Origin of the sequence: Psychrobacter pygoscelis (assembly GCF_004335015.1) — a bacterium.
Classification (GTDB): Bacteria; Pseudomonadota; Gammaproteobacteria; order Pseudomonadales; family Moraxellaceae; genus Psychrobacter; species Psychrobacter pygoscelis.
In genome coordinates this window covers 57,672-113,476 of sequence record NZ_RQRU01000008.1, presented here as the reverse complement: position 1 = coordinate 113,476, position 55,805 = coordinate 57,672, and the positions used below count along the sequence as shown (strand labels likewise).

Genomic DNA, 55,805 nt, shown 5'->3' with positions numbered 1-55,805 from the left:
ATCAATTAATTCATCAGGGATTCCCTTTAATACAGCAAAGATTTGCTTTGATGAAGCCCGCACCAACTCTAACGCTTTGGTGTGTGCTAGAATATCTTTATATATAATTGTCTTATGGCTATGGTCATACGCACCGCTAGGCAAATGATGCATCATTACATTAGCCATGTTTGATCTAGTTGTACTTAATTGGCTGAGTTGACTCATAGCGCCACCGTAATATCACCAGAGCGAATCCAGCCGACTTGCTCCATGCTCACAGTCGGATTGACGTTTTGGTTGGGCGTGAGCTGCACATCAATCATACCCGGTATTGCCATTATCAGACTTGATAATACTGACTCTTTAAAGCTTTCTGCGGGAGCCAATGCTGTTAGGTAGTCTCTAATAATGGCATTAATTTCACCCGAATTTATATTGACGCCATTCACATTGGCGGTAACATCTAACAGCATTACCGTTGGCTTAAAGGTTCGCACATCTTCCCAGAATGCGGCAGCGTTTTTGAGTGCCTGCTCAGCTTGCGACAGTAAACTATCACTCGGTAATGTTGCACCATCAGCACCTTGGGCGGTGATTGCGACATCCACGCTACCAGCACCGCGACGCAGAGGATAGACATACGCATCAGCGACACCAGGCACGCCTAATACGGCCTGTCTTAAATCTTCTTTGCGAGATAAGTTTTTACCTAGCTTTTTCTTATTCCAAAGCCGACCTCGCCACCGCTCTAAGCTCTCACCATCTGAGCCTCCACTGATAACTTCAACTTGTGCCACGCTTTGCAAACCTGCTACTGGTGATACCCACCGCAGTGTACCTGATACGTTATAAGCCGCGCCCACCTTGTCAGCTTGTACAGGGACTAATACCGCCTTAGTAGCTGATAATGTCGCGGCGGCTGTGGTTTGCCAGTAGTGTCCGTAGCCGTCAGTCAGCTTACTGCCACTTGGTAAGTTGACGCCATCTGTAGTGCCAGCCGCCCACACTTGGCCTGTAGCAGTGGAGCCGCCAAGGCGTGGTAAAGTTAATTCGTCAGCATGAATAGAGAGATAAGCCTCGTCGGCGGTCTGCACGAATAGCTGCTTGAGTATGTACTGCTGATGACTATATAGACCTTCTGCGACTGCTGCTGTACCGGCTGCACGAATAGCGGCATCAGAGTCGCGCTTGGGCAAGAGGCCCGTATGATTGACATACTCCTGCATGATCGTGGCTTTAATGTCGCTATATTTAGGGGTTTTATACATTAGCCTGCTACCTGAACATTAATATGGGTGGTGACGGTACTACCATCAGTTGTCTTTAACGCAGCTTTTAGTTTCACGTATCCTTGTTCAGCTTGCTCGATTGCGACCGTAATATCGTTTAGATAATAGGCATCGCGTAACGGCTCTAAGGCCTGTTTGGCGTATTTAATAGCTTGACTACGCACTCGTGGCAAGTCTTTGCTACGTCTAAGCTTATACAGTTCGCTACCAAAGTCAGCATCATCAAAATATGATCCTTTGGGGGTGATCAAACGCAAATATGCCGCTTCAGCGAGAGCATATTGACCTTGCGTGGGCGGCGAATCAATACTAAGCAGCTTATAATCGCTAGTTTGTTGATCAAACTTAAACTTAAACATCATCAACCCCCAGATCTATCGGTATCATTAATACAGAAGGCGGTGATGTACCCTCCGCACTGTGGTTATGTTGGTTGTAAGTTTGACGCATCAGCTGCATGCTACTGGTACGGTCATAGATATCGCCCGCCGCATGAATATCACCATCCGTATATATATCTACATTGGTCTTCACCTTATCTTTACATAACCGTAGCTCAACACCATGCTGGTTATAGACCAAGGTTTCGCCATCTAGTACCTCTATAGCTACCGCGTCACGGCTACCGACAATTACAAAGTTACGGGCTTTACCAGACATCGGAAACATGATTACTTCAGCGTCTTTAGGTAGCCAGCTAGCAAAGCCAGCTTGCTGATACAGCGGCACATCATCAATAAGCTCACCACTTAACCCAAGTACCTGCAGGGCTTGATTGCCTGTGCGCTTGATTACGCCAACGATAGCTTGACGGACAACTGCAGCTTGCTTAAATGGGTTCATTTGACGTTTATTTCCTTATTAGGTCTGTGTGCTTGACAGGCTGCATCCAATCTTCACGTCGCTTTAGGTTCAGCTCAGTAATATGGCCGTCCACTCTTGAGAACTGTAGCGTACGGGCGTATATTACCCAGTCACCTTTAGCACGCGGTATCACATCACTATCAAAGCTTACCGCCCAGCCTGTCTGCCAAGGCTGCCCTTTATACATCCAACCTGATACTGATAGCGTTAGGTCTGTGGCGTTTAACCACGCATCAGCCATTGCCTTTTTGGCAAAGCGCTCAGCCTCCGCTTGAGTGTCAGAGCGGCTGTCACTAATAATATTATGACGCTTTACGGCAATGCGGCTATCTGTGACTTCCGCTTTGAAGTTCTTACCCTTGTTGTTTTGACCGATAATCTCAATGCTACTAAAAGCATTTGATACGTCATTTTGATAATCCGCTGCGAGCACATTATTTTGCTCGCGGCGCTCATCGCTATAGAGATAAAACTTCGGTTTAACTTTAGGCTGAAGAACATCAAATGGATTGCCAATCATCAACTCACCAGCAGCTGACATCCATACGTATTGACCACTAGCCTGAGCTGCTGCTGATAGTACATCCCAGATAGACTCGCCAATATCGACTCCCGTCTTACCCTTGAGCCAGTCTTGAGCCACATTGCCAATCTTAATAGGTAGACTAGCCAGATCGCCGCCAGTTACATAACGTTTAATCAGCTCAGACAAGCTTAGGTTAGTAGCGGCATCAATAGGGGCTGAGCAGTCCAATAACTGTCCAGCTAGATCCCGGCCAGATAAGTTTGTGATGAGTCCATTACGGCCCATACGCTGACTAATACGGTCTAGAATACCTGTCAGTACTGTCTCGCCATCACACGTCACCCGGCAAATATGACCAGCCGAAATATTGCTAGGCAGGGCATCATGCTCAGCGCCAAACCAACTAAAGCTAAAGGCATCTGCGGGTATGCCGATATCGCTATCAATAGTTATATCGTCCCAGGTATCACATTCAACGCCATCAATATGTAGGGCAATATTAGAGTTGTCTGATTTAAATAGCATAGGCGACAACTTGGGTCCCTGGCATAATATTAGAGGCATCAACTAAGCCACGATTCAAGCGAGATAGTTCAGTAGCGCGGTTATGATCACCATACAATTGATGGGCAATGAGCCGCCATGTACTTGGCACAGATATGGTTTGAGTAATCAGTGGTGGTCGGCTATTTATTACCGCATCTACCAGAGTTTGCAGCTGGGCAGCTGCTTTTTTTAGGTCTGCGATAACGGGGGTTATATCGATGTTAATAATAGGTAGGTTATGATCATTCTGGATTACTTCGTCATTACGTATCGTATCGATAGCAGCTTGAATGCTAGCGCGGGCCTCATCAGTAATAGCAACAAGGTCAATCGGAGTGAGAGTAGGACTGCGTTGCTCCGCCTCTAAGACAGTCAATAAACCACGACTGATCATAGCGGCTGGCAGTACTTGTCCAACGCGGCGCAGTGGTGCGACATCATTACTGTCAAACACATTACCGATACGTTTTATTTGGTTAAATAGCCTGCGCCAATTAGCCATAGGATCATAGCCGAGGGGCAGCATTTTAACGATGCTATCTACGTCACTGACAATACTACCCAGCCAATCAGGCGGACTTAATAGGTTGTCAATACGTACTAGATTGGTGCCGAGTGTCATGCGTATATCACGCAAATTAAACCTAATCTGTTCAGGGATGCTTCGCGCTTGGGCCACAGCGACCTCATTCGACATCGTATCGAGCTGCTCTTGATACTCGGCCATCTCTTGAGTGGGCTTTGACAAGATGAGGTTATCAGCCTGCTGCGTAGCAGTTGGCATCGGTTCAGGTTTAAAGTATTGAGTATGACGCTTAGGTTTGGCAATAATGAACTGCATCTCTACTGTGCAGCCATCCACAATGTCAGAATCATGCTTGACAGAATGACTGGCGCAGACAGCATTCACAGTACCAAACACAGGATGAACAAGCTCACCACTGCCTTGGGCTTCTAATGCGTCAATCAAAGCATCGAGTGTAGGCTCGTAGTCGTCACCGCTAAGCAGCGCTGTCATACTGATTTGTTTAGGATTATTACCCATATCAATAATAACGGCATCATCAGCGTAGGGCGCTTGATGTGTGGCTAGCGACTTGGCACGGCTATCATCGATACCGAAGTAGTCGAATGCGATACCTCGGAAGCTAGCGTCATATAAGGTGTGCTGCCATGCCATAGGGCGACTCAAGTAATTGGTTAATTATTGAGTTGATTATGGCTTAGATTAGGATTACCTAGTACAGGATAGAGTTCCGAAAAAAACCCTGCTCATATGGCAGGGTTTATTACTAGATAATAATCAAATATTATTTGTTAGCTGGCAAGTCAAACATTCCAAATAGATAAGGAGCATTTGTAGTTCCACCTATAGAGTTATCAAAGCTCAATCTACCTACGACAATTCCGCAAAATATCGCATTGGAGTTCGCCACCAAGTCACCAGTAGATCCAAAAGCAGTAAACCTATAAAAGTTCATATCGTAATCTGCTAGACCACCATTATAGAGAGGTTGTGACATACTTCTGTCAGTATCAATTTCTACAATATTACCGTTTACGCAAAGCCGTTTACCATACTCTGCAATTGGGTCTTTCATTACTTTACCGTAGGTTGTTTCTTCAATAGCATTCAACTCCTCCCAAGAAGCTCCTACTTTTTCGTTCCAGTTGATAAAAGGCCCTAATACCGCTGGAAATTCATTATAGTAATCCATTTGACTAGGCTTAAAAGCAGTAATTGCTGACTCTAGATTAGCGGGTTCATTTGAATGGTTTTCTTCAGCTTCAGCTTCAACTTCAGTAGAGTGATCTATAGTTGGCCCACTACTACTAGGAGTATCATTACTAGAACAAGCAAACAGGCCAAGACTCAATATTGTTATAATTGTAGAGTTTCTCATTTAATATCCTATAGTTGATATTTAGCAACATACCATAACATAATTAAATATCACCTTTGTGCCGTTTTTATCCTGTTATTTATAAGGCCCAAACTGACCACGCTTGGTTTTCTTTGATATCTCGTCCATGATATTCATCGCCACTGCCCGACCACCAATGGTGATTCGCGGTGGATGCACAGTGACCGTAGGCGGCGGCTTAGCGGCGATGGTTTGTAGCTGACCTATCATCTGTGCCTGCTGCGCTACTACCTGACTTTGTATCTGATTGGTTTGAGCCTGTTCATTAATCATTTGCTCTTGTTTAGCTTTGGCTTCTTGCTGCTCAGCAATCATTTGATCGTATTTTTCATTGGCTGCTTGCAGTTCTTGAGCGCCGTCATGACCAAATGCGGCCATGGTATTGGTAATAGCACGTTGTATTTTATCGCCGATAGGTGTCTCGTCTAGTTTATCACTTACCCAATTTCCGGCTTTATAGCCAACGTAAGCAGTAGCAGCTACTGCAGCTACCTTACCGCCTGCGCGAGCTGCACCAGCCCCCAGACGACCACCCCCCAGACCACCGCCACCCATTAAAGAGCCGACAGTACCCATAGCAGCAATACTAGCAAGCGCCACCCCAGCACCATAAGCCGCTTTAGACAGCTCTTCATGGTTCTGCATAAAGCCAGCCATCTCAGAGTTGAAAGTACTCAGTGCTCCATTCACATCTTTATAGAGGTTGTAGTTGATATTGAGCTGTTCTTGTTGCCGTTGCCGAGCGGTTGCCCATTCATCGTCTTTGAACAGCTCATAAAAATCGTTAACTGTGCCACTGGCGTTATCTAGACCTGACTTAATGCGCTTGTTTTCATCGCCACTACTGCTGACGGCTAGTGCTGCCATTAAAGCTTGACGGTCTGCAATGATGTTACCTAAGTTAGTACCTTGCATCATCTGAGTCATCTGCTCATACAATGCTTGTGCTTCTTTACCACTGGCATTGTCTGCTTGACTCTTAAGACTTTGATACTGGCTATTACCTTCAAGCTCACGTTCAAGTAATTTTACAAAGGCGTCAACTTGGTCAACTCCTTTTGCTTTTTGTATTTGTGCATAGGCTGCCCAGTCTAGGCCGCCACCTTTAACAGTTTTAGGATCACCAGGGCGCGGCGTTATATTCTTTTTTATTGACCTGCTAAACTCATTACTATTGAGCTTTTGTAGTAGATTGACGACATTGTTCCCCGCTTCATCTTCAGTACCAGCGGTCCGCATTGCTACCTGATTCATGGCTACAATCTTTTTAAAGCCTTCTAGGCCTCCATACCCTGCAGCTTTAGCAAGTGGTAATTGCTGACTCAGATAACGTGCCATCGTGTTGTATTCAAAGCCTCCAAGTTGCCCACCTGCTACCGCGATATCCTGACCTTGGGCGATATCTTCTTCAGATATACCGAAGTTTTTGAGTTGTAAAGTCACAGAAGCGGCGTCAATAGGGGAGGCCTCGGATACGAAAGAGGCGCGTTGAGTGGCTCCTAGTACCGCTTTGACAGAGGCCATATCGTACTCACCACTACCGATCAGCCGCTGCGCCGCTTCAATTGCTCCATCGCGGGTACCGCCACCTTGACGCACGGCTTCTTTTACTGAGTTACCAAGCTCAATTTTAACCAGTTTACGTTCAGCCACAGTCATATCCTGACCATACGTTGCTGTGCCAGCGGTACGAGCTAACTTCTCATCATACGTCCGTGCAGGATGGATCTGACTTTGCAGCACCATAGCCCCTGCAGCCACGCCACCAGCGACAGCGCCGACGTTGCCCATTCGACTAGTAAGTCTGTCAGACGTTCTCAGCTCATCATTAAGCCTACGTACCTCTTGACGCATGGCTCGATGCGCGCGGCGGATGTCGTTAGAGGTCGCATTAGCAGAGGCGCGCAGCCGTCGATAAGCCCGCTCCTGATTGCGAATCTCATCTCGGACTTGGCGCTGCGTCCTTAGTCCCAAGCGCTGCATATCATTGATCGTGCGCGTGTCACGGCGCTGCTGGTTAGCAATGCGGGTCAGCTCACGGCCAGCATTACCGCGCAGCAGTAGCCTGAGGACGACAGTATTGGTTGACATAGATTAACCTTTATTAAGTTGAGACTTTCGATGTCGGGCGACGAGTTTGCAGCTGGGGTTGGGGCTGGCCGTATTGACCAGTGATTTTGGCAGAGGGACGCCAGCAGGTTGAGAGTCGTGTTTAGATTTAGTGCTATTAGGCGGACTACCAAGCATATCTAACGCCATACCGACGGGCATATCCCACGCCTCGCGGTAGGGTACGCCAGCCTTGATGAGCAGGCCGACTAGGCGGACGTGGTTGCTTGTCTTTGCTCTTTTTTTTCCAGTCGCATCCGTGCCTGTTCAATCTCGCGGCCATCTTGGCGGCTGCATCCGGCCAGCTCGTCATAGCTTAAGCAGCGGCCAAGAGCGGGTACATGAGTCATACAAGCCAGATCGACAAGAGCCTGCAAGTCGGTCTCGCGGGCCTTGAATGACGCCTCGTAGCTCTCACCCAGCGTGATAGGCCGTAGCTCAACCTCCTTGTGCCGAGTATCGTCGATTAGGATTCCGACAGGCAGTTTGATAGCCTCTACCAATGGAGTTTGCGCGCTGTTATCAGGTTTAGCTTTTGGCATATTAATGTCCTTACGTACCATTATTTAGGGTTGATTTTTAAAGGGGTTCAGCCAATGGCCTATTGAGCATATTTAGCCAGTTAAGACGTGGCCTCGCCGTCCTCAATGATGCGATCAAGCGCAAACATCTCGATAGTCCGCGTGGCCTCGCCGTCCAGCTTATAGCTCTCTGAGACATCGGTGGCCTCGCAGCCTGTATAAGTAGTTCGGTGACCACCGTCCAGCGACTCGACGGTGACGCGGCCATCTTCGATGTTCGCCCAGTCAATATCTCCGGATTCGGGTATGATCACCTCAAGCGATAAAGTGATCGAGCTTGTCGTTTTGGTCTTTTTACGAGTCTTACCTTGTCGGTTCATGGTGGCCACGGGCTTTTTACCCGTTACAAACTTAGGGCTAACACTAGCGCAGTCATACTCCACGCCATCCACGGTCAGTACAATGGTACCGACGACATCTGCATCACTCATAATCCAATCCTTACTATTGATAGTTGTTTATAATTAGGGCTTTAGCCTAAGACTTATTACATATCTACTTAGTACACATCTAATATCGTGTTAATGACGTGCATACCTCGTACCCTGAGTCGCGTTTAAAAAAAGCACTGCTTTTTTAGCGCCACAAGGGAAATCCTTTAAATAGGATTTCCAAAAGGTCTAATAAACATCCAACGTTGTGTTAATGACGTGCATACCTCGTACCCTGAGTCGCGTTTAAAAAAAGCACTGCTTTTTTAGCGCCGCAAGGGAAATCCTTTAAATAGGATTTCCAAAAGGTCTAATAAACATCCAACGTTGTGTTAATGACGTGCATACCTCGTACCCAATGAGACGGTATCCGCGCATCAACCGCCGTCTTATCCAGCTTGCTCTGCACCACCGTCAGCTCATCTTTAGTTGCTTTGACGTGTTCAAGAATCTCAGCATCGTTCATCTTTAAGCAGCGGTCGAGAAACAGACTACGCAGATTGCGCCGTGCAGCCGCCGTATTTTTGCGGCGCGGGTTCGCGGCAGCGGCAGCTCGAAGGTCACGGCGCACATAACGCAGTATCAAAGCTGCATTGATATCTAGCAGTAAATCATCAGCTTGGCCGGTGACGGGGTTGATTTGATAAGTACTGATTAACCGTACGATTTCAGGCTTATTATCATGACCAACATCGACCATCGCTATGCCAGCATGCAAGGCCTGTTCAATACGGGTTTTAGTCAGTCGGCTACTGCCATCAACTACAGGTAGATTGGGTAGCTTACAACCGTTAAAGGGTAGAGCTGGATCGGCTTCACTGGCAATTGTTGCTGCGACGCCAGCTGCTAGCTCAGGTTCAAAGCCTACCGCACCGTGATAGCACACTGCTACGATGCGATAGCAGCTTTTGACAGCAGGGTAGGCGGCAAAGGCAGTTGCCTCGTCTACGTCGGTAAAAGGTACGATTAAGATCGCATCTTTTTGTTCAGTTTTTGATGATACAAAGTCTAGGTGTTCAACCCAGTCATTGGCATCAGCCTCTGAGCTAATGGGTGCGTCGAGTACGATGATGCTGTGGCCAGAAGCGACCAGATTAGTTTTTATAGGCATTTTATGCTCCGGTTGTTATGTTACTCATTAAATTTTTATCAGCTTTCCATTCAAGCTTGCATATCGCCTTGTTTAAAGATTGCATTATTACTATTAGTTGAAAGCTCACAAGCTCTATCAAACTTTTGCAAGCTACCTGTTGACAGATCATCTAGTACAATTACTTTATAGCCTGCATTTAGTAGAGCCAGCAAAGTATGAGAACCGATATAACCACAGCCACCTGTTAATAAAATCATCTCACACCTGCTGTATTATCAATTGGCTTATACTGACAGCGTAGCTGCTTGGCCTTAGCGCCTGCTTGTATACAGCGTCTAATAAAATCTCCATCATCCGACCTGCCTTTATCTCTATATCGTACTTTAATATAAAGAGTATGATGCACGCCGATTCTGCCGCTGCGACCGTCCGGCTGCCATTCTGATTGCTTTGTGATCAATATCTCATCTTTTTTAAGCGAGAATAGGGTTGCCTGCAAATCATTATCAATAAAGTTGTCAGCATCGAGATTAAACAGCACTCTGCCAGTTGCCATTTTATGAGCTAAGTCTTTGACATAACCGCAGGACCATCGCGAGCCATCGGCAAATACCTTATTCTCAATATGAGTCTTAACTCTTAGTCGACCATCTTCTATGTAGTCAGCATAGTTATCACGTAGATAATGCTCAGTCTCATCATCGTTATAAGCAAGTATACAAAGTTCAACTTGACCAGTTTTAGTATAAGCAAGGTTGTGGGCTATAGTTTGCTTAAGCTGCCAAAGCCGCTTATGACAAGTTGTGCAGTAAGAGATTCGCATTATGCGCTACGTTGTATCTTGAAGATGATGGTGCCGTCGTCAGTGATAAAACCATCATAAATTTCGTCTGAATATAGTTTTTGCTCATCGCTTGGATACATTTTGATCAGCATAAGCTCGTTATTGCCGGCTGCTGGATCGATATACAATCCGCCGTCGCTGTCAGTATAGAGAGTAACTAAATGACTGATCTCATCGTGCATCTGTGTCAAATCATGTGACTTATCAGCGTTAAACATAACGCCGTTTATCTCTAATGCAAAATAAGCGGAAGTATTATTGCTTGTGTAATCATTTTCTTGTTTAAAGTTTTTAATCCAAACTGAAGTGTTTATCACGAGCGCGTCATAATCAGTGTCTGTTGATTGACGATCATTAACACTACTTACTTTCCCACCACGTTTACGCGCACCTCCTGCGATACATTGACCGCCGCTGTTATCATACGTCCTGCGTTAGAGTTGTCACCGCATAGTGCATCAGCGCTGGCAGTATCATAGATAGCCGTTGGCGCAGCTGGCGCGGCGGGGTCGCTCACCACCATCACCATCGTATGATTTTGGCTCGGCAGCCCTGTGCGTTGGGTTTGCGTGTTGATCTCAGTATAAGTACCCGGTGTACGTTGCATAAAATTATCCTTATAGGTTTAAAGCGATCTGATCAGCGGCAAGATGATGCTCATCATCGCTGCCCGCATCATAGATATAATCCACATTAATGGTGTTAAGCCAAGGTGTATCCGCCTCTCGGTCAGGGTTATTTAAAGTGGCGCTGGTGATAAAGTCATAGGCCATAACAGATACGACCTGGCCCTTAGTTTTAGAGTTAAACAGGACACTGATTTCACCAGCTTCCATCGGGTCGATGGAGAGTCCAAGATTGCTTCCGAGTAGCGCGTGCTCGACCAGTGCTATCAACTGATAGCTACCGATGCTCAGCATAGTGCCATCAGCTTTAAACGCCCCTTGACGGCTGCTCTCTTCATTGCGCCCAGAGTTGGCCGCGACCAGTACGGTAAAGACATATTCACGCACACGCTTTTTAGCTCCTACCTTTTTAGGCTTACCAGAGCTTTTGAAGGTGACCCAAATGGCAGGGAAGCTTGCGACCACTTGCGCAAACGCATCAGGCGACTCGGCATCAAAGTCCCCGGCATAGCTTTTGATACAGCGGACGAAGCCGCCCCCATGAGAGCTGTTATAGTCATGCAGCGTGTCTTTAGTGCCCTGTTCTATCTCTGCTAGCATAGGTGCGCCCTTTTACTGCCTAATAGTCTAATATTGCGAATTGCCAAATACACTAGGGCGGCCACTGGTCATCTGAGCTAGATTAATACTGGGCGCAGCCTCGGTCTGCGCCGATCCTGCACCAATACCAATCTCACCTTTATTGACCGCTTTCAGGTTTTTCACCGCCATCTCGTAGCGCTTCTCATCGCGATCACTAACCCGAGCATTACCGAGAGCCACATGATAGCGAGCCACATCGCAGGCCATCATCTGCACAAATGGCGACTTAAGCACCGTCGGTACATGTAGCTGCTTGGCCAGATAAGCGTCGACCTCAGAGTTTGCCGATTTGATAGCCGCCTGTAGCTTGACCACATTAATCTCACCCGTGTACGGTGCTTCAGTATCGGTAATCTCTACCAAATCCTCAGTGCCGCATCGGGTGATCATCGCCTCGACTGTAGCGTAGGTATTGCTGGTGTTAACATTAAGGCTACTGCTATCATTCATCGGTCGAGTATCCTTTTCGGGTTATCGGGCATCGAGTTATCGAGTCAAGTCTTTAAGCGGTTAGGTAGGGCGTAGGTCAGCCTTGACCTTTGAGCATCAACTGCCAGAAGCCATAACCTGCACCGTATCGAGCTTCCGCGCCGAACTTATAAGCACCGCGCATGAATACATCTGGCGCATTGAGGTCCGTTTGAGCGACAAACACGGGCTTCTTACGCTCTTGTAAGATAAGCGCTTTGACTGGCATTGACGTATCTTCTAAGTACCACTCGCCTGCAGGGATTTCACTGATGACCAATAGCTCAGCCGAGCCTTTATAGATATTTTGATCGCCATTTTCCAGTCTGTCAGCAGTCACTAGCGTGCGAGCAGTGTCCTCTAGGTCTGGACCGACGATCAGCAAGTTAGGTTTTACTTTTAGCTTACGGTCAAACTCATCAGCATAATTTTGCATGATGGTGCGGCCAATACCAAAGCCTGCTTTAGCAGCTTCGAGGGACGCGGCTGACAATGGCTTATTAAGTAGGTTACTAACAAATGCTGGTTTACCCTTTACCGTGACAGGATGTTTAGCACCAAAGAATGGCGTACCGTCATAGCATTTATTCTTATCGCCATCGACGATCAATTTTGCGGTCATCTCATCAGGCAATTGCTTAGCTGACCAACCTGCTTGCTGAGCCAGATTGTTGTACTGACCAATATTGTCGTCTTCGATATCGTTTCGCTGAACTTCGACCGTTACCTCGAAGTCATCATTGACGATGGTGTAGCCCTGCTTAGACAGTTTGTGCACCACTTTATCGCCGATCCATTCGCGCATACGCGGGAACTTCGACAGCCAAGCATACGTCTCTTGACTGTTTGAGCTAGGTACCGTCATTGCTACTTTACTGTGAAATGACTCGGTTTTATTAAACGTATCGTTATAGACTTTCTTTAAGCCCGCCGCGATGGTGTTTAGCACAGGTCCAGTTACGATCATGGGATGTCCTTATAAATAATTTAATCTGATTAGTGTTTAGATGCTGCGTTTATTAGCCTAGTAGCTTAAGAGAGTAGCTCAGGTTAGCTTAAGGCGCTGCGATATCAATCATGCCAAGGGGCGTGCCGCCGATCTCTACCCACACTTTGCTACTGTTATAGTCCATGCCCATCATTACCCCGGCAGCCAGTTTAGGCCCAGAGCCTTGGGTGACTTTACCAACCGTATTTTTACCCGTTAGTACCACTACCGAGCCAAAGTCTGCTTGAGTCACAGGCTGCTCTGGGTCATTTTCCAGTAGATACTGACGGTTACGCGTGACAGTGATATACATACCATCATCAGCCAGCTCATTCGTGTCTAGCGTATGTTCGGCTCGGCCGATTAAGTTAATAGCATCATCATCAGAGGCAGGGACAGCAAAGCCATCGGCATTGACCGCCACCAGCTCGCCTTCTTCTATAACCATAGTCATGGCGGATGCGATAGCGAGTGGAATCGCGATACCTTCTCGGTAGGGTGTGTTTAGCATGTTGTATCCTTTGATCTACAAGTTATTAATTTAGGATTAAATAGAGAGCCGACTTCGTTAGCCGTTTTAGACTTCAGCGTTTAGCTGAGCGAGCATATCGGTCTCAGAGATACCCATGCCTGCGGCCACTGCTTTTTGCTCTACCGATAGCGCCGCGATTTTTGAGTTCCCATGAGACGCTGGGTCTGGCTTACCATCGGTTTGACTCTGGGTTAATGCCACCATGCGAGGCACACCCTCTAGATACTTAGCAAAGCCATCTGGGTCTTGCTTGGCGTAGGACGTTGCCCACTCTTGCTGCGCGGGTAGCAGGCGACCATCAGACAGAGCGGTTGTAATAAGCTGCTTAGCAGGGTCAACTTGATTGCCTTGTAATGTGACAATCTGCTGATTGAGCGCCGCTACGGTATTATTCATCGTAGCAATAGGCACATACTTAGCAGGGTCAGGCGTGGTATTGATGCTAGTCAGTACTGTAGACAGAGCAGCCAGCGGTTTATCCGCGTCTACTTCGACATCCGCATCAGCAGCAGCGGCTTTAATTTTATCCAGCTCACCGTTTAGTGCCTCGGCCGCTTGCTCTTCTGTGGTGTCGGCGCTTAAGCCGAGTTGGGCGATGATGAGTTTTAATAATGGCTTCATAGGGTTGTCCTGATTATTGGATGGGTTTAAAGAAGTAGATAATTTAGACAGCGGCGCGATTAGCTTTTGCGATAGCGCCGTCAGCTCATCGAGTGTCAATAGAGCAGGCTGATTGGTAATCGCGACATTAAGCACCCCAGTGACGTTGCCGTCTGTGTCATAAGCGATTACAGGCGACTTATAGCGGTATTCGCGGTCAGCGATGGCTCGGGTTGCTTTTGCCGTCCAGCTCGGTGATTTATTACACAGTCCGATGCCATCTACGTACTCAAACTGACCTGCGGACAGCCAACCAGCCGCAGGTGCGGGTTTGCCGTTTTGCTCTTTGTATAGTGTCTGGTGCTCGTAGTCGATGACCATATCAGTCGGTAGCGCATTTAGAGCCTCTGCCAGTGATTTTCCATTGACAGCGTCTAGCTTCCAGCTACCACATTCAGTAGGTCTGCCATCTCGCGCTCGTGTCTCGCCCTCAGGGAATACCAAAAAGCTCCCCTCAGGGACGGCACTAGAGGTAGCAATCTCTAATGACAAGGCTGCGATATAAGGCTGCTGATATGACGAATTTTTCGGCTGACTATTGTCCGCTGGTTGACTCATTCTTATCTCTTAAAGTTATATCTAGTAAAAGTTGGTATCGTGGTTATAATGGTTATTAGGCGAAATTCACATAACGTCCCCCTATGCTTTGCAATCTTAATTAACGCTTGTTTGCGAGTCAGATATTCCGTTAAGATGACCTCATCATCTCAATATCGACTTGATTGATGCACAGGGCGCAGTTCCGATATTTAATAGTCATAGATTTCGTTATAAACTGAAGACACAAAAAAACGCCCTTCTAAGGGCGTTTAATCTTTAAGTCAGGTATTGACCGCATTTTATTCTTAGCGTCCAAATATGAGCAATCTAACAGGGGTCTAACGCTATTAATACACTGTGCCGTGACCCTAGTTGTCTATCTACTCATAATCTATCCGCTAAACCTACCTTGCAAATACAGCAGCACCACCTCGCTAATGCCATGAGCCGCCTCATCTTGTAAGCTGCCTTGGTTATCTATTGGCAGATAAGGCCGAGCAGGGACATATATCTTACGGCCGATACCAGCCCAGCCGCCGAATTGATGGATGGCCGCGTACTTGCTCGCTTGATTGCCACCGCCTGCACTGATAGAAGCACTATCAGCAGTGCTGAATTTCTGCACGCTGTTATAGAGCGAGTGTGTGCGGCGCAGTATGCCATCGGTGCTGATGCCTCGGCGCTTATAGTCTGTTATGGTTGCAGGCGATAGTGGTCGCCAGCGCGGCCTTCCCATCGACCTGTAGTTCTGCTGAGTTTGGGACAGCAACTGAGTAGCGATAATATTGGTCAGCGGCGCAGTATCAGTTAAGCCACGCGCTGCCTGATTGAGCACTCGCTGCAATTGATCAGTGATTAGGATTGGGGTTGGCATCGCAGTCTCTTTAGTTAACGGTCATTTTTTTTAACAGTACTACTTGCAATTACCTTTAATTGACGTTATTTTTAACTTGACACTGTGTACTCAACAGGAATGAGGTCTGGTTATTTATAACCGTCTAATGCGGGTTCGAGTCCCGTCCAGTGTCATCTTTTTTAGTCACTGTCAGCAAGATAAGTGTAGTTATTGCCTTTTTTGACATTACTTACAGTATCGACCACGATAGTTCGTATCACATTGCCTACATAATTCTGTTTTGCATCCACCGCATCACGTCCTTTGATACGCTTGCCGATCTGCACTAGCATCTTATATTTGCCACCTTCGACATCGAACACCAGCACCGGATACTGATTAATATTGTCCCAGTACAGCGCGTGTTTGCCAGCCAAATGCTGCACTATATTAGCGACCCACTCAGGGTTGTGGTTTTTGTGCGCGCGGCTTAAATGCTGCAAAGTAATCCGATCATGCAAGGTAATGACGGCACTATCTAACTGGATACCACGCTCATTGATAATTGGTATAAACTTGGGAGCAACGACGCCCACGTGGCGAAATTCGCCCTTGGGCCGTTGCGGGTCTACCGACTTTACCCACTCTTTAACATCGTTATTAAAACGGCTCAGTACCGATTGACGCGTTAATACGGCTGTCATACTATTCGCACCCAGCAGTGCAGGGACTTGTGCTGCCTTGTCTAGCATCGGCTGTATCGGTAATGCGTCACCGGCGTGCACCCAGCCTGGGTCAGTGCGGTAGACAGGCTGTCCTGGCAATCTTAGGATATTGACCGGAGCCTCATAAGCGCCATTGCCCCCTTGCACGGTGAAGATTTCGGTGCTCACATACTCGCTAATGTCCTCATGCAATACTGCCCCTTCATTGTCGATATATTGCTGCGCTTGCTTAGCGGTTAGCAATATCTCATCACAGCGGCAATTCCAAGCTTTACGCGGTTTGATCGACTGATAGTATGGGTCGGCTCGGCGGAATATCTTATTGTGCAGCGCTCGATGGCTTGGGCGACAGCGTTTATCTTGACGCGTTATCCAGATAGCATAGGGATAGATATCGTAGTCGCCGTGGTGCTCGCGGGCCTTATAATAAGCTTGATTGATATTGGTGTTGTAGATGGTCTTGAGACGGTGATCACTGCCGAGCTGCACGGTCTTAGATGTGCCGTCATCCATCAACATCTCTTTTTTGCCCCACCAGCCTTTATCTTGCAGCATAGGCTTGACAGTATCGCGCCAGTCAGTAAACGACATGTTTTCTTCCATCGCTGTGACCAGCGAGCGCTGCACCTGTGCTGTTATGTCTAGGTCGGTCATCTTAGCGACCACAAACGCATGATCATGAGCGCGGCCCTTGACCTCAGCATAGTCGATACTGGCCTTAGGTTTTTTAGACTGAAGATACTCAATCGCTGCGTCAGCTCGACGGTTAAACATATTGCTAAGGTTGATGTTAGAGTCGCTACCGCCAGTCGGTTTAGATTGTGGCATCGACTACCCCTTATTTACTTTATCTAACGGCTCCAGCGGTTGCTGATGCAGCGCTCCCCACAGACCAGCAGCAGTCATATACTGCTCAAGGCTCTCGGCTAGCGCATCTACTGCCGCGCTAGGCTCAGCGCTTGACAGTATTGCCAGTGCCTCATCGTAGCCAGTAGCCGCATCTAATTTATCGACTACCGATTGCCCCAGTCGCTGGCTCATCAGCTCTATATGATCTTTAATGGCCTCATCATCAGCGGCGTCATCAAGCTGCTGTTCGGCGGCCTGCGATTGCGAGGCCATACTACCAAGTGCGTTATGCGCCATCTGCGCTGTCAGTGCGGCTTGATAGCTCAAAGCTTCAGGTTTGGTATTGACGATAGTTGTCGACACAATAGCCTCATCAATCCCTGCGACTGGGATACCCAGCTTGCCGTGCAGCCACTCAGCGCCGATTCGCATACCTTGGACACCAGCGAGCTTAGGAATAGCCTCAGCAAAGGTGGTGATATCTTCAGGCTCGGACAAGTCAAAGACAAACTTGGGATAGCGTCTCGGGTGTACATTTGGAAAGTTGATGCGCATGAGTGGTGCTACAAGGTCGCGGCTAAAGCTTGTCGCCAGCTGCCGTGCATCACTATCGCGGATCTCAAGGCGAGCGACCTCATGGATATTACCGAGCGCATTGGTACTAGACTTACCATCGGCTTGAGTCGTTAGCGTGCCGCCCAAGATGGCTTTGGACTGCGTCATCTCACACCACTTGATCATCGACTCAAAGGGGTCGCTTGTGCCTTTAGCGGCCTCTTTAAAGTCGATTTGCATACCTTGGGGTATGATGCCCGCCGCGCGGTGACCGATGTCCATCACGGCCCGCAATAGCGTGTATTTCTCGCTTTGGGTTGCGCCAGATGGATAAGTACCGAGACGCAGCGGCAACCCGTAAATCTCCAAGAACTCAGCCAGATCACGCACTGAGTAGTTTTTAAACACATACGGCCACGCTAAGATGCGATGAAGTCCACCGCGTACTAGATAGCCTGACTTAGCTTTATGGGTGTGCATCAGCCACTTGTTATTCCATAGTGGCTCGGGGTCATTGATGCCGTTGGCCAGCATCAGCGTTCGATTGTCCGATGCAATAGCGAAGCGTTGCGGCACTTGAAATTCCAGTGATTCAATATACCAAGTACTGTCGTCGCGCACCCAGCTGATTTCTTGACCACTAAAGCCTTTGCCGATAGCATCTAGCGCATCTTTAATCACAATGTCAAAGTCACCGATCGCGCGCATTAGCTTCTGAATGACCGCCGCTTGGGTTTTTTCAGCTGCACTCGCATCCTCAGGTGGTGCGACATACCAGTCTAGACTCAGTAGCGTCCGTTTGCGCTTGTCCAGCTCAGCAAAGATATGACCGTCGCGCTCCTCCATGTCCTCAAACAGCGCCAGCATGTCATTCATACTACCTGACTCAGCGCCAGTCAGTAGTTGGTGCAGCTTAGCAGGTGTTAGGCCCACCGCTGGATGTGTTAGCTCGGGTCGCTCCCAGACGTGCGCGCGCTCATCGGTCTCTGCTATTTGCGAACCAGTGAGATTCTTAAGCTGTGTTTTGACCATTGGGTTACCAATGATAAGGCCAGACGCTTGCTTAAGCGCTGCTGTAGCTTGCGATAGTGATGTAAAAAAAGACATAGACGCCTAGCACCATAATGATTATTTGAGATATCACTCATTATTGCGCGATGGCCGTAGGGTAGGGAGGAGGGGTGAGTTCCGATGATGCAAAGACATAGTTAGTAACTAGCTCGCAGTGGCTAAAGCGTGAGCCGTATATTGTGCTGGTAACGTGGGCAAGTAGCTGCAGTAGCTGCTATGTAAAATACTAGGTAAGCTTTAGATTGGCTCATCAGGCCTGCTTATATCATTAATATCTGGCTCAGGCGTGGCGTCTTTTTTAACTTGATATGCCATCTCGCTATTCAAAAATAATAAAATTTGCTGGTACATATTCCCACGTTTTATCTTGCCAAGTACGCTGCCATCTAAATCAACCAGCTCAACCAACTCATCATATTCGTCAGCTGGCGTCGGGGAGTTACTGACTAAATTACCTATATCAGTTTTGACATAGTCGCCATTGCTGTATTAGTGATACGTTCAAGCGAAAACATTGCTGATTTCACACCATCTTTTGGATTGCGTAAAATTATGCGGCATTAGCTTACCTCCTCATCTATATAAATAGTTACAGTAGCGCCATCTAACCCAACAGCATCAGCGCCTTTTTTAATAATAATATTGGAGTCGTCTGACTCGACTGTAAATTGATATGCGGGTCGCACATCGTTTTGATAATATGTCACGGCATCGGTAACTGCTTTGACTGACAACTCTGCGATGTTTGTGACACCATGTGCTGCGGTAATCGTGCTAGAGCCACTACTAAATGTTTTATCTTCTAGCTTACGCCATGCTCGATTATAGCTTGCATTGCCAGCGGTGATTGATGTTACCGGTAACCTACCAGATAAGTCGGTAGTAACTATTTTTTTGTCATCACCGACTATGTTTTCTGCTGTAATTTCTGAAAAGTAAACTCCAGATATTAATGTCTGGTCTGTCTTATTACCGCCGTAGTTTAATAAGGCACCAATTTTTATATAAGCTGTACCGGGAGGAAACTGATTCGACGTCGCGAGAGGGCTTTTATTAATCGATCCGACTATTCCATAGCCCTTTATCCATTTATTTGGAATCGGCGTACCGACTATATTTGATGGATAAAAATACCTACCACCAGCTAGAGTGTATGTACTTATTACTGTACCGGCAGGCCAACTACCGTCATTGGTTTCAGGGTTGTACAGATCCCAGGGTGTATTTAGTAATATTGTATTATCATCATCATCGATATTGTCGTTATCGTATAGCGGTGTATAGCTACGAGTAATATTTCGAGTATATGTTGCCGCCGGCCATGCATACCCCTTACTGTTGACATATCTGTGTATTTTTATATTTCTTCTCGCGGCCTCAGAATTACGCCATCCATTTACTGACTCTAGATGTATGACAGTGTCTTGAGGTTTCAGCGGTGCAACTAATGTAGTCACAGTCTCGGCATGGTATGTGTAATGATATGGAGCTATGCGAAGCTTATCTATATCGTACGCAACAATCCCAATGTACGCTCTTGGTCCATCACCATTGATTGCTTTTAGTGACATCTCTACTTTATAGTACTTGTCAGCTATCACTGGTATAAACTCATCTGTTGTTGTAGTCCAAGAGTGGCGTCCGGTATGTAAAAAACTCCCGCCGCCTACATAAGTATCTTGAGGATAAAATTCAAAACTAGCAAAATTATAGTTATTGTTCATCAGTCCAGTACCGTTAGTCACAAGATTCATCCCGCGACTTTGCACGGCTAATGAGCTGTAAGTCTCATCAGAGGGCATGACTTGCCCATCTGCAGTGCCGACATCTTTAAAAGCCGCTGTGCCAAGCCTGGTCATCACCTCCTGCAAGCCTTTGATGTCATTGCCGATGGCAACAGCAAGTCGTTTTATCTCATTAAGCCGAGACACTATTACGCTCCCGTTTTCGCAGTATTGTAACCAGCCACGAAGTCATAATCAGGATTGCCGATGCCTAGATTGTTGCAGCCTTGTTGTTTTTCGGCAGTGGTAAAGGTCTGCGCTGCATCAACGCGCACCCGCTTGGCCATACCTCTTGCAATCTCAGTAGCAAAGTTTGGGTTGTTGCCCAGCACATCCGCAAGCTCGCCTAGGGTGTCTAAGGCTGCACCTGCGTCACCTGTCAGCTCATTCTTAAGCTCATTTCTAGCCTCAAGAATGGCATCGTAAACTTTATCAGCAGACCAGACGACAGTAGTCGCGCCATTGGTAGCGGAGTCGTCAATCTTAGCGCCGCTTGACTGACTTGCAAGTTCACGGACTTCGTTAATTGCTACAACCAGATTTTCTTTAGCCGCCGTGGTTAGTTCTGTTAAATCTCCGTCAGCTTCTATTAGAGCTTTAACATCGCCCCCAATGGATTTGGCAAGGGCGATAATGCGTTGATTGAGTGTCATGAAGTTATCCTTTAGCTAGTAAATAATGAGCTATAAAGTCAGCATCTTTTACGTCAGTCGGTGTAGCCACCAGCTTGCCGTCGGTGCCGACGTATAGAGTGTTTGGTATGTCATTGCTAATAAGCTCAGACGGTCTTAGGGCCACAGGCACGAACTTACCCATCTTGATTGACGTTTTACCCAAAACCTGTAGGCTACCTGTGAGTGGGGAATGCTTTTTTACAGTCAGTATTAGCTTGGCCATATCGGCTCCTTAGCACGATCTTAACGGGGTCTTAGCGCGGGACAGTCACACCATTGATGATATTGAGTTTAAAGGTCTCGCTGGCGATACGCCGATTGTCTCGCTCAAATAATACGTCGCTTTTATAGGTGCCAGGCGGATACCAGTCTTTAGTCGGTACTAGCATAAAGCGACCATTAACAGCATCTATCATCTCGACCGCAAACTGATCAACACGCGTATTGCCCATAGAGAGCAGGTCAGCAGTGATATCAATGTTCTCTAAGCTAATAGGTGCATCATCGTTTTCATCGTCGACATACTCGCAGTCGATGTAGACGGACTCGTATTCTTTAAACTCAATTTTGTCTGTGTTAAAGTGCATAGATGTTCCATAATTTGATTAATGCGAATGACTGCGAATGACGACTACCAGCCGTCATGACCACCACGGCCTACATATTCTCCACCGAAGCCGATTAAATCATCCCACGCCTCACGCATCTCATGGCTTATCTCATTAGAGCTGATAGGCACAGGCATCCACTCCATTTCAGGTGTGGGGCTTTTACTGGCATAGTCGCAGAGTAGATGGGCGATACCACTATCGCCGTGGCGCTTGCTACCAGTTGAGCTAGTGGTGCGCTTAGCTGGTATCCGTGCCACGCCCTTAATCTTAGTAAATAATAGATGGTCGTCACGGATATCACGATCAGCCGGCATATCTTCAATCGTGCCATCGGTCAGACAAGCGCCAAAGTGCGGCGTATGCTCGGCATACCAGCCCTCGCTTAGCTTGACCGCATCGATGCGATGCGCGCCAAACTTCACTTGCAGCGCCTCAGCCAGATACTCACCATTCCCGCCCGCATCATTTGCGCCCTGGTTAAACCTTGGCACTCGCTCGATGACATGGATACAGATGCGCTCTTGTTGTTTATACGGCGTCTTTTCCATCTCTAGTACAAACGGACAATAGCGAGCTAAATTCAGCTTTTGCGCCTGCCACCACATCACACAGGCATCACGGTGACGGGCAAAGTCCAGCCCGTAATAATGCGCGTGGGTTGCGTCAAGCATAGACAGCACAGGGTCGGCTTTAGCGTCAAGCCACTCATCAACATGCACATTTCTAGCGTCTTCAGTCCAGGTCTCAAAGCCTTTAGGAGCCACAAAGCGGATCACAGGCCGCTCGTCATTTTGCAGCTTCTCAAGCTGTCCCATCGTCAGCCAGCGGCCAGAGCCTTGGGCAGGTATCACGTCCAGCTCTTCTTCAGCATCATCCCCATAGAACTTATAGACCTCAGCCATCCAAGCGGCCTCCTCTACAGGATCGTAAGGAATGCCACGGCGCAGACACACGCGTTGATACAACCCTTGCTCGACCGCCTCGCGAAAGGTGGTCTTATGCACCGTGCCGCTACGCTTACCCGCTCGTACCTCAGTGATTAGGTCATTAAAAGCGTTCTCATCTCCGTTATGGGTAGAGATAATCCGGACTTTACCGCCCCAGATTAGTAGTGCCAATGCTGCTTTGATTAAGCCTGCAAGATCCTCGTGAAAGGCCGCTTCATCGAGGACCACGATACCCTGCTTACCACGTAAGTTGGAGGGACGAGACGATAGGGCGGTAATCCGGTGTTTAGAATTAGGAAAACGGATTGTATACATCTTGATTTGTTTATCACCATCCTCCCATAGTCCTTCCTTAATCTCACTCGCCGCATGATTGTATGAGCGCGCCCACATCGCGCATGCTTCGATAAACTCCATGGTCATATCTTGGTTATAACCGACGTAATAAACGTTCTGGCCGCCAGCCGATTTATCTGCTGCGGCAATCAATGCATCATCTGAGGCTTCAGCCCACGTGATACCAATACGCCGCGACTTCTCGGCTATTTTTAACTGGCTATCATCAGCGATCCAAGCTTGTTGATAGGTCAGCAGTACCGCTGGCGCAGGCAGGTTAGGGGTAGACTCAAGGAGGGGCGGACTTTTTATCTGACTCATTAATCTGCGATTCCTAAGATAGCGCGCCGAATCTCTTGTACGGTGTCACCAGACAGCCCGCCTTTTTGCGCGATATCGGTTACCGCCTCAGCGGCTCTTTCCGCCTTATCGCGCACTTCAACCTGCCACTTTTTCTGGTTGACGGCAGCTTTTGATAGCTCCGACACGCCTTTACCTATCTTAGCTAATGCCGCCATGCGCTCTAACGGCTTACCGTCGTCATCGAGCTGTTGCAGCTGCACGAGGGCATTAAAAAACTCAGACTGCATCATGGTAATGACAGATGACGATAGCGCCCCTGCATCATCAGGATTTCGCTCCGCCATATAGATGGCGGCTTGCGTAGATAGGCTCACGGCCTGAATTTTCTGCTCATGCTTTTTGCCAAATCGGTGCACGCTGGACTTGCTGATCTCATAGCCAAGCTGGGTCAGCCAATCTGTCAGCTCTTGATAGTTTTGGAAGCCTGAGTCCTCAAGTCGAGCTTTGAGTAGTTCAAGATGCTCAGGGGTCAGTTGGTCGATAGCGCTTTCACGTCCCATGATTAACCCCAGTACTTCTCTGGCCGTGCGATACCAGCATGGCAATCAGCGGTATACTCCACCACGTCCACACCAATGCTGCTAAGGCAGCCATGCCAGTGACCAGTAGGGTACTTAGAGATTTCTACCAGATTGAGGCCGTCCAGATAATCCAGCTGGGTGTGCAGCTCTTTGGGGGTAGCATCAGGATAGATACAGCGCACCACATCGAGCAGCAAGGTATCTATTGCACCTAGCGGCCGCGCTTTATCTAGGGCGTTCAATAGGTGCCAGCGCATACCCTCACGGCGTGCTTTCAATATGTCCATTAATTTCTGCCTTCCACTTTCAGATTAGTGATCAAATTTTGTACGGCATCCAGCTTGGCTTCTACCACAGTAAATGAGCGTATAAAATCTTCTTTAGCGACATAGTCACGTGGCAGTTCGCCCTTTAATATTAGTACCTCGCGGTCTAATTTGCGGATGGCTTCTGATTCGCGGCTCATCTGGTTTGACAGTTTGCTAAGCTCATCTTTTAGTCCGTCGTCCCGCTCTTTTAATACAGTCTCAAAGCGGCTAAAAAATGACTTGCCGCTGGCATAGATAGAGCCAATAATTGTGATAGCTAGACCGATAGCTTGATAAGCCTCCAATTCCAATATCATCATTTGCCCTCGTGATGTTGCTTATCAAAGTATTGTTGACACTCAGAGCAGTGCTTGGTTGATGGCACAGCCTGCTTACGGCAGGCATCAATAGCATCATCGCAGTCAATACAGATGCTCACGGCGTTAGGCACAAGTACAGGAAGTTTTGACAGCGCTGCATTGAGATAGCACGCTGCCGAGGCATTGCCATAATCTATCGAATCACCCACGACCACCGCCTTGCTTAATCGGTTGGTCAGTTATTAATCGCAGTAACGCATTAATCAGTGCAACGGCTGTTGCTAGTACGCCGTACATCTCAGCCGACGTATACTGCTCAAGCGTAGGCGCTACTGTCGTTAACAGACTCGCCAAGATAAATATCAAGTTAAACCAGATGGTCTTGCTCTGATACCAGTGCTTACTATCGTTAGGCGGCTTCACTTCCCGTTTTTCTATAAAAGGTCTGACCGGAGGCGTCCCCCCCTTTCCCAAAGGGGGGTTAGGGGGAATTTCTAGCTCGTGACTAAATCGGTTATTCATACTATTCACCACTTAAGCTTCAGATTTCGGTTGGCTATAGTTACCGCGAGCGTAGCATGGCAAGTCATAGCGGAAGTTATACGGCAGTGAGGGCACACCATTACCACGCGCAGGCCATACAAAATGGCTAAAGCGACTGCGCGGGTAGCTGGCAATGCTCACCTGATTGTTTTGGTTACCTCCAATGACCACCAGTCGATTATCGCTAATTTCACCAATCACAAAGCAGACGTGGCCGCCACCTTTACGGCTCATGACACCAAGACAGCCATAAGCTGGTTTTTTTAGGAGCGTGCCACACTTAGCGTAAGCCTTTGCTCGATACCAGTGGCGGGGAATAGATCGTCCACCAGCGGTTAGACAGTGCGCGGCGAACACCCCACACCACGGCGTCTCATCATCTCGCCACCAAGCCCCTAATGCGATCAGCCAGCGGATAATGATGTGGCTATGACGCCAGCCGTGTATTTCTTTTAGGCCGATATACTCACGTGCTTCTGTAAGCCATTTAGGATCATTAGATAGATTGCGATTAGACATAGATCACTCGGTATTAGTTAATAGACCGAGTGTCGCAAGATTGAACCTTCAGTGGCATGGGGCTGAGTTCCGATGATGACTGTAGGCTGACTATCAGGGGACTAAAATAAAAAACAAGACACAAAAAAGCCGTTAGATACGCCAATATCTAACGGCTTTAGTGGGGGTGCACTTTATTGGTCAAACAGCTGAAGCTGTTGCCGTTTATACGCCGCTCGGGCTTGTTCATTATAGTACTGTTCTATAATCTTACGTACCGTGCGCACATGCAAATTATATGCTTTTGCCAGTGCTGATTTATCAGTACCAGCCTCATGCTTTTTAATCATCTCAGCATTGCGCGCGGCGATTTTTTTAGCTTGCTGCATGGGTATCGTCAGTATATCGCCTTGCCAGTAGTGACACAGGCGGCGCGCCGTCTCATCTCCCAGTAGCTCTGACAGCTTATGATCAGCGGCGCGAGATGGCTCTGGAATATACAGCTCTTGACCACGATATTCAGCGACCAGCTTATCAGCCGCATCGACACCGAGCAGCATGGTGAGGTCTTGATAAGTCTTGGTGACTCGGCTATTCATTATGCTTGATTGCTCTCCATGTTTGACTTGGCCTGCTTTTGCGCGTGTTTGGTCAGTGCCGTGACGACACCACTCAGTTGACGCGCACTACAAAATGTCAGTTTATCGATGCCATACATCTGCTTAGCGATAGCATCGGCATATGACCATGGCAGTTTGCTATCGGCCAGTAGCGCCTCTATCTTGTCGATCAAGGGTTGTTTGGCGGTAGCAGCGTCTGGCTTATAGGTCTTATGCTTTTTCGCAGGTGTCACCTTAAAGCCATGCGACTCCATATGTTCGACCACTTTACGCAGCTCTAAGGCAGAGCAATCTTTACTCGAAGCTTTACCTGTCACCTGTTCAAGTACTGCGCGGTAAGTACCATCATCCAAAGCCAGCTGTTTTTTGCCGATATGTACCAGCTGCATCATCTTTTTTTTCTGCGCAGAATAGGCCATCGGTCAACCTCACTTTAATAATGTTTATGAACAATCCTAACAAATATAGAGTGTTTAGAGTTATCCACAGGCGGGGTTTTTAAGATGACATAAACAAAAACCCGCCAATAGACGGGTGATTCAAATTTAATTCAATTTATTCGGATGGGTAGACGGTTAGACTGCCATCTTCATTTACTTCATAGTCTGCGGGGGAGAATCCCGCATCGAGAGCGATAGACTCAATATCTATATCGGTGTCCATATCAGCTACTAAGGCGTTACCTAGGGCTAGCACAATCAAACTCACGAATCCAATACCTCCTGCTAACTGATAGTAAGTTAGCCGCCCATTAGGATTGCCTACATCGTTTATACTAAACCAAGCAGGTTTAAACATAGATATGATTAAGCACGATATTAGGCTAATAATGATCACTGCTATTATTAATAATGTTATTACTAGAGCTTGGTAAGACATGCTAGTTACCTATGATTTGATTCTATTCAGTACAGCATAATAGTAACTAATAAAAAACTCGCTGATCATCGGGTTTGTATCATGAGAATTAACGACTAGGTATCGTTCGGTAATTAGAAAGATTTTAGTATTGGTATGGAGTTACAGAGTTGAAATACACTATAAACCATTACAGCACAGGTTATATAAAACATAGTCCAATACAGATATGATTGTTTATCAGCCAATAGTAAAATTTTTGTCTTTTCAGAATTCCATTGATCTAGCATACTAGTTGGTAACTTATCGGCTTTATCAAAATTCTTAACTTCATTCTTAATATGCTCCAGAACTGTCTTTTGCGAGTCTAGTGCAAAGTAACATATGATGCTATAAGCTAAAAGTGAGGTATACACGACCCATTGGTTAGTAGCTAATTCACCTTTTAATATGACTGGCACAGCTGCTGCTATTGGTAGAGCAAGGACTTGTGATAGTACTTTGGATATACTGTCATTAACTCGATTTACGAATTTTTCGCTATTATCCTCAAGTTTTTTTACAAACTTTTCATATTTAAAGTTCTCAAGGTATATTCCATACTGACCTCTTACTGATTTATCAATGAATTCGATATTGCTTAAAAATTCTAAGAAATCTACATTCGAAGGAAAAATATCAGACAGCACAGTCGTCAGAATAGATCGTTTCTGATCAATATGTCTACTTGTAGATTCATCCTCCATCCATTCACACAGTTTATTGATCAGTACAATATTATTTTGATTGACATTTGCATATTCTCTAAGAGTAGTCTCAAACCTAATTGAGCTATCGCCTACATCATAGCTCATCTCTACAGTCTGCTTACCGACAAAAATTAACTTCTTATTAGTACGATCTAAATAAGCAGATATTCTCTCTAAGCTTATCAATAATTTCTTAATAACATTATAAGACAGTATCAGCTTAGGTTCGGTTGAGTCTTGAGAACAATAATCTATATCTGCTACATAATAAGGCACTTCGTTAATATTACTAGTTGAAAATATTGATCGAAAGTCTGCTTTAATAAAATCTTGAAAAGTCCTATGCAACCTACCTAACTGTGGTTGAGGAGGGCCAATATGAAGCTTTATCTTTTCTCCAATTTTTGCCTCGCCTGTTTCGATAAAGATAGATGTATCTTCAAAGATTTCAGTATTAGTAACTGCCGTAATTAAGTCAAGACTACATTTATCCGAAATACAATAACTGACTGTATCAGAGTGGGCCAACCCCTCAGAGTTACGATATACTTGTACAAGTTTTATAAATAAATCTTGCATTAACTTCTATCCCTTCTATTAATCCCTCTTTCTGAAAGGGTTTATCAACGCTGGTGGTGGATTGTGGAAAATAATCTTATTATTCACAGGATCTACTTCTACATCACCTGAATCCCAAGCCGTTACATCAAATGATATACTCCAGTGCTTGGTCTTACACGCATATACTCTTAGCGCTTTTAAGGGGCGTTTATCAGGTATAAAACCATCTGATATAGGTAAGTTGTTTAATTTTCCATTCTCTTCAAGACTATCAATTAAATCTTGCGGTTCACTAGGCCATAGCACATTAGCAAATACCTGTAGTGCAAAAGGAGTTGACTCATTGGCTAGATCTTTCAAATAGACCTCTGCTTTATTTTTAAAAGCAGTTAGATCGTCCAAATTGAGATTCTGTTCTTCTCCAAACTTCTCTATATAGCTGACTAAAGCCCGAGTCTCTGCTAAAGGTCTGGATGTATTATTGCAACCGATAAACTCTTTAAAATAAGCAGATACATCACCTTTACCTCTTAAAAAGCTAATATAACGAGTGTCGCTTGATTCATCTAACCAGTCAGTGAGGTTAATTCGTCCAGCAAACCTTACATTTTCATAGTTAAGTGCTTCAACCTGAGCTAAATCCCAATCTTTAGCTATATAAGCAACTTTTTCACTAAGTATGGCAATGATTAAATAGTCTTTATTTTCTTCTTCATAATGAAAAAAGATAACTACGCCGCCTTTTGTAAAAACTTGACTTTTACTCTTATTCATAAGCACACGCATTAAATGCTCTGTCGCTTTATAAAAATCATCATTTTCTGTGAGGTATGTTCTTAGTATTTTGGGTGTTTGATAAATATCCTCATCTTCCTCGAAGACTCCATAGCTTTTCCCAGCAGTGCTATGATAACGGTCAATAAGTTCCTTAAGTAGTCCTGTAGTAGACTCTTTTTCAGGCAGTTCCTTATTAGGGTTAAGGACAATAGAGACATTATCAGTTGAACCCTGTTCTTTGAGAAGAGCGTGATAGGTAATACGTTTAATCATATTTATTTCCCTTATTCTAACATTTAAAATATTCATTCTTTGAATAACTAACCAGCCGACGACACCAGTTGTCGTGTTTAGAAATTAGTTAAAAAATTAAAGTTTATGAATATATTTATGAGCATTTCTTTCTTTTAATTAAGATACAATAAAATAACTTGTTTTTTAAAACAATTACAAAAAAAACTCACCTTAAAGGTGAGTTTCTATGTAATTTATTCAATACTTATTCACTAATTAGTGCGATTGCATAAGTCTTTATACCCACCTCACACATTACTAAAATCAAGCGCGATCTGCTGATACTTACCATGCTCATCGCGCTCATAAAACCGAATGTACTCCTTCGTATCAGTCACCTGAATGGCATTACTAATGGCTTCCATGGCATCCAGCCACTTATCATCACTGATATCTAAGCTTCGCAGGCTTAGCACACGGTGCGTGGATATTTTGCCTTCTTTGTCCACCTGAAAGGCTTGATTGATAATGGCTTTGATATTGTCGTTACTGTTTGCCGTCCATTCATTCAGACACTCATCGATAAGCTTCTTTGCAACCTGCAGACGCTCATCAAAGACGATATTCTCACTGACGGCCAGCTGGACTTTATAGCGACCATCGTAGCTAAGTAAGGTAGTATTGCCCTTCTCGCCGCCGAGCTGGACCTTGTACTCAGTAGCTGACAGCGCAACAAAATCATTAAAGCTGGCAAACAGCGCCGCCTTAGCGACCTTCATATCATCTCTGAGTTTCTTTGCCACAGCCGCCATTTTCTTAACTTCTTCATCGCGCAGCTTATCGATAGGTTTTACTTTGTCGATAGGGATTAGATGACCTTTTGCGTTTGCCATGTAGCCTTCAGGTACTGTTTGGATTTCATTTGTCATGGTCTTGTTCCTGTTATTTAATTTTATTGATATGTCATTAGCTTTTCTTTGACTACTCATTTCTACTCTCCTTCAGGCCGATGCTCGCAGCCCTGACAAGCTCGCCAGTGCCGCAGTTGAGCAGGGTTATGGGTCGGGGCGGTGTCAAGTGCATGATTTGTGCAGTACTCACGTTTGACGGTGTGTTTTGCATAAGGGCATAGCACCTCTTTACGATAGGCCACATAAGCCTCTGCGATGGTTTTGGTATCACCGATATAGTTGCCGGACAACGCAAGGCTCAAGCTAGGGCGGGCGTATTTAATACGCCGGGCGATCTCAGCATAAGAGATCTTACGTTTAAGCTTCTCCTCATGGCATGCCTCTATCCAGTTGTCCAAGGTCACCGGATAATGGGTCCAGTGTTTCTGGTTGTCAGAGTTTTGACACTCCACAGTTTCATCAATATTAATAGCCCCTATGACAGCCATAGCAGACCTCCCAACGCCAATAGTGCCATTAAGATGATCAGCGACAGTCCCAGCAGCCGATACAGCTGCTCCACATTGCGTTTGAGCAGAGTGATGTCATTACCAGTCTGCGTCTCAAAGGTAGGTAGGCGCTTGATAGCCGCTTGGCGCTGCGACTCAGCCAGATACTCATCGACACCAGGTGTGCGAGTGGCATCAATCATCGCTTTAATGGGGGCTGTATCACGCGTGGTCATTCTGTGGTTATTTTTAGCGCCGCAATCTTGACAGTCACACATGATTCGCCTCCTTGTTTTGATGAGAGGGGGGTAGGGGTGTTTGAGGGTCGAAGACGATTAAGCCTAAGTTAGCGTCATAGACTTTCTTGCCACGCTTGATTTGTGGTGGCTTAGGCCCAGTGTTGACACGTAAGCGGTAAACAGCGAGTTTTTTAGATCGACCAGGCTCGCGAAGCTCTAGATAGCCAGCGAGGTACAATTGACGCAGATACTGGCGCACAGCACTTAGTTTGAGCGTTAGCTCAGGGGTTGAGCCACTAGCGAGGATTTGATTGGCATTAAAGGTTTGCAGGATGCGAGCAGTACGCCAGACTACCTCATTCATTGAAGGTGGGCGAGGCTGGCCGTGGCTGTCGAGGTTGGGCGGCTGCTGGCCGATATCTCGAGCCAGCGTATAGCGATAAGTAGGCAATTTAAATTTACGGGAGATCTCTTGGCGGTGTACATACCCTGCCTCAAGTAGTGTCAGTAGCCACGCCTGAGCCTTATAGTAGCTCACCCCTGTGACAGTGCGGGGTATATCACGGATCGTAATACCATCGGTTTGGGTGCGTAGCATATCCCAAACTTGCTCATACTCGCTACGTACGATCGCATGAGTCTGAGCGCTATTTAATAACTCATTGTTAAAGTAGCAATGGCTGGTCGAGCGAGATTTTTTGGTAGCTAAATCTATACAGCCGGTATTTATAGTAGGTTGACAACAACACATAATTTTTATCCTTAAAATGATCGAGGTTTAGGAGAGACGCCTGTGATAAAGCCGCGCGGCAGCAGTTGGTCGATATCGGCCATTGTCACCGAGCGCATACCACACTCAAGCGCCCGCTGTCCCAGCATCTCAAGATTAGTACAAGTTCGGCGCGTGGAGCCGCGAACTGCACCTACCAGCTGCTCTAATACTTGTTCGTCAATGGCTACCTTAGGCGCGTATACAGCCGCCAGTAGTGCAGCATCGTTGGCCGTCGCAGGCTGAGCTGGTACCCAGCTGTGCACGCGGCCGTGAAAGCGCTCCCAACGTTCAAGTTTTTTGGGTAGTAGCTCCTCACCGATGACCAATATCGTGCCTTGGCTTGACTCATAGATGTCACGTACCATTTCGACTTTTGGCCCAGTGGCAAGATGGTCAAACTCATCGATGATCAACGGCCGACCACTCTTAGCCAGCTCCTCAGCGATTTGACCCAGCATCTCGCTAGCCGTTTTAGCGGCAGGGATAGTCATCTCACGCAGTACAGACTGCAAAAAGCTCTTTTTAGTGCCCACGCTCGTCGCCTGCACGTAGTACGCGCGGGTTCGGTTAGCGATATAGCTTGCCGCTACGGACTTACCATCGCCTGATCGGCCATAGAACACACCGATACCAGGTAAGCTTGGATGTCGGCTCTGTATCCGCTCGATGGCTTCGTAGCACACCGCCACGTTGGTGACCTGTGCCACACCTACAGCGCCAGACGTGGCAGCTGAATTGACATTACTTTCTAAATCACGCATCATTTAATCTCCGGTTGAGTACGTGTTACTTAATCAGACGGTGGGCATTGCAGTGCCCGCCGTCACCTATTTAGGGCTATTTAATAGCTAGCCCCACTTCATAAAAGGCGTAGTTCCATAGTCAGCTTCATGCTGAGCACGATACGCCTTCATTTTGATATCGAATATTTTTGACTCTGGATACAGCTCATAAAAATCTTGGTCAGCTCTATCTAGTAACTCACCTGCACTGACTTGTGCCTCTAGCTTCAGCCAGCGCCGAAAGCGATCATCTTGGGATTCAGCATCAGTTTGCACAGATTGTGGTGCAGTCATAGGCTCAGGCAATACTGTTTTAGTAGGCTGATAATTCACCACCTCAGCAGTCTGAGCCTCTTGTATCAAGCGCTCATCCCAAGCTGCTTTTGCTTTCTCAATATCCGCCTCTGGCAGTCGCTGGCTATCCACATGCTCAAGCACCTTATGCGGCTGCAAATTCTCCAGCACCTCATCACGGTGCGCGTCTACCCGTCGTAGCTGACCAAGTGCCCGTTTTTCGCGAGCATCGCCGAGTGCTGATTGAGCAAAATAAGCGACCTTATTGGCCTCAAACTCAGCCACAGCGACGAGTCGATGCGTCGCATCACGCACCCACACCTTGCTGCCATCATGGATGTCATAGCCGACCATCATCATCTCGCCGTGGTATTGCTCAAGCTCTTTTGAGAAGTATTTATTATTGAATAAGTTAATCTCACCGCGTAGGCATTTGCGCGTCACATAGGGTCGATACAGATCATCACGCTCAGCTGCCGATACCAGCATCAGCTCATGACCAGCGGCGGTCATGGCGGCGACTTGTTCATCCCACATCACTTGAGGCGTTAAGTGCTCCTTTCGACCCACAATTTTGTTATAGCGACGGGGCAGGCTACTGTGTGGCTCATTGTTATAGGCAACCACAGCGGCAGCGGCCAGCTCCAAGAACTTATTCCAGTCCAGTAGCAGCTTAGATTCTCCAAACTCTTTGACCTCTTTTCGTGTTTTTTTGAATACTGCCTGTTTGGCTTGCCGATCCATATCTGCGCCTATATAAGTAGGCAGTTTTTTAGCCAGCCTGATCCAGATTGACTTGTGCACTCGCTCAATAGCCCCGCGAGCTTGCGAGTTGTAGGCGATAGAGTGGCGCACCTCGGTACCAAGACGGGTCATCAGGCCGTACGACTCATCCTTTATCATCGCGTTCTTATAGCCTGAGCCGTTATCAACATAGAATATAGCTGGGATACCATAGTCGCAGGCGGCGCTAGATATCGCATCAAGTACGGCAAGGCCGCTCTCAGCGAGGTCTATGCTATAGCCCACCACCATTCGAGTATGCACATCGAGCACAGTGGTGATCTCAGGCCGAAATGGCCTACCAGTATCGGGATGCGACACTTCTGCGTCGAAGGTATGGCCGTCAGCGGTATATACATCGCTCGGTAGTAGTACTGTCGTATCACGGCGAACAAAGGGCTTAATATTCTTAATCTCTCGGCTACCCATGCGGCCACGTTCACGCTCGACGCTGCCCAAGTGGTTCGTCAAAAAGTATCGGGCTTGATGGTAACTTGGTATCTGACCACCGCTATCAGCCATAATGTGTTCTATACGGCGCATGACCTCCGCCAGTTCTGGTTTAGCGGGATCGCTCCACAGCTTAAGCAGTATCCCTGCCCAAGGTGGCATGGTGGTTTCGCGCGCTTTGGGGGCAAGTTGCGCCACCGCGCTGGCATTGTCAGATGCTTCAGCGGTCTCAAAGTCTTTAATCCAGTTAAACAGCGTCCGGCGGCTCACCGTCGCTTTGCCACCTTTACCGCCGCTTTTAGCATTGGCCTGTTTTAGTGTCGCCGTCCAAGTTGTATCGAGGCGACCCTCACGACTGGCGCAAGCAAAGCCTTCGACAGCTTTAGTCTTACCGGACAGCTCCGCGAGCTTTAATACATGACGCACGACAGCGAGGCGTGCAATAGCACAATCGCGTTGCCAATCAGCAAGCAAAGTAGGTGACTCGATCTTGATGGGCGCACTCTTAAACTCAGCGACCGCACCGCCTATATCAGCCTTATCTGCCAGCTCGCCAAGCTTTTTAGCTTTTACAATCTCAAACAAATCGTCGGGCAATTGATATTCTTTACGAACACCCGCTTTACCTGAAGCAGTCACTTCAACGTAAGTCCAAGCATGTTTCTTTGCGTATTTATCCATTCCACGACGTGTCTTTGGGAGACCCGCAAGCTTAAAGTTCATAATTTCCGTCATTGCGAACTGATTTTTCATGACAACATCTCAGCAACCGTGGTATATTTGTCCGCATACCTTGGTCTAACGCGCTTGCCGTCCGTAGTCCAGCGGGTAGGGAATAACAATTGCACAGGTATATTGAGATGTTCAGCGATGACCACCTCCCCTTTGGTAGAAGGCTCTATTAATGCCTTACTGGCTGAATTACTGGCAATTCCCGCAGCTCTACATAATTCCGCCAAGGTGACGCCTGTCTTGCGTACAGCAGCCTTTATATCCTCAGGGTGCCAGCTGCCATCATCACATTGGGTAAAGCTTTTTAAGACTGGGTATTGTTCATAATTCAACATAACATGGACCCTAATTAGTCGAATTGACTAAATTTTATACTGAGTGATTTAGAAGTTAGGTTCGTAATTTATAAACAATATAGTTCATAATTAGTTCTATGTAAAGAGTTCAATACTAATTTTATGAACTTATTTAGAAAATTATTTTTAAACTTATAAATATCAATAACTTATAAGTACTGAACATATGGAGTTTCTTTTGGAATGAGTTCACTACATGAAGATAGTTCTATGGAACTAAACACGCTCTTAAAACAGCGGTTATATGAATTGATGTCAGATGATGAAAAAATTCATCCTTTTTCTTTTGCTGAAAGAGTAGGTTTAAGTAAATCGACTTTTCATAGTATTTGGACTAAAGGCAGTACCAGTATCCATAGATCAACGGCTAAAAAAATAGCCGACGCCACGGGTGCGGACATCGACTGGGTGCATAAAGGCATAGGAAAGGCTTACCCACATGAAGGCAGGGTGGTGAAGCCACTTCAGGACGTGCCTATTAGCCAAGCCAAAGAGCATCTACTTAATAGTATATTTTTGCCTAAAGACATGAGGACGCTAAATCAAAAGCTAACTGATCATCTACAAGCACGGTCGGAGTTCAACCCTGATTATATAGTGGATGCACTAGACATACTTGATGAAGTCGAGGGTTTAGCAGATTTCCAGATAGACAATCATACTAAAGCGGAATTAATAATTCAGATTTGTGGTTTACTAAATAGCGAGGATGGCAAAGGCGCTAAAAATGCCCTATCAGCGGTTATGAGAAAGGTCTTAAAAGCCAGCTAACTGACACTCTAACACCTAAGCCGAGCATAAAAGTAAGCAAATCCTTTTGCTTTAATAGAGACATTCAAGTAAAAAGTTTATGCGTCATATAGTGTCGTGTAACTGACGCTTATCATTGTTGATCCCAGTGTTAAGCCGTACTATAAAGCCTCTGTTTAATATATTTAACAAGGAGGTGACATGACACCATTCGTACTACACCGTAGCGCAGCAAAACGTGCACAGACTCAGCAATCTTGCCACGATACCAGTCCCAAGGCGGATATTCAGGCACAAAAAAAGGACATAGCCACATATCTCAGCGCCAATGCCCATCCTAATTTCAACACTTCCCTTACATTATCTGATGCAGTGGGTAAGACGATCACCCTCAAATGCAACACCAATAACCCGACTGCACTACTCGATATAGCGATGGCATATCTGAGCGACTAATCTAGTGCAGAATAACTTACAAACCCTAAGTCTATATTATGATTTTGTCCACTTTAGTGCAGAATAGATTCAAACAGACTAATTCGGCCATGATGGAAGTCATCTCCTGAAGACCCTCAGTTATTGGCTTTCTATCCCACTTCTTCCCATCTCATTCCATCCTGTCCCATACCTCTTAGTGCAATATAAAGTACTAATTCACAGCCACTATCTAAACGCCACAACCTCACCACTAGTCAAAACTATCTCTCCACTCTTAATCACAATCTTAATACTCTCTGGATTTCTCAACTGAGCTGGCGCTAGCTTATTGGCTAGGTCTTGGGGGATAATCGCAACGAAGCCCCCAGTTTTATTCGGCGGGATGGGTGGAACAAACTGCGTCAGAGGAACGCTAATGGTAGGAATGTTGGCGTTAGACGATATTGGAGAAGCTGCCAATGAGGTGTCATTAGCAGATAATTGCAGCTTTAAAGTGCCCCTAAAGGTCTTGATGTCACTATCGCCAAGATTTAAGAGGGATAGCTGCCAACGTTGTTCAGGGCGATAGTCATCTTGTGGTTGCGCTGTAAGTGCTGCTTCTGCTAGGGGCTCTGAGACGGAATTGTCAGTACGGTTTGTAAGGCTAGGGTCTGATGGGCTGTTGTTATTTTTGGCTGGAGTAGTAACAGCGATAGGCGTCACAGGCGGTAAAGATACCACCGTAATAGGGTAGTGCTCAGCTAAGGTTAACGGCTTACCCGTGGGGTTGAAAGGGTTCAGCTCCTCATAGCGGCGCTGTTCTACAATGGCTTTACTGATTAAGAACTCATGAGGGGCTTTGGTAATATCGGTAGCGACATTATATTTCTTGACGAGATTATTGATGAGCTTTCGAGTCTCATCCGAGGGTTCAGGGGTCTGATATTGGATGCGCTTGACGTAATTATCTATTAGCTGCTGCTCTTCTTCACTTAGCTTGTCTTTCGTGCTACCTAGCTGATGCTGCCATGAGCCACACGCATCACATAGAACGATATGGTGCTCTCTTGGGTCACTAGGCGCTGGGGCGCAGCCCGTTAAATCTATTATACTTAGTGTTAAAATTATCAAAAGGAGGGCTGATTGAATCAATACAAACTCACTCCCAAACCTGTGTAAAGATTGAGCACGTCGAACCGTCATCGATATCTGCCTAGGATAGTATCCTGACTAGAGCTACCTAAATAGCGACTAGATAATCACTAAATAACTTTTAAAAAACAACCACTGACTAAGGCCTGTTGAACATTCACCACACGCTTATAAATCAGCTTAAATTTGCGACTGTTTTTGCCTACAAAGATGAATGTTCAATAAGCGCTATTAATATAATCACTAAACACAAAACAATTAGAATAATAGGGCATTGATGGCCATAGCTTTAGCACGTTAATCTACCACTACTGGTTCAATAGTGATTCGTTCGGGCAGTCGCTACTGACAGCAGCAATGGCTTCATTGATAATCTTTTCACTAACACCTTTACTACGCAGCCTTTCGATAAACACCTCGTCATGCGCTAAAGTGTACTCTTCATTGTCCCGGTCAAGTCCCTGACGAATGTACAATCGAATCAATCCCTGAATACGTTTAAATCCAAGCTCGCTTGAAGTAGATTCGAGCATACGAATCATGTCTTCGGTAAGACGAACGCTAACAGGCCGACTGATCTTCTGTGGATGGTCAGAGAATTTATTTTTTATTTTAGGATGAATCATAATAAGCCACAATCAAATTAATGTCAGAAAAAGTAAGTCATAATGAACGGTGTCGCCATACTTTAAGAATGCCGTCACTCTTAAGATACATCAAAATACGTTGAATGAACACCGACTAAATGTGCATTATCAAGCCAAACTTGTGATAAATAAACAGCCACAGTACATAAAGTCGATATAAAATAACGTGCATAAAAAAAACCTCCATCAAATACGATGAAGGCTTTATAACGCTATTGGCTAGCGGAATATGGCTCCCCAACCTGGGCTCGAACCAGGGACACACGGATTAACAGTCCGATGCTCTACCAACTGAGCTATTGGGGAATAACTGGTCTTAACGATAAATGCTGATAACCAGCGTTTGTGTTAAGTGGGGCGTATTTTAGCCAAGCTATAGTAAGCTGTCAACCCTTTGTGGTGAATTAAAGTAAGTTTTTGTGATTACTATTGATTAACTGCAATTTTAAACCATAAGCTCTATTCAAGCTCTAATACCAAAACCTTATAGCTAGGCTCATTGATGACTTTAACTACTATGTTGGCAAAGGTACGTCGAAGTCAAGCGACAAGGAGTGCCAGTTACAAGGGCTATATTGTTATAGGTTTTATCTCTCTTCGGCAGGTATATTCCGCGAGATGGCTAAGAAAGCCAAGCACATCAAAAAATCAATTAAAAATAATAACTGGATCACTTATCAAAATGAAAACCCCGCTTCACAAAGCGAGGTTATTCTATAAGTATTACTCATTGATTCAGGGCTAATTTAGTCTTTTTGTGGTGACTGCGGTGCTGGCTGAATGATAGTGCGTGTCGTCTTTAGCGTCTGCTGGGCTTGCGGCGCTGCTGATGGTGAGCGCTGCTGCGATTGAGCGCTCTGAGACTGCTGACCAAGTAGTGACGGTATTTTATTGACCGTGGCTTCAGTACTTGAATCTGCCTTCTCGATAGCTTGGCTCACGCGCTGATTGACTGAGGTCGGGACATCTACCCCTTGGATACTGGCACTAGCATCACCATGCTTACTGTTGTGGTCATCCGTTGCTGAGCTTGAGGCGGAGCGCTGACGACTTGTATTTGTCGACTGACGGGAGCTTCCAGCAGATGAATTGCCATTTATAGGTTTAAACTGTGAGTCAACTAAGGCACCAGTGAGGGCATTAATATCACCGCCACCTGCTAGACCAAGCTCTCCTAATAGATGATCAATCAGTGGGGCTTGACTGCGATAGCGCAGGGCAGAGCTGACCATCTCATCTGCTAATGAGTTTCCGGAGTGACCATTGCTATTGCCGCCATCGTTATTCGCTAGCGAATTTGAACCCTGACCGAGCATGCCTGCGCCATTACCACCGACTTGTAGAATCTTGATGCCATCGATATTCTGGATAGGTTTGACCGATTCGGCAATGATAGCCGGTAGTCGCTCAAGTAGTGCCATGCGGATCTGCATATCGATCTGATCAGGGGAGAGCATATTGGCCGCATTGTTGATGGCTTCTTGACCTTCTGCCTCGACGCGGTATTCTTCTGCCTTGGCTTGGGCAATAACCAGCTGGGCATCAGCTTGACCTTGAGCTGATAGGCGCTGTTTGTCAGCATCAGCTTGAGCTTCGATACGCACAGCTTCGGCTCTATCTGCCGCTGCTTGCTTCTCAGCTTGCGCGGCAACCTTGATATCGATAGCGTCTTTTTCAGCCTCTTCAGTCGCTTTAATGAGTTGCACCGCTTTGGCACGCTCGGCAATCTCGCGCTCACGCACGGTCGTGACGTTCTCTGCTTGCTGCACGGCAAGGGCTCGGGCCTTATCTGCCTCGGCTTTGGCAACTGACTCAGCTCGCGACTTTTCAGCGACGGCGATTTGGCGTTCTTGTTCGGCCAGCTCTAGTGCTTTTTGCCGTTCAATATTGGCCTGCGCCAGCGATTGTTCTTTGATAATGTCTTGGTTTTTGATATCACGCTCAGCGATGATGCGTTTTAGATCGATCTCACGTTGAGCGGCAATCTTCGCCTCTTCAGCCTCACGCTGTTTCATGCTCTCTTCGGTGGCAATATTTGAAGATTGCTCGGCGCGGCGAATAGAGATCTCACGCTCTTGCTCTAGCTTGGCGTACTCTTCCTCGCGGACGATGTCTATTCGGCTACGCTCAGCTTCTAAGTTTTTGGTCTTAATCGCAAGGTCTGTCTCTTGCTCAATGTCATTACGTAGCTTACGACGCGCTTCAATGGTTTCAGTCAACCGGGTAAGACCTTCAGCATCAAAGGCATTCTGGGGATTGAAGTATTCAAACCTCGTCTGATCAAGTCCTGTTAATGATACGGTTTCAAGCTCAAGACCGTTCTTGGCAAGATCTTCTGATACGGCGCGTTGCACGCGTTGTACGAAATCCACACGCTTTTCGTGCAGCTCTTCCATATCCATCTCGGCAGCGACAGCGCGAAGGGCATCGACGAATTTACCCTCGACCAGCTCTTTTAGCTCACCTGGTGCCATGGTCTTCATACCCAGTGTCTGGGCTGCTGTGGCAATCGACTCTTTAAGTGGCCGTACTCGAACATAAAACTCGGCTTTGACATCGACACGCATCCGGTCTTTGGTGATTAATGCTTCGTTATCTGCACGGCGAACCTCAAGTCTTAAGGTATTCATATTCACGGGGATGACTTCGTGAAGTACCGGCAGCACAAAAGCACCGCCATTTAGAATGACACTCTCACCGCCCATGCCCGTTCTGACAAAGGAGACTTCTTTACTAGCGCGCGTGTATAGCCGCGTCAAAAAGAAGCCAATAATAAAGAGGGTGACGACGATAACACCAGCGATGATCGACCAGTAAATTAGCGTATTCATAAAAGTCCTTATCTTTTAGTTTTTAGTATTGCTGTGTTAATCATATTTCTAATTTTGATTGGATATTGTGATTGGTAACCTAGTAGAGGTTATCTATCATTGAAGTCATTGCAATGCGCTCATGGTGTTATAACTTTTTGACCAAATAACGTTCTCCAATCTTTTCAGTGATCACCAGCTGATCATTTGAGGTAATCGTTGTAGGGGCTATAGCATTACTGTCGAGATGTACAGCATCAGTATCGCTAAAGTGCGCTGGGTCAGGTTCGACCATCACATAATGGGTCTGACCATATTCATCAGTGAGCTTTGCCTGCGCAGGGCTACCCACGCTGGCATAACCTATTAAAATATGGGCTTGTCGCCCCACCAAGGAGTCGCCACTGACTGCCGAGCTTTCATCTTTGGGAAGGATGGGATAAAGCAAGGATGCGGCAAGTTTTAAGAAGGGGAAGCTTAGGACTAAGGCGTCAAGGCTTGCAAGCCAAGGTGATAAGTAGTGGCCTAATATAGATAGTGACAACTGCTGAATGACAAGACCGCTGATACAAAAGCTAGCAATAAACAAGATCAGCAAAATCATAGTAGGAATACGGCCGACATATAGCCAGTCGAGTGCTTTCAAGCCCCAGCTCACATCAGTATCGGCATCTAGGCTCATATCAGCGTCAAAGTCAGCATCTACTAATGAGTCGGGTAACAAATTGTCCAAAAACCCACTGACGCCGCCAAAGAAAAAACTAATAATTTCAACGACTAATAAGATAATTAGCACCATCCCAGCAATAGCGAAGGGGGCAAGCGCTGAACTGTCAAAAATTTCCCACATGAGATTGTCTAATGATAATTATTTAAAAAAGTTAACTTAAGTGTAGCCTAAATAGATGATAAAAGTCACGAAGTTTAGGATAGGAGTGTACTTAGTAAGTTGTGAATAAATTTGAATATATCTAGATTATGGCAAGATTGTGAGGAGCGTATGACAATAAAGTCTGATAGAGAGCTTAGCTACATTTAAAGCATAAAAAAAGCCCTTATCCGAAGATAAGGGCTTTGGCATTAGCCAATAATCAATCTATAAGTATTGCTATCTAGAATATGGCTCCCCAACCTGGGCTCGAACCAGGGACACACGGATTAACAGTCCGATGCTCTACCAACTGAGCTATTGGGGAATAACTGGTTTTAACAATAAAAGCTGATAAACAGCGTTTGCGTTAAGTGGGGCGTATTCTAGCAAAGTTATCAGGAACGTCAAGCCTTTTTTTGAATTTATTACTAAAATTTTTGCCGTTATATGGAAAAGCCGCCAATTTGGCGACTTTTTGTAGTTAAGACTGGTAGCTAAGATTGCGTCCTCTTGCTTATATTATAGTGATTGAGCAAGAGGCTTTAGCGTGTGGTCATTAAGCTTCAACATCTAGCTCAGCGACAGCCTTCTCAATCCGGCTTAAAGCATCTTTTAATGTCGCTTCGTCAGTCGCGTAGGAAATGCGCATATAGCCACCTAGGCCAAAAGCATCACCAGGCACGACGGCAACACCGACTTTATCCAGCAGCCACTCAGAGAACTCAGTACAAGACTTAAGGCCTGCAGCTTTGATCAATGGCTTAATCTCAGGGTACACGTAGAATGCACCGTCTGGACGTAGGCAAGTAATGCCTTTGATGTTATTTAAGCCTTCAACGACAAGATCGCAGCGCTGCTCAAAAGCCTCAATCATAGGTGCCAGTACACTTTGATCGCCATTGATAGCCACTTCGGCAGCTTTTTGGCTGATAGAGGTAGGGCAAGATGTCGACTGTGACTGGATTTTTTTCATCGCACCGATAAGCTTGGCTGGACCACCTGCATAGCCGATACGCCAGCCTGTCATAGCATAGGCTTTAGAGACACCATTTAGGATAATAGCGCGCTCTTTAAGCTCCGGTGCAGCGTTCAAGATATTATAGAACTTATCGCCCGTCCAGCGGATATGCTCGTACATATCATCTGAGGCAATGTACACTTGTGGATGACGCTTAAGCACTTCAGCGATAGCTTTAAGCTCATCTAAGGTATAAATCATACCTGTTGGGTTTGATGGGCTATTTAACACCAAAAGCTTAGTCTTAGGGGTAATCGCGGCTTCTAGTTGCTCGGGGGTAATCTTAAAGTCTTGCTCGCTTGGGCACTCAACGATGACAGGAACACCATCGGCAATCTTAACCATATCCGGATAGCTGACCCAATACGGGGCAGGGATGATGACCTCATCACCGGCATTAATAAAGGCTTGCGCTAAGTTAAAGAATGACTGCTTACCACCGACTGATACCAAAATCTCATTTGGCGCGAAGTCGATATTATTGTCACGTTTGAACTTATCGATAATGGCTTTTTTAAGCTCAGGCGTACCGTCTACTGCGGTGTATTTGGTAAAGCCATTATTGATAGCTTCAATCGCTGCTTGTTTGATGTAATCGGGGGTATCAAAGTCAGGCTCACCTGCTCCTAGGCCAATAATGTCTTTACCAGCAGCTTTAAGCTCTTTGGCTTTATTGGTTATGGCTAATGTTGGTGAAGGCTTAATATTATTGACGCGATCAGAGAGTTGTAAGTCACTCATAAATTATCCTTTTTGGTAGATGAGGGAGGGGCGATGAATTCGAAAATATTTTGAATAGTCGGGCGAATAAATACCAATTTAGATTTATGCCGAATAAGACGAATTAATCAAGTTATTGTAGCATGACACTATAGTCCTGTGTACGTCAGCCCGTTACAAAATCGCTCGAAATCTATGGATAAATCATTTTAAACTTGGTACTCAGTGGCTAAGCATACCTTATGCAGCCTCATCTCCATCATGACTGCTAGTCAGTAAATGCCTCCAGATACTTGATGGCTGAGTCAGCTCTTTTGGTGATGTATCATTCATACAAAGGATTTTTGTGTTCAGATAGCCGCAGCAGATGACTATCTATAGCAGTAACATCAAATTTATCTTGCAATAAAACTACTAATTAAAAGTTTGCTCTTTTTGAGCTATGCGCTCTGAGCTTATAGACCAGATTAACGTGAATAGCCTTACGCTTGGCACAGACCATGGTGAGGGCTGCTAGGCAGTAGTAAGGCTACTGCTGGATGCTTTGATTGACCTCATGGCTTAATGCATAGGTAGGCTGACTGGTATCGGCGTATAAGTTGGAGTAAACTGTGACCTTGAAATAACGGCTCGACCATTTATTTTATTCGGTGGGAATCACATTGACCGAGCGATTAGGTCAGTCTATACAGTCACTGCATTAAGGATGTCTATGTCTCAGCGTAATACCTCTACCTCTGCCAAAAAAGCCCCCGTCAAGCACGAACTCTACATGTCTATCTTGATGACACCGGATATGGCAAATTTTATCGGTAATGTGCATGGTGGTGACTTACTTAAGATGCTAGATCAGGTCGCTTATGCCTGTGCCAGTCGTTATAGCGGTAATCATGTGGTGACGCTATCTGTCGATCAGGTGATGTTTCGCGAGCCCATCTATGTTGGTGAATTAGTCACCTTCGCCGCTAGTGTGAACTATGTCGGTCGTACCTCAATGGAGGTTGGCATTCGCGTCGAGGCCGAAAATGTGCAACAGCGAACGATTCGCCATACCAACAGTTGCTACTTTACAATGGTCGCTATCGATGACAATGGTAAGCCTACACCAGTGCCTCCATTGAATATTAAGTCAGCGCTGCAGCAATGCCGATTCGATGCTGCGCTTGAGCGAAAAAAGCTACGGATGGATGAGTCTAAGCGTCCTAGCTGTGATGTCAGCGACTTCGTCGGTGAGCTCGAAGGCAGTAACGATAGTGAAAAAGATTTATAATTTAATAGCAGTTAATGAGACAAACCGTCATTTATAGTGCCCCTAAGCTTAGCGCTGTAGAAATATAAGAGTTAGGGATAAAACGAATACTAAACGAATACTAAAAAACGCAATCACCACTTTAAGGATAAGAAGATGAGATCAATACTGAATAAGACAGCGATGGCCGTGCTTTTAGGCTGTGTAATGTCCTTTCCAGTGCAAGCTGCAGTACCGACTGACGCCTCATTAAAGCAGCTGATGGTAGTCACCAAGTCAAGCGAGATGATGGAACAGATGATCACACCTGATAATAATATGATGGATCAACTGCTTCAAAGCTCATTAGAGAGCTTTCCTCAAGATGAGATGGATGACCATCAACGCCAAGAGCTGAGCAGAATTATCTCAAAGTACAATAAAGAGATGTTTAACGAGGCTTTCGTTAATAAAATTGAAGAGCAGATGATAGCGGCTTATATCCGCTCTGCCAAAAAACACTTCACTCAAGAAGAAGTCGATGCTCAAATTGACTTTTATAGTACGGATGTAGGGCAGAGTATCGTTAATAAGCAACCAGCGATGCTTCAAGAGTATATGAAAGAGGCCATGCCAATCGCTATGGAAGCCTCTATGCAACAAATACAAAAAATCATGCCCAAGATGCAAGCAGAGATTGAAGCACTTGGCCTTGAAGACTGATTCGAATTATCAGGTTATCGCTACACCGACCGTCCTAACTGACCTTATGGTCTAGAGTAAAGAGAGTATCATGAGTCTCAAGCCATCTGTGACTAGAGTAACAGGTCATCTAAGCCAAGCTGCCGCTGTTGAGCGAGCTGCAAAGGCTGGTATGCTGGATAAGGGCAATGCTGGTAATGGTGCACCAGATGGTGATGCGGACAAAAATAGTAAAGATAACTCGATGCTTACCGTACTGATCGCGGTTGGGGCTAATTTCCTTATCGCCATTGCCAAGACTGTCGTTGCTTTTATGACAGGGTCTGCCTCTATGATCGCAGAAGCGGCGCATTCATGGGCAGACACAGGCAATGGCACACTACTGATCGTCGCTGAGAAAAAATCTGTCAAACCAGCTGACACCAGTCATCCGTTAGGCTATGGCAAGGAGTCGTATGTCTGGTCAATGATTGCGGCTTTTGGGGTATTTACTGCCGGGGCAATTGTCTCAATCTATACGGGAATTAAAGAGTGGAATGCTCCTGAAGGGGAGACCAACTATACCATCGCCTTTATTGTATTAGCCGTGGCCTTCGTACTAGAGGGTATCTCGCTGATGCAAGCTTACCGCGAAAGTAAAAAGCATGGCGAGGCTATGAATATCAGTGCACTCGGCTATGTGGTGGATACTTCTAATCCGACGCTGCGCGGGGTGTTCTTTGAAGATTTGGCTGCGGTGACGGGCTTGGTCATCGCGGCTATTGGTATGGGACTACATGCTTATACCGGTCAGCCATTTTGGGATGCTCTAGGCTCTATTATTGTGGGGGTGCTACTCGGAGCGGTAGCAATATTTTTGATTAGCCGCAATCGCGACTTTTTAGTAGGTCTTAAAGTCTCTGATTCCATGCATGAGTATGTATTATCAGAGCTAAACGCCCATCCTGACATCGATAGTGTCTCTTATCTGCATCTTGAGTGGGTAGGGCCTAAAAAGATGTTTATGGTAGCGGCTGTCGATATCGCTGGTAATAAATTAGAAGAGCAAGTGGCGCACAAATTTGAGCTTATCGAGAATCAGTTCCGTGCCAATCCTATCTTTCAGGAGGCGGTACTGACTTTATCTGTTCCCGGCGCGCCTATCTTGCAACCTAGCAAAACAAGCTAGTCAAACAATCTAGCAAAGCAACCTAGACTAATCGAATAGCGACCCATCACAATGCTCCACAGCCTCTTTATAATCGGGAATACTTTATGCCTAAGCAAACATTAACTGCTAAATATCTTCTCAGAGTGCCTTCTCTAAAGTCAGCAATGTGGGTAGCTATTATGACGGCTTTCGGCATGCATAGCGCTAATGCCGAGCTGGTTATTCATAGTGAAGCGCCTGATAAAGTAATAATGGTTACTAATGCGCAGCTGACTCAGGCTCAAGCGCCAACGGACGCTTCTATCATCAAGTTGATGCAAGTCATGCGTGTTGATCAGCAGATAGAGGCGATCATCAATGGTCAGCAAGCGGCCATTGAAGCCATTAACTCGCAAACTCAGCATCGTAATCAGTCGTCTGATGATGAGTTAAAGCAACGTCAACGAGAGATTCGCAAGCAGGTTCAAGGGTTATTGGGACAATATGTCAAAATCATGACGGGAACTATTGATGATGCTACTGACACTGAGAGCCTGACTCAGGCCTATATCGCTGCGGCTAAAGCTTACTATACGCAGGCCGAAGTCGATGCTCAGATTGCTTTTTATGATACCCCCATTGGTCAAAGTATCTTGGACAAGCAGCCTCAAGTAGTAGCAGCTTTCTTAAAGCAGTCAATGCCTGATGACATGAGTGAGACGGCGTCGCAGCTTAGTGAGCTACTGCCGCAAGTGAAGAAGATTGTCAAAGATATGCTGTAAATAAGCTATTTTTTCGATTAGGCAATAAATTATCTTACTAAAAAGGTCTCCTAATTAGGAGACCTTTTATTGATTGTTAATCAAAGCTAGTTGTTGCTAGTTTACAATTTCAATTAGCACAATAACCAATTACTTTTTAGGGTTATTGGCACCGATAAACCAAGCGTCTTTGTCGATGATACGGCTGGCTTCAGTGAATAGATCCGCTGTGTCTTCATCCCCAACATCTCCTGCGGTCTCAATAGCTTCACGAAGCGTCTCAGCGACGGTCTTATAGCGGCTGGTCAGCTCACGCACGTGCTGATCGACTTCAGTAATGTCAGTAGGATAATCATCTAGCACAGAGTCTTTCGCGACGCGGCTGGCTAGACCATTTGGCTCACCACCCAAAATGACGATACGTTCTGCAATGGTATCTGACACTTCACGAAGGCGTTCGGTGGTCTCGTCTAATAGTTGATGAACCCCAATAAACCCCGAGCCTTGGAGATTCCAATGGCATTGTTTGCCATCTAAAGTAAGGTCTATTAAGTTTGCTAGATTGGCATTTAACAGGTCAACCATTTTTTTGGCGGTATTGTCGTCTAAACCACTTGCGTAACGTTCTCTCATAGTTATGTCCTTTATTAATTGGTTAAAAGTTAATTGGTTAAAAGTATTGTTATTGAAAGAGTATTAATCGGGAGTACTACAGTTTGGTAGTACGATTAAAGAACTAATAAACTGGCGTAGTGTAAAATACGCAAATTTACTAACTCTTGGTAAATGATAACAATTATTATTTCTAAAAGTGACGCTGATTGGTAGGCATTTCATCTGATTACTGTAACTGCTGTGTAAAGGAGAAATTGCTCTACAGTAGGCAATCAAAACTTAAGACCTTCAGGCTAAAAATTGAAATATAATAAGTACAAGTGACCGATGGTTAGCCAAGCGGCTCATAATAGAGAATTAACTTTTGCTGATAACAGATGCTAAGAGGCCACAGAGCAGCAACCTAGGCATGCTCAAACCGTACCACGCTTGTGCCAAAGGGGTAGCTTGTTTTCTCGCAATCGCCTGTCTAAATCCTCAAAGCGCAGTACCCATTCTTTAATTGGCTCTTTATTTAATGGCTATCATTAAGGTAGCTATTTGTGTTAACTCGTGTCTTATTTATGGTCTATTTTGATCGTGCTTCATCGTTGCTAATGTCACTATCCGCGGCTTGAGAGCCATCAGGCTGGTACTCTTTTGTATAAAAATACTGATCATTATGTAGGGTCACAATAAATATCTTATCAAAGCCTTCATCGAAGCTTGGCGGCTGTAACTTTTTAGCAGTGCCTTTGACACCAATCTCAGGGATTTTTGCTTTACCTTTGCGCTGATTATTCCTTGCCAAAGCTTCCTTAAATGGGCAGTCAAAATAATAAGCGACCACTTCAAACCCTGGCTTTTTGGCAGCTGTAATAAAGGGTAATCGCTCATCAATGGTGGGATTGGTCTTGTCAATCACAGTCTTGGCTTTGCTGGCAAGACAAGCTGCAAGTGGTGGCTGGTCTTGAGCATGTCTTTATTGAGCCGAATATGGCTATGAAAAAATTGCTGCTGATAAAAGGTAGACTTGCCTGCACCTTGAAGTCCAATAAATATAATAATCTGCATCGCGCTAAATCGTGGATAAGTTATGATAATGTTAACTGAAGCGCAAAGGTATTTATAAAATTATAACTAGACCAAAAGCTAGCATGGCTCACTAAAAGGCATAAATAATGATAACCATTGATAGAATAAAAGCGTTTTTTAGCAAAAATAATGACAGGCCATCTGGCTTTACTGATAAGCAAGGGCGCATGCTTACGGTGGCTGAATTAAAAATGCAAGCAAGTGAGTCGCGCAAAAAATGGCTGTCAGGATTTGGCTTTAAGATGTGCTGGTATATGGTCAAAGAGGGTGAGCTTAAGGCACGAGGCTGGTCGCTCAATGATTTTGCTAATGCCATTGGACTTGAAGAGCAGCGTTTTTTATCTTGGAATGAGGGCGTGAGTTACGTCTACTCAAGTCGTGGTGGCTCAAACGTATTCATTACACCAGCATTAAATGGTTGGGTGTATGTTCTGAATTTTGCAGATGAGTTAGATTTATTAGATGGTATCTTAGAGAGCTACTATGCTTTTGGGAGTTATCGAGTTGTAGATTATGTCAGTTGGAAGCAAGTAGAGGAGAGGCAGATTGTTCGTTATTTTCAGTATGCTGATGGCAGAGTCTATCACAATATAGGCGTGCAAACTGAGCAAGAAGCCGAGCTAACGTTTATCGATATAACGGGACTGGATAATGAGCACGCCTGCGAGGCTATGTTTTCACAAGCAGCATTCAACAACCCTGACATCACTAATATTGCTGATGAAGAAGATGTCATGGCCCTGTGTAAGGCATGGACGGGTCAGGATTTATTGGTGCTTGATACCTACCCGATAAACTCAGTAACAGAGCAGGGGGTATCAGGAGTACTTTTAGATCGTTAAAGGTGGTTGTTACGATGGTAGCTACTATAATCATTGTGGCTACTGGATGAAAATAATAAAGAAGGTGCAGGTTAGCAACTATGGGGCTATCTAATAAATGACACCGTTATAAATAAAAAACCATGATAGCTTAGTCACGTCTAAACATATCAACATAGCCCGCAGAAAATAAAGAGATACAAGTAAGCTCAAGTGCCATACTGGTATAAACCGTCCTAGCTTGCTGCAAGCGCGCTGACAGGGGCTATAAATACTTGTCCCAGTATTGTTGTTAGATTGAATTCACTGTACTGCACTATGGATAGCCCAACTGATGGGCAATTGGCTTATAGATCATCGATATTGTGGATATTGTCTACCAAGTCAAAGCTTTCATACACCTCTTGCTCAGTCAATACCTGCGTACTGTCTGCAAATTGATAATAGTCCGGTTTCTTATCGAAGAATATCTGACAGTTGAAGTTAAAATCAATATCGGCTTCGATGATACCCAGTGATAAAAAATACTCTTCAGCAGCGATAAAGTAATAAAATAAATGAGTACCGCAGTAACTACAAAACCCCCTTTCGGCAAACTTGGATGACTGATATCGGCTGATATGCTCATTGCCATTAATCGTCACGTCGGAGCCGCAATCTATGGATAAGAAAGGACCGCTACCCCAACGACGGCACTTATTGCAATGACAAGCATCAAAATTACTGTTATCAGCAACCTCAATCGTTACTCTCTGACAAAGACATTTTCCTTTCATAGCCACCCTTGGTAATGAATAATTATTTGTTATAAGTTTAATTTAACATATATTTTAAAATAAATTAACAAGCTATAGTTTTAGGCTTGGGTTTTTATTTAAGTTTTATTTTATTACCATCCCTACTATCTAAGTCCCTACTATCTAAGTCAAACTTGTTTATAACGGGTACATCGCCAGTCACTAATATGGATTTTATAGTTAGACACTATGATGAACTTAAGACGGCAGTCAGTTCATTATAAAAATTTATACCAGTTCTGCACCATATGACGATGACACTATTTTATTTAGGTGCGACTATATAGCCATGACTCTTTATATCCTTGACACTGAGTCAAGTCTTGATTGGATTGAGGATATAAGGACTGTATCAGCACACTTTTGAGCCGTAAAGGGCGTATAAAATCTAGTGACTTCAATTTGTGTAACTTAAGTTTGTGTAACTTATGACATGATAAAAGCGACTGACTGCCAGTGGCTTCTGCCAAAACCCCACTTTAAAAAAGGCAAAAAATCCCCACATACACCCTACGATGCAACAATATAATCAAATAAGAAGACCTCACTTATGCGCATGCCTGAACCTCGCTCATCTCGTCAACTCAATCAACTGGCCACGCAGCTTCAAGATGAAGCTGAAATCACGGGTGTCAATGCGTCCGGCACGCAGATAGCCAGTCGCGCCTTTGAGATGGTTACTGAATTTGAACCTGCTGGTGACCAGCCACAAGCTATCGAAAAGCTGGTGAAAGGTGTCGAATCTGGTATGGATAATCAGTTGTTGCTTGGGGTGACTGGCTCGGGTAAGACCTATACGATGGCTAAGGTCATCGAAAAATGTCAGCGCCCGACGATTATTATGGCGCATAATAAGACTCTTGCCGCTCAGCTGTATGGAGAGTTCAAATCCTTTTTTCCTAATAACGCCGTCGAGTATTTTGTCAGTTATTACGACTATTATCAGCCGGAAGCTTACGTTGCGGCTAGCGATACCTTTATCGAAAAAGACAGTGCCATCAATGACCATATTGATCAGATGCGTCTGTCAGCGACGCGCGCTTTGCTCGAGCGCCGGGATGCAATTATTGTCTCGTCAGTATCCTCTATTTATGGTCTGGGCGATCCAGAAAGCTATCTTAAAATGCTCCTGCATATCGTCGTCGGTGACCGTGTAGACCGCACAGCGATGATTAAGCGTTTGGTTGAGCTACAATATACGCGCAATGAGTTGGACTTCGGCCGTGGTACCTATCGCCTTCGTGGCGAGCTGCTTGATATCTATCCAGCTGAGTCTGAGCAGCTGGCTGTAAGGGTCAGCATGTTTGATGATGAAGTCGAGAAGATATCTTGGTTTGACCCTCTTACGGGTAAGACGGTGCGCAGTGTCCCGCGTATCACTATCTATCCTAAGTCGCACTATGTGACCCCGCGTAATAAACTTGAAGCAGCAAGTCATACCATTCGCGCGGAGCTTGAAGAGCGTCTTAAATACTTCCGTGAACACGACAAGCTCGTTGAAGCGCAGCGTATTAAAGAGCGTACCCAATACGATCTTGAGATGATTCAGCAGCTTGGCTACTGTAATGGTATCGAGAACTACTCTCAGCATCTCTCAGGCCGGCCAGCAGGGGAGGCGCCGCCGACCTTATTCGACTATGTGCCTGCCGATGCACTAGTATTCATCGATGAGTCGCACGTCACCGTCTCACAGATTGGGGCAATGTATAAAGGGGATAGGTCGCGAAAAGAAAATCTCGTCAATTATGGATTTCGCCTACCTAGTGCTATGCATAACCGACCGATGAAGTTTGAAGAGTGGGAGCGTATCAAGCCCGCTACTATCTTTGTCAGCGCAACGCCAGCCCAGTACGAGCTAGAGCAAAGCGAGCAAGTCGTCGAGCAGGTTGTGCGGCCGACAGGTCTTATCGATCCTGAGATTGAGATTCGTCCAGTACTGACTCAAGTCGATGACGTGCTATCGGAGATTACCAAACGCCGTGAGCTCAATGAGCGCGTACTTATTACCACGCTGACTAAGCGAATGTCCGAAGACCTCACTGACTATCTTAAAGAGTATGATATTAAAGTAGCCTATCTGCACTCAGACATCGATACGGTCGAGCGGATGGAGATTATTCATGAGCTGCGTACAGGTGTCCATGACGTGCTGGTCGGTATTAACCTCTTGCGTGAGGGTCTTGATATGCCTGAGGTGTCCTTAGTCGCAATCTTTGACGCCGATAAAGAGGGCTTTCTACGCTCGGAGCGCTCTTTGATTCAGACGATTGGCCGCGCCGCCCGTCATGTCAATGGTAAGGCTATTTTATACGCTGACCGCATTACCCCAAGTATGGAAAAGGCTATTGAAGAGACTGAGCGCCGTCGTGAAAAGCAGATTGAGTTTAACCTCAAGCATGGCATCACGCCTAAGTCTGCTCGGCGCAGTATCACTGACAAAATCGACACAGGGGAGAGTGAGGACGATTTAAATGATAATCAAGCCATTCCAAGCTCAAGCGGCTTGCCAGATGTCGATATCGAGATTCTACGCAGTCCTGACCTGCTCGCCAAAGAGATCGCCCACTTGGAGAAAGAGATGAAGCAGCTCTCGCGTGAGCTCAAGTTTGAGGACGCTGCCAAACTGCGTGATAAGGTAATGGCGCTTAAGGCTTATCTTATTTAGGCCGCAGATAATCTAGCAGCGATACGATAGTTTTTTTACCCTAACGCTGCTATTTATGACACTGCAACCGCTGCTCGCAAAGGTTATTGCTTAGAGAGGTTGGCAGTAGGGCGATTCTTCCGAAAAGTTTTAATATGCTGCATTATAAAGTGTGAGCTTCCGATTGGGTGGCTCACCTTTTTTTATTAAGTCTTTTTCTATAGAACCTTTTTATACCTAATACGTTCTCAAGCAAAAAGTACCACCTCAAAACGGTCAATTCTTATTGTTAAACGACAATAGCGCGGTTATCTGCTTACTCTTGAACGGCGTGTCTACTCAATAATAGAGCAAGCCCTTGTAATCCAAAAGATTGCGAATTAATATGGCCTTAATTAACATTCTAACCCACTGATCAACTAGGCGTGATATCTATTTTGCAAACCCATCAATTACTAGAGTTAAACTCTAACGAAAACTCCCTTGGCATGTCTGATGCCGCCAAACAAGCGATTGTTAACACTTTAGACATCGGCTTTCGTTATCCCGATGATCAACGCGCTGCCCTTATTCATAGAATCGCCAATATCAATGGCGTGACCGAGGCCAATGTCTCCTTGGGTAATGGCTCAAGCGAGAACATCCGAACTGTGGTACAAATGCTGAACAACAAAGCCTTAACCACAGGTAGGTCGTTTCAGGTCGTGGTGCCGCACCCCACCTTTGCCTATGCTGAGCTATACGCCACTCTGCTGGGTATACCGGTCGTCAAAGTAGAGCTTACTGCTGAGAGCTATGATTTAGACTTTCAGAATCTTCAGAAGGTCGCTAACGACTTCGACGGTATTAGCTTATTTTATCTGTGCAATCCGAATAACCCAACCGCTACCATCACTGACACAGCTAAGTTTAAGGCTTGGGTGGCCTCTGCGCCAGATAACCACTATTTCTTGCTCGATGAGGCCTACTCCGAGTACGTCACTGACCCAAGCTTTGAGAGTGGTGTCGAGTGGGTGAGGGTAGGCTTATCGGATAACTTAATCGTCGTTCGCACTTTCTCAAAGTTGTGTGCTTTAGCGGGCATGCGGGTGGGCTATGCCATTGCCAATCTACACATGACCTCTGCAATCGAAGCCTTTGTGTCCATTGACAATACCAACCTATCTGGAGCAGTTGCAGCTTTAGCGACTTTAGATGATAAAGAATATTTGGATTTGAGCCTGCGTACCACGATCCAATCGCGGCAAATGGTCGAAGCGGTTCTAGACGAGCTAGGTCTGCGCTATCTGCCCTCACAGGCCAACTTTATCTTTCATGAGATAAAAGGTGATGTAACGACCTATATCGATAGAATGCGTGAGCACGGCATCGTCGTGGGTCGAGCATTCCCCCCTATCCAAGGGTTTAACCGACTGACGCTAGGGACTCCTGAAGAGATGACAGTATTTATCAAAGCCCTAAAGTCCTTCCGTGAGCAAGGTTGGGTGTGATTGGCTCAAGGTAGCTTTAGAGATTAAGCTTAAGACCTCCTGACCAGCGTTGAAAGAATAATCTGTAGTTTGTCGCCATCAAACCATGTTATACAACGCCTAACATAAAGCTTATACTGCTCAATAGTTTGATACTAGGAAGTTACACTCCAATAGTATATGCTTGATTAGTAGCATCAGTGATATCAAGCAAAGTGGCACTAAGCTAAACTATTATTAAGCCAATAGTAGAGCATAGTTGTCACTGCTATTAACGGCAAGTATTTGGATTAATTAAAGAATCATTAAAGCAAAGTTCGGCGCGATATTAGTTTGCCCAGCATTGCGATCACTTGATCGAGTTTATAAATTTTTATAATTAAGGATATATTTATGTTTGACATTAAATCAATATTAAAGCGTGGGGTCGAAAAGCAACTCATGGATGTCGATGACTATATCTTTATGCCAGAGCGTATAGAATTAGAAGTAGACAGTGGAAAATTAATTTGTGTGTTAAACAGTGATGGCCGAGTCGATCTTTTCTATAGTAAGTTTGGTATCACTGACGTCAGGTCAGCCGCGCGCAAGCACCCCTTCACCCCGTTTGAGACCGAGCTGCATCACGGGCTGTATGATGATGTCATCGATGATCTTATCGACGGTGTGAACAAAGTTATTGACGGTGAGTCTAAATATTTTCATGAAAGTAGAATCCTCCCTTCAACCGCGCCATTAGCCATAGGCGGCTCTGCTGTGGACACGCCCACTACGGCACGACCCTTGCCAACCAAAGACAAATTTTAAGCAAGTTTGCCAAGCCTCTTACTGGGTTTTATATATTAGCGCTTTGCGCTTAACTTATATGTATAAAAAAGTGAGTTACCGATTGGGTAGCTCACTTTTTTAATGGGGATTGATTTAGCGTTTTTTGATGGGATAGCTATACGGGAGCTGATCCTGCCTTTTGCTACTATCTGCTCACCTA

General features: G+C 45.7%; 64 protein-coding genes, 3 tRNA genes and 1 pseudogene (1 of these 68 only partly in view). 11 read left to right on the top strand and 57 right to left on the bottom strand.

All coding sequences use genetic code 11. The features are described from left to right. The 22 genes from EGV92_RS13570 to EGV92_RS13470 all read right to left on the bottom strand — a co-directional run. On the bottom strand, positions 1 to 156 hold the 5' portion of the coding sequence (locus EGV92_RS13570; RefSeq protein ID WP_131669845.1) for a hypothetical protein. It extends 339 nt beyond the left edge of the window; only the first 156 of its 495 coding nucleotides appear in the window; its start codon is at positions 154 to 156; the stop codon falls past the left edge of the window. Between the two features lie 47 nt (positions 157 to 203). Continuing rightward, entirely contained in the window at positions 204 to 1,250 is a 1,047-nt protein-coding gene (locus EGV92_RS13565; RefSeq protein ID WP_131669844.1) for a baseplate J/gp47 family protein, read from the bottom strand. Next, complete coding sequence (locus EGV92_RS13560; protein WP_165525632.1) at positions 1,250 to 1,630, bottom strand: phage GP46 family protein; 381 nt, start codon at positions 1,628 to 1,630, stop codon at positions 1,250 to 1,252. Before EGV92_RS13560 ends, EGV92_RS13565 begins: the two co-directional genes overlap by 1 nt. After that, positions 1,623 to 2,114 carry a phage baseplate assembly protein domain-containing protein gene (locus EGV92_RS13555; RefSeq protein WP_131669842.1) on the bottom strand — a complete coding sequence of 164 codons (492 nt, stop codon included), beginning with the start codon at positions 2,112 to 2,114 and terminating at the stop codon, positions 1,623 to 1,625. The genes EGV92_RS13560 and EGV92_RS13555 overlap by 8 nt, the downstream gene beginning before the upstream one ends. Positions 2,115 to 2,121: 7 nt before the next feature. Then, entirely contained in the window at positions 2,122 to 3,186 is a 1,065-nt protein-coding gene (locus EGV92_RS13550) for a phage baseplate assembly protein (RefSeq protein WP_131669841.1), read from the bottom strand. After that, positions 3,176 to 4,387 (bottom strand): DNA circularization protein, encoded by a 1,212-nt coding sequence (locus EGV92_RS13545; RefSeq protein ID WP_131669840.1) that lies wholly within the window; start codon positions 4,385 to 4,387, stop codon positions 3,176 to 3,178. Before EGV92_RS13545 ends, EGV92_RS13550 begins: the two co-directional genes overlap by 11 nt. Before the next feature lie 130 nt (positions 4,388 to 4,517). Then, positions 4,518 to 5,111, bottom strand: coding sequence for a hypothetical protein (locus tag EGV92_RS13540; RefSeq protein WP_131669839.1), 594 nt, complete (start codon positions 5,109 to 5,111; stop codon positions 4,518 to 4,520). Between the two features lie 75 nt (positions 5,112 to 5,186). Then, entirely contained in the window at positions 5,187 to 7,223 is a 2,037-nt protein-coding gene (locus EGV92_RS13535; RefSeq protein ID WP_131669838.1) for a phage tail tape measure protein, read from the bottom strand. A gap of 3 nt (positions 7,224 to 7,226) precedes the next feature. Beyond that, complete coding sequence (locus EGV92_RS14015) at positions 7,227 to 7,403, bottom strand: hypothetical protein (RefSeq protein ID WP_165525631.1); 177 nt, start codon at positions 7,401 to 7,403, stop codon at positions 7,227 to 7,229. Between the two features lie 47 nt (positions 7,404 to 7,450). Then, entirely contained in the window at positions 7,451 to 7,783 is a 333-nt protein-coding gene (locus tag EGV92_RS13530) for a hypothetical protein (RefSeq protein WP_131669837.1), read from the bottom strand. Positions 7,784 to 7,863: 80 nt separating this feature from the next. After that, entirely contained in the window at positions 7,864 to 8,253 is a 390-nt protein-coding gene (locus EGV92_RS13525; RefSeq protein ID WP_131669836.1) for a hypothetical protein, read from the bottom strand. Between the two features lie 310 nt (positions 8,254 to 8,563). After that, positions 8,564 to 9,364 (bottom strand): phage tail protein, encoded by an 801-nt coding sequence (locus EGV92_RS13520; protein WP_131669835.1) that lies wholly within the window; start codon positions 9,362 to 9,364, stop codon positions 8,564 to 8,566. 50 nt (positions 9,365 to 9,414) lie between these two features. After that, complete coding sequence (locus EGV92_RS13515) at positions 9,415 to 9,603, bottom strand: NAD-dependent epimerase/dehydratase family protein (protein ID WP_131669834.1); 189 nt, start codon at positions 9,601 to 9,603, stop codon at positions 9,415 to 9,417. After that, positions 9,600 to 10,169 (bottom strand): hypothetical protein, encoded by a 570-nt coding sequence (locus EGV92_RS13510; protein WP_131669833.1) that lies wholly within the window; start codon positions 10,167 to 10,169, stop codon positions 9,600 to 9,602. The genes EGV92_RS13515 and EGV92_RS13510 overlap by 4 nt, the downstream gene beginning before the upstream one ends. After that, a complete protein-coding gene (locus EGV92_RS13505; RefSeq protein WP_131669832.1) occupies positions 10,169 to 10,507 on the bottom strand; it encodes a hypothetical protein in 339 nt (112 codons plus the stop codon). Before EGV92_RS13505 ends, EGV92_RS13510 begins: the two co-directional genes overlap by 1 nt. Before the next feature lie 47 nt (positions 10,508 to 10,554). Next, entirely contained in the window at positions 10,555 to 10,797 is a 243-nt protein-coding gene (locus EGV92_RS13500; RefSeq protein WP_131669831.1) for a hypothetical protein, read from the bottom strand. 10 nt (positions 10,798 to 10,807) lie between these two features. Continuing rightward, positions 10,808 to 11,416 (bottom strand): phage protein Gp37, encoded by a 609-nt coding sequence (locus EGV92_RS13495; RefSeq protein ID WP_131669830.1) that lies wholly within the window; start codon positions 11,414 to 11,416, stop codon positions 10,808 to 10,810. 27 nt (positions 11,417 to 11,443) lie between these two features. Continuing rightward, positions 11,444 to 11,908 (bottom strand): gp436 family protein, encoded by a 465-nt coding sequence (locus tag EGV92_RS13490; protein WP_131669829.1) that lies wholly within the window; start codon positions 11,906 to 11,908, stop codon positions 11,444 to 11,446. 76 nt (positions 11,909 to 11,984) lie between these two features. Next, the gene (locus EGV92_RS13485; protein WP_131669828.1) at positions 11,985 to 12,893 is read right to left on the bottom strand and encodes a Mu-like prophage major head subunit gpT family protein; all 909 of its coding nucleotides are present in this window, start codon (positions 12,891 to 12,893) and stop codon (positions 11,985 to 11,987) included. Between the two features lie 88 nt (positions 12,894 to 12,981). Next, complete coding sequence (locus tag EGV92_RS13480; protein ID WP_131669827.1) at positions 12,982 to 13,425, bottom strand: hypothetical protein; 444 nt, start codon at positions 13,423 to 13,425, stop codon at positions 12,982 to 12,984. A gap of 66 nt (positions 13,426 to 13,491) precedes the next feature. Next, positions 13,492 to 14,664 carry a phage protease gene (locus tag EGV92_RS13475; protein ID WP_131669826.1) on the bottom strand — a complete coding sequence of 391 codons (1,173 nt, stop codon included), beginning with the start codon at positions 14,662 to 14,664 and terminating at the stop codon, positions 13,492 to 13,494. A 373-nt stretch (positions 14,665 to 15,037) separates the two neighbouring features. Then, entirely contained in the window at positions 15,038 to 15,520 is a 483-nt protein-coding gene (locus tag EGV92_RS13470) for a phage virion morphogenesis protein (RefSeq protein WP_131669825.1), read from the bottom strand. 78 nt (positions 15,521 to 15,598) lie between these two features. On the opposite strand from EGV92_RS13470, the gene EGV92_RS14010 reads away from it, so the two are divergent. Further along, positions 15,599 to 15,675 (top strand) — tRNA-OTHER (locus EGV92_RS14010). Positions 15,676 to 15,681: 6 nt separating this feature from the next. Here EGV92_RS14010 and EGV92_RS13465 read toward each other — a convergent pair. From EGV92_RS13465 to EGV92_RS13345, 25 genes are all read right to left on the bottom strand, one after another. Beyond that, positions 15,682 to 17,034 carry a phage head morphogenesis protein gene (locus tag EGV92_RS13465; RefSeq protein WP_131669824.1) on the bottom strand — a complete coding sequence of 451 codons (1,353 nt, stop codon included), beginning with the start codon at positions 17,032 to 17,034 and terminating at the stop codon, positions 15,682 to 15,684. Between the two features lie 3 nt (positions 17,035 to 17,037). Continuing rightward, positions 17,038 to 18,717 (bottom strand): DUF935 domain-containing protein, encoded by a 1,680-nt coding sequence (locus EGV92_RS13460; RefSeq protein ID WP_131669823.1) that lies wholly within the window; start codon positions 18,715 to 18,717, stop codon positions 17,038 to 17,040. Positions 18,718 to 19,241: 524 nt separating this feature from the next. Beyond that, on the bottom strand, positions 19,242 to 20,612 hold the full coding sequence (locus tag EGV92_RS13455; RefSeq protein WP_131669822.1) for a hypothetical protein: 1,371 nt from the start codon (positions 20,610 to 20,612) through the stop codon (positions 19,242 to 19,244). Positions 20,613 to 20,614: 2 nt separating this feature from the next. Then, positions 20,615 to 21,118, bottom strand: a complete 504-nt coding sequence (locus EGV92_RS13450) for a hypothetical protein (RefSeq protein ID WP_131669821.1) — start codon at positions 21,116 to 21,118, stop codon at positions 20,615 to 20,617. A 4-nt stretch (positions 21,119 to 21,122) separates the two neighbouring features. Further along, the gene (locus tag EGV92_RS13445) at positions 21,123 to 21,362 is read right to left on the bottom strand and encodes a hypothetical protein (RefSeq protein ID WP_131669820.1); all 240 of its coding nucleotides are present in this window, start codon (positions 21,360 to 21,362) and stop codon (positions 21,123 to 21,125) included. Positions 21,363 to 21,393: 31 nt separating this feature from the next. Continuing rightward, on the bottom strand, positions 21,394 to 21,726 hold the full coding sequence (locus EGV92_RS13440) for a BppU family phage baseplate upper protein (RefSeq protein ID WP_131669819.1): 333 nt from the start codon (positions 21,724 to 21,726) through the stop codon (positions 21,394 to 21,396). 44 nt (positions 21,727 to 21,770) lie between these two features. Then, on the bottom strand, positions 21,771 to 23,354 hold the full coding sequence (locus tag EGV92_RS13435; protein WP_131669818.1) for a hypothetical protein: 1,584 nt from the start codon (positions 23,352 to 23,354) through the stop codon (positions 21,771 to 21,773). Beyond that, entirely contained in the window at positions 23,354 to 23,896 is a 543-nt protein-coding gene (locus EGV92_RS13430) for a DUF3486 family protein (RefSeq protein WP_131669817.1), read from the bottom strand. The genes EGV92_RS13435 and EGV92_RS13430 overlap by 1 nt, the downstream gene beginning before the upstream one ends. Before the next feature lie 2 nt (positions 23,897 to 23,898). After that, positions 23,899 to 24,204 carry a hypothetical protein gene (locus EGV92_RS13425; protein ID WP_131669816.1) on the bottom strand — a complete coding sequence of 102 codons (306 nt, stop codon included), beginning with the start codon at positions 24,202 to 24,204 and terminating at the stop codon, positions 23,899 to 23,901. After that, positions 24,204 to 24,545 (bottom strand): hypothetical protein, encoded by a 342-nt coding sequence (locus EGV92_RS13420; RefSeq protein ID WP_131669815.1) that lies wholly within the window; start codon positions 24,543 to 24,545, stop codon positions 24,204 to 24,206. Before EGV92_RS13420 ends, EGV92_RS13425 begins: the two co-directional genes overlap by 1 nt. Beyond that, the gene (locus tag EGV92_RS13415; RefSeq protein ID WP_165525630.1) at positions 24,542 to 24,754 is read right to left on the bottom strand and encodes a TraR/DksA C4-type zinc finger protein; all 213 of its coding nucleotides are present in this window, start codon (positions 24,752 to 24,754) and stop codon (positions 24,542 to 24,544) included. The genes EGV92_RS13420 and EGV92_RS13415 overlap by 4 nt, the downstream gene beginning before the upstream one ends. Beyond that, positions 24,747 to 25,067, bottom strand: a complete 321-nt coding sequence (locus EGV92_RS13410; RefSeq protein WP_131669813.1) for a hypothetical protein — start codon at positions 25,065 to 25,067, stop codon at positions 24,747 to 24,749. Before EGV92_RS13410 ends, EGV92_RS13415 begins: the two co-directional genes overlap by 8 nt. A gap of 12 nt (positions 25,068 to 25,079) precedes the next feature. Then, on the bottom strand, positions 25,080 to 25,607 hold the full coding sequence (locus EGV92_RS13405) for a TIGR02594 family protein (RefSeq protein WP_131669812.1): 528 nt from the start codon (positions 25,605 to 25,607) through the stop codon (positions 25,080 to 25,082). 173 nt (positions 25,608 to 25,780) lie between these two features. Continuing rightward, positions 25,781 to 26,185, bottom strand: coding sequence for a Mor transcription activator family protein (locus EGV92_RS13400; protein WP_131669811.1), 405 nt, complete (start codon positions 26,183 to 26,185; stop codon positions 25,781 to 25,783). Continuing rightward, entirely contained in the window at positions 26,185 to 26,625 is a 441-nt protein-coding gene (locus EGV92_RS13395) for a gp16 family protein (RefSeq protein WP_131669810.1), read from the bottom strand. Before EGV92_RS13395 ends, EGV92_RS13400 begins: the two co-directional genes overlap by 1 nt. A gap of 136 nt (positions 26,626 to 26,761) precedes the next feature. Then, entirely contained in the window at positions 26,762 to 27,004 is a 243-nt protein-coding gene (locus EGV92_RS13390; RefSeq protein WP_131669809.1) for a hypothetical protein, read from the bottom strand. Between the two features lie 194 nt (positions 27,005 to 27,198). Next, the gene (locus EGV92_RS13385) at positions 27,199 to 28,392 is read right to left on the bottom strand and encodes a hypothetical protein (protein WP_131669808.1); all 1,194 of its coding nucleotides are present in this window, start codon (positions 28,390 to 28,392) and stop codon (positions 27,199 to 27,201) included. Positions 28,393 to 28,410: 18 nt separating this feature from the next. Further along, entirely contained in the window at positions 28,411 to 29,424 is a 1,014-nt protein-coding gene (locus tag EGV92_RS13380) for a nucleoid-associated protein (protein WP_165525629.1), read from the bottom strand. Between the two features lie 269 nt (positions 29,425 to 29,693). Further along, complete coding sequence (locus EGV92_RS13375; protein WP_131669806.1) at positions 29,694 to 30,314, bottom strand: DUF3164 family protein; 621 nt, start codon at positions 30,312 to 30,314, stop codon at positions 29,694 to 29,696. A 62-nt stretch (positions 30,315 to 30,376) separates the two neighbouring features. After that, on the bottom strand, positions 30,377 to 30,784 hold the full coding sequence (locus EGV92_RS13370) for an XRE family transcriptional regulator (protein ID WP_131669805.1): 408 nt from the start codon (positions 30,782 to 30,784) through the stop codon (positions 30,377 to 30,379). Next, on the bottom strand, positions 30,772 to 31,062 hold the full coding sequence (locus tag EGV92_RS13365) for a hypothetical protein (protein ID WP_131669804.1): 291 nt from the start codon (positions 31,060 to 31,062) through the stop codon (positions 30,772 to 30,774). Before EGV92_RS13365 ends, EGV92_RS13370 begins: the two co-directional genes overlap by 13 nt. Further along, on the bottom strand, positions 31,055 to 31,774 hold the full coding sequence (locus tag EGV92_RS13360; protein WP_131669803.1) for a hypothetical protein: 720 nt from the start codon (positions 31,772 to 31,774) through the stop codon (positions 31,055 to 31,057). Before EGV92_RS13360 ends, EGV92_RS13365 begins: the two co-directional genes overlap by 8 nt. Positions 31,775 to 31,785: 11 nt before the next feature. Further along, positions 31,786 to 32,559 carry an AAA family ATPase gene (locus EGV92_RS13355; RefSeq protein WP_242678759.1) on the bottom strand — a complete coding sequence of 258 codons (774 nt, stop codon included), beginning with the start codon at positions 32,557 to 32,559 and terminating at the stop codon, positions 31,786 to 31,788. An 84-nt stretch (positions 32,560 to 32,643) separates the two neighbouring features. Beyond that, the gene (locus EGV92_RS13350; RefSeq protein WP_131669802.1) at positions 32,644 to 34,857 is read right to left on the bottom strand and encodes a Mu transposase C-terminal domain-containing protein; all 2,214 of its coding nucleotides are present in this window, start codon (positions 34,855 to 34,857) and stop codon (positions 32,644 to 32,646) included. Further along, the gene (locus EGV92_RS13345; RefSeq protein ID WP_131669801.1) at positions 34,854 to 35,171 is read right to left on the bottom strand and encodes a helix-turn-helix domain-containing protein; all 318 of its coding nucleotides are present in this window, start codon (positions 35,169 to 35,171) and stop codon (positions 34,854 to 34,856) included. Before EGV92_RS13345 ends, EGV92_RS13350 begins: the two co-directional genes overlap by 4 nt. Before the next feature lie 231 nt (positions 35,172 to 35,402). Here EGV92_RS13345 and EGV92_RS13340 point away from each other — a divergent pair, with 231 nt between their 5' ends. Continuing rightward, a complete protein-coding gene (locus EGV92_RS13340) occupies positions 35,403 to 35,963 on the top strand; it encodes a helix-turn-helix domain-containing protein (protein ID WP_131669800.1) in 561 nt (186 codons plus the stop codon). Positions 35,964 to 36,143: 180 nt separating this feature from the next. Beyond that, a complete protein-coding gene (locus EGV92_RS13335) occupies positions 36,144 to 36,398 on the top strand; it encodes a hypothetical protein (RefSeq protein WP_131669799.1) in 255 nt (84 codons plus the stop codon). A gap of 207 nt (positions 36,399 to 36,605) precedes the next feature. Here the strand turns inward: EGV92_RS13335 and EGV92_RS13330 are convergent, their stop codons facing one another. From EGV92_RS13330 to EGV92_RS13300, 7 genes are all read right to left on the bottom strand, one after another. Then, a complete protein-coding gene (locus tag EGV92_RS13330) occupies positions 36,606 to 37,490 on the bottom strand; it encodes a hypothetical protein (protein WP_131669798.1) in 885 nt (294 codons plus the stop codon). Positions 37,491 to 37,819: 329 nt separating this feature from the next. Next, on the bottom strand, positions 37,820 to 38,137 hold the full coding sequence (locus EGV92_RS13325; RefSeq protein WP_131669797.1) for a CopG family transcriptional regulator: 318 nt from the start codon (positions 38,135 to 38,137) through the stop codon (positions 37,820 to 37,822). 251 nt (positions 38,138 to 38,388) lie between these two features. Beyond that, positions 38,389 to 38,464 (bottom strand) — tRNA-Asn (locus tag EGV92_RS13320). Between the two features lie 440 nt (positions 38,465 to 38,904). Then, a complete protein-coding gene (locus EGV92_RS13315) occupies positions 38,905 to 40,989 on the bottom strand; it encodes a flotillin domain-containing protein (protein WP_131669796.1) in 2,085 nt (694 codons plus the stop codon). A gap of 127 nt (positions 40,990 to 41,116) precedes the next feature. After that, the gene (locus EGV92_RS13310) at positions 41,117 to 41,818 is read right to left on the bottom strand and encodes a YqiJ family protein (RefSeq protein ID WP_131669795.1); all 702 of its coding nucleotides are present in this window, start codon (positions 41,816 to 41,818) and stop codon (positions 41,117 to 41,119) included. 270 nt (positions 41,819 to 42,088) lie between these two features. Then, positions 42,089 to 42,164: transfer RNA gene (locus EGV92_RS13305), tRNA-Asn, on the bottom strand. Between the two features lie 231 nt (positions 42,165 to 42,395). Further along, entirely contained in the window at positions 42,396 to 43,598 is a 1,203-nt protein-coding gene (locus EGV92_RS13300; RefSeq protein WP_131669794.1) for a pyridoxal phosphate-dependent aminotransferase, read from the bottom strand. Positions 43,599 to 44,289: 691 nt separating this feature from the next. On the opposite strand from EGV92_RS13300, the gene EGV92_RS13295 reads away from it, so the two are divergent. The 4 genes from EGV92_RS13295 (at position 44,290) to EGV92_RS13280 (ending at position 47,418) form a co-directional block, all read left to right on the top strand. Next, a complete protein-coding gene (locus EGV92_RS13295; RefSeq protein WP_131669793.1) occupies positions 44,290 to 44,847 on the top strand; it encodes an acyl-CoA thioesterase in 558 nt (185 codons plus the stop codon). A gap of 135 nt (positions 44,848 to 44,982) precedes the next feature. After that, positions 44,983 to 45,528, top strand: coding sequence for a DUF2059 domain-containing protein (locus tag EGV92_RS13290; protein WP_131669792.1), 546 nt, complete (start codon positions 44,983 to 44,985; stop codon positions 45,526 to 45,528). 70 nt (positions 45,529 to 45,598) lie between these two features. Continuing rightward, on the top strand, positions 45,599 to 46,675 hold the full coding sequence (locus EGV92_RS13285; RefSeq protein ID WP_131669791.1) for a cation diffusion facilitator family transporter: 1,077 nt from the start codon (positions 45,599 to 45,601) through the stop codon (positions 46,673 to 46,675). Between the two features lie 86 nt (positions 46,676 to 46,761). Further along, complete coding sequence (locus EGV92_RS13280; RefSeq protein ID WP_242678757.1) at positions 46,762 to 47,418, top strand: DUF2059 domain-containing protein; 657 nt, start codon at positions 46,762 to 46,764, stop codon at positions 47,416 to 47,418. Positions 47,419 to 47,547: 129 nt separating this feature from the next. Here EGV92_RS13280 and dps read toward each other — a convergent pair whose 3' ends face one another. After that, on the bottom strand, positions 47,548 to 48,030 hold the full coding sequence (dps, locus tag EGV92_RS13275; RefSeq protein ID WP_131669790.1) for a DNA starvation/stationary phase protection protein Dps: 483 nt from the start codon (positions 48,028 to 48,030) through the stop codon (positions 47,548 to 47,550). Between the two features lie 550 nt (positions 48,031 to 48,580). Then, a pseudogene (locus EGV92_RS13270) lies at positions 48,581 to 49,065 on the bottom strand (AAA family ATPase). A 107-nt stretch (positions 49,066 to 49,172) separates the two neighbouring features. Between EGV92_RS13270 and EGV92_RS13265 the strand changes: the two are divergent. After that, a complete protein-coding gene (locus tag EGV92_RS13265) occupies positions 49,173 to 49,928 on the top strand; it encodes a hypothetical protein (protein WP_131669789.1) in 756 nt (251 codons plus the stop codon). A 326-nt stretch (positions 49,929 to 50,254) separates the two neighbouring features. On the opposite strand, the gene EGV92_RS13260 is transcribed toward EGV92_RS13265, so the two are convergent. Further along, positions 50,255 to 50,683 (bottom strand): GFA family protein, encoded by a 429-nt coding sequence (locus tag EGV92_RS13260; protein WP_131669788.1) that lies wholly within the window; start codon positions 50,681 to 50,683, stop codon positions 50,255 to 50,257. Positions 50,684 to 51,254: 571 nt separating this feature from the next. Here EGV92_RS13260 and uvrB point away from each other — a divergent pair. The 3 genes from uvrB (at position 51,255) to EGV92_RS13245 (ending at position 55,624) form a co-directional block, all read left to right on the top strand. Then, positions 51,255 to 53,369 carry an excinuclease ABC subunit UvrB gene (gene uvrB, locus EGV92_RS13255; RefSeq protein WP_131669787.1) on the top strand — a complete coding sequence of 705 codons (2,115 nt, stop codon included), beginning with the start codon at positions 51,255 to 51,257 and terminating at the stop codon, positions 53,367 to 53,369. A 416-nt stretch (positions 53,370 to 53,785) separates the two neighbouring features. After that, on the top strand, positions 53,786 to 54,838 hold the full coding sequence (locus EGV92_RS13250) for a pyridoxal phosphate-dependent aminotransferase (RefSeq protein WP_131669786.1): 1,053 nt from the start codon (positions 53,786 to 53,788) through the stop codon (positions 54,836 to 54,838). Between the two features lie 372 nt (positions 54,839 to 55,210). Next, positions 55,211 to 55,624, top strand: a complete 414-nt coding sequence (locus EGV92_RS13245; protein ID WP_131669785.1) for a hypothetical protein — start codon at positions 55,211 to 55,213, stop codon at positions 55,622 to 55,624. Positions 55,625 to 55,805: the final 181 nt, after the last annotated feature.

What these genes read in the sequence shown, in the direction of transcription:
- EGV92_RS13340 (WP_131669800.1), top strand. Translation starts at nt 35,403, where the DNA reads ATGGAACTAAACACGCTCTTAAAACAGCGGTTATATGAATTGATGTCA.
- EGV92_RS13400 (WP_131669811.1), bottom strand. Translation starts at nt 26,185, where the DNA reads ATGAATAGCCGAGTCACCAAGACTTATCAAGACCTCACCATGCTGCTC.
- EGV92_RS13445 (WP_131669820.1), bottom strand. Translation starts at nt 21,362, where the DNA reads ATGGCCAAGCTAATACTGACTGTAAAAAAGCATTCCCCACTCACAGGT.
- EGV92_RS13425 (WP_131669816.1), bottom strand. Translation starts at nt 24,204, where the DNA reads ATGGACATATTGAAAGCACGCCGTGAGGGTATGCGCTGGCACCTATTG.
- EGV92_RS13435 (WP_131669818.1), bottom strand. Translation starts at nt 23,354, where the DNA reads ATGAGTCAGATAAAAAGTCCGCCCCTCCTTGAGTCTACCCCTAACCTG.
- EGV92_RS13565 (WP_131669844.1), bottom strand. Translation starts at nt 1,250, where the DNA reads ATGTATAAAACCCCTAAATATAGCGACATTAAAGCCACGATCATGCAG.
- EGV92_RS13535 (WP_131669838.1), bottom strand. Translation starts at nt 7,223, where the DNA reads ATGTCAACCAATACTGTCGTCCTCAGGCTACTGCTGCGCGGTAATGCT.
- EGV92_RS13360 (WP_131669803.1), bottom strand. Translation starts at nt 31,774, where the DNA reads ATGTGTTGTTGTCAACCTACTATAAATACCGGCTGTATAGATTTAGCT.
- EGV92_RS13545 (WP_131669840.1), bottom strand. Translation starts at nt 4,387, where the DNA reads ATGGCATGGCAGCACACCTTATATGACGCTAGCTTCCGAGGTATCGCA.
- EGV92_RS13280 (WP_242678757.1), top strand. Translation starts at nt 46,762, where the DNA reads ATGCCTAAGCAAACATTAACTGCTAAATATCTTCTCAGAGTGCCTTCT.
- EGV92_RS13430 (WP_131669817.1), bottom strand. Translation starts at nt 23,896, where the DNA reads ATGGGACGTGAAAGCGCTATCGACCAACTGACCCCTGAGCATCTTGAA.
- EGV92_RS13260 (WP_131669788.1), bottom strand. Translation starts at nt 50,683, where the DNA reads ATGAAAGGAAAATGTCTTTGTCAGAGAGTAACGATTGAGGTTGCTGAT.
- EGV92_RS13420 (WP_131669815.1), bottom strand. Translation starts at nt 24,545, where the DNA reads ATGATGATATTGGAATTGGAGGCTTATCAAGCTATCGGTCTAGCTATC.
- EGV92_RS13460 (WP_131669823.1), bottom strand. Translation starts at nt 18,717, where the DNA reads ATGTCTTTTTTTACATCACTATCGCAAGCTACAGCAGCGCTTAAGCAA.
- EGV92_RS13550 (WP_131669841.1), bottom strand. Translation starts at nt 3,186, where the DNA reads ATGCTATTTAAATCAGACAACTCTAATATTGCCCTACATATTGATGGC.
- EGV92_RS13480 (WP_131669827.1), bottom strand. Translation starts at nt 13,425, where the DNA reads ATGCTAAACACACCCTACCGAGAAGGTATCGCGATTCCACTCGCTATC.
- EGV92_RS13495 (WP_131669830.1), bottom strand. Translation starts at nt 11,416, where the DNA reads ATGCTAGCAGAGATAGAACAGGGCACTAAAGACACGCTGCATGACTAT.
- EGV92_RS13370 (WP_131669805.1), bottom strand. Translation starts at nt 30,784, where the DNA reads ATGGCTGTCATAGGGGCTATTAATATTGATGAAACTGTGGAGTGTCAA.
- EGV92_RS13390 (WP_131669809.1), bottom strand. Translation starts at nt 27,004, where the DNA reads ATGTTTAAACCTGCTTGGTTTAGTATAAACGATGTAGGCAATCCTAAT.
- EGV92_RS13310 (WP_131669795.1), bottom strand. Translation starts at nt 41,818, where the DNA reads ATGTGGGAAATTTTTGACAGTTCAGCGCTTGCCCCCTTCGCTATTGCT.
- EGV92_RS13530 (WP_131669837.1), bottom strand. Translation starts at nt 7,783, where the DNA reads ATGCCAAAAGCTAAACCTGATAACAGCGCGCAAACTCCATTGGTAGAG.
- EGV92_RS13485 (WP_131669828.1), bottom strand. Translation starts at nt 12,893, where the DNA reads ATGATCGTAACTGGACCTGTGCTAAACACCATCGCGGCGGGCTTAAAG.
- EGV92_RS13245 (WP_131669785.1), top strand. Translation starts at nt 55,211, where the DNA reads ATGTTTGACATTAAATCAATATTAAAGCGTGGGGTCGAAAAGCAACTC.
- dps (WP_131669790.1), bottom strand. Translation starts at nt 48,030, where the DNA reads ATGAGAGAACGTTACGCAAGTGGTTTAGACGACAATACCGCCAAAAAA.
- EGV92_RS13375 (WP_131669806.1), bottom strand. Translation starts at nt 30,314, where the DNA reads ATGACAAATGAAATCCAAACAGTACCTGAAGGCTACATGGCAAACGCA.
- EGV92_RS13285 (WP_131669791.1), top strand. Translation starts at nt 45,599, where the DNA reads ATGAGTCTCAAGCCATCTGTGACTAGAGTAACAGGTCATCTAAGCCAA.
- EGV92_RS13510 (WP_131669833.1), bottom strand. Translation starts at nt 10,169, where the DNA reads ATGCGAATCTCTTACTGCACAACTTGTCATAAGCGGCTTTGGCAGCTT.
- EGV92_RS13520 (WP_131669835.1), bottom strand. Translation starts at nt 9,364, where the DNA reads ATGCCTATAAAAACTAATCTGGTCGCTTCTGGCCACAGCATCATCGTA.
- EGV92_RS13345 (WP_131669801.1), bottom strand. Translation starts at nt 35,171, where the DNA reads ATGTTGAATTATGAACAATACCCAGTCTTAAAAAGCTTTACCCAATGT.
- EGV92_RS13405 (WP_131669812.1), bottom strand. Translation starts at nt 25,607, where the DNA reads ATGTCTAATCGCAATCTATCTAATGATCCTAAATGGCTTACAGAAGCA.
- EGV92_RS13335 (WP_131669799.1), top strand. Translation starts at nt 36,144, where the DNA reads ATGACACCATTCGTACTACACCGTAGCGCAGCAAAACGTGCACAGACT.
- EGV92_RS13515 (WP_131669834.1), bottom strand. Translation starts at nt 9,603, where the DNA reads ATGATTTTATTAACAGGTGGCTGTGGTTATATCGGTTCTCATACTTTG.
- EGV92_RS13365 (WP_131669804.1), bottom strand. Translation starts at nt 31,062, where the DNA reads ATGTGTGACTGTCAAGATTGCGGCGCTAAAAATAACCACAGAATGACC.
- uvrB (WP_131669787.1), top strand. Translation starts at nt 51,255, where the DNA reads ATGCGCATGCCTGAACCTCGCTCATCTCGTCAACTCAATCAACTGGCC.
- EGV92_RS13380 (WP_165525629.1), bottom strand. Translation starts at nt 29,424, where the DNA reads ATGATTAAACGTATTACCTATCACGCTCTTCTCAAAGAACAGGGTTCA.
- EGV92_RS13525 (WP_131669836.1), bottom strand. Translation starts at nt 8,253, where the DNA reads ATGAGTGATGCAGATGTCGTCGGTACCATTGTACTGACCGTGGATGGC.
- EGV92_RS13300 (WP_131669794.1), bottom strand. Translation starts at nt 43,598, where the DNA reads ATGAGTGACTTACAACTCTCTGATCGCGTCAATAATATTAAGCCTTCA.
- EGV92_RS13325 (WP_131669797.1), bottom strand. Translation starts at nt 38,137, where the DNA reads ATGATTCATCCTAAAATAAAAAATAAATTCTCTGACCATCCACAGAAG.
- EGV92_RS13350 (WP_131669802.1), bottom strand. Translation starts at nt 34,857, where the DNA reads ATGAAAAATCAGTTCGCAATGACGGAAATTATGAACTTTAAGCTTGCG.
- EGV92_RS13560 (WP_165525632.1), bottom strand. Translation starts at nt 1,630, where the DNA reads ATGTTTAAGTTTAAGTTTGATCAACAAACTAGCGATTATAAGCTGCTT.
- EGV92_RS13490 (WP_131669829.1), bottom strand. Translation starts at nt 11,908, where the DNA reads ATGAATGATAGCAGTAGCCTTAATGTTAACACCAGCAATACCTACGCT.
- EGV92_RS13290 (WP_131669792.1), top strand. Translation starts at nt 44,983, where the DNA reads ATGAGATCAATACTGAATAAGACAGCGATGGCCGTGCTTTTAGGCTGT.
- EGV92_RS14015 (WP_165525631.1), bottom strand. Translation starts at nt 7,403, where the DNA reads ATGCCCGTCGGTATGGCGTTAGATATGCTTGGTAGTCCGCCTAATAGC.
- EGV92_RS13265 (WP_131669789.1), top strand. Translation starts at nt 49,173, where the DNA reads ATGATAACCATTGATAGAATAAAAGCGTTTTTTAGCAAAAATAATGAC.
- EGV92_RS13450 (WP_131669821.1), bottom strand. Translation starts at nt 21,118, where the DNA reads ATGACACTCAATCAACGCATTATCGCCCTTGCCAAATCCATTGGGGGC.
- EGV92_RS13465 (WP_131669824.1), bottom strand. Translation starts at nt 17,034, where the DNA reads ATGCCACAATCTAAACCGACTGGCGGTAGCGACTCTAACATCAACCTT.
- EGV92_RS13295 (WP_131669793.1), top strand. Translation starts at nt 44,290, where the DNA reads ATGTCTCAGCGTAATACCTCTACCTCTGCCAAAAAAGCCCCCGTCAAG.
- EGV92_RS13470 (WP_131669825.1), bottom strand. Translation starts at nt 15,520, where the DNA reads ATGCCAACCCCAATCCTAATCACTGATCAATTGCAGCGAGTGCTCAAT.
- EGV92_RS13440 (WP_131669819.1), bottom strand. Translation starts at nt 21,726, where the DNA reads ATGCACTTTAACACAGACAAAATTGAGTTTAAAGAATACGAGTCCGTC.
- EGV92_RS13355 (WP_242678759.1), bottom strand. Translation starts at nt 32,559, where the DNA reads ATGATGCGTGATTTAGAAAGTAATGTCAATTCAGCTGCCACGTCTGGC.
- EGV92_RS13395 (WP_131669810.1), bottom strand. Translation starts at nt 26,625, where the DNA reads ATGGCCTATTCTGCGCAGAAAAAAAAGATGATGCAGCTGGTACATATC.
- EGV92_RS13475 (WP_131669826.1), bottom strand. Translation starts at nt 14,664, where the DNA reads ATGAGTCAACCAGCGGACAATAGTCAGCCGAAAAATTCGTCATATCAG.
- EGV92_RS13315 (WP_131669796.1), bottom strand. Translation starts at nt 40,989, where the DNA reads ATGAATACGCTAATTTACTGGTCGATCATCGCTGGTGTTATCGTCGTC.
- EGV92_RS13540 (WP_131669839.1), bottom strand. Translation starts at nt 5,111, where the DNA reads ATGAGAAACTCTACAATTATAACAATATTGAGTCTTGGCCTGTTTGCT.
- EGV92_RS13500 (WP_131669831.1), bottom strand. Translation starts at nt 10,797, where the DNA reads ATGCAACGTACACCGGGTACTTATACTGAGATCAACACGCAAACCCAA.
- EGV92_RS13410 (WP_131669813.1), bottom strand. Translation starts at nt 25,067, where the DNA reads ATGAATAACCGATTTAGTCACGAGCTAGAAATTCCCCCTAACCCCCCT.
- EGV92_RS13385 (WP_131669808.1), bottom strand. Translation starts at nt 28,392, where the DNA reads ATGCAAGATTTATTTATAAAACTTGTACAAGTATATCGTAACTCTGAG.
- EGV92_RS13555 (WP_131669842.1), bottom strand. Translation starts at nt 2,114, where the DNA reads ATGAACCCATTTAAGCAAGCTGCAGTTGTCCGTCAAGCTATCGTTGGC.